This window comes from Roseibaca calidilacus, assembly GCF_001517585.1.
GTDB classification, from domain to species: domain Bacteria; phylum Pseudomonadota; class Alphaproteobacteria; order Rhodobacterales; family Rhodobacteraceae; genus Roseinatronobacter; species Roseinatronobacter calidilacus.
In genome coordinates this window covers 57,672-113,092 of record NZ_FBYC01000004.1, presented here as the reverse complement: position 1 = coordinate 113,092, position 55,421 = coordinate 57,672, and the positions used below count along the sequence as shown (strand labels likewise).

Here is a 55,421-nt window from a genome sequence, read left to right as displayed (position 1 = left end):
CGGGGGTTCATACGCAGAGGGCGAACCCCTGAAATCATTGGATTTTTTGGATTTGCTGCGGACCCTACCGCCGGAGCCATTGTGCCTTCAAGGCATTGGAAAAACAGAAATCCCGCTTCATTTACAGGCGAAACTGGGTGCCGCATCCGGAAAGGCTGGCGGACGTCAGGCCCCCCCTTCGTGCGGCGCGCGCCACGTCATGTCCTTGTAGGCCGATATTAGCAGAGACCCGCGCTTCCGCAGCGATGCGTTGTCGCTGGGCCAATGCGTTGCACGAAAGCGGCAGGGAGATGGTTTGCGGATAGCTTGCGCCTAACCGCACAGATTCGCAAAGTGCATCCTCCGTCGTCAGGCTTGTGCAACACCGCCCCGGAGATAGCGGAAGTGCGTTGACAACCCGATTTGTGCAACAAAGTCTATCAAAACAGATTTCCGGAATATATTGGTAGTGATCGCGCGGGTTTGGCGCGGCAGAATCGCAGTTGAAAACGAAACGATGTTAAAACACGAGATACCACCTTCCAGCGGCTACCGTGCACTGATGACCACGGCAGAAGTCGCAGAGTTTCTGCGGACCAAAGAGCGCACAATCTATGACATGGTTGCGAAGCAAGCGATCCCGTTCACGCGAGCGACCGGCAAATTGTTGTTCCCGCGCCGGCTTATCGAAGCTTGGCTGGAAGCGCAGACAGAATCGCCCGAGGCCAGCGCCCTGCCGATGCCGCAAATCTACTCAGGTTCGAACGACCCGCTGCTAGATTGGGCCTTGCGGTACTCTAAGGCAGGGTTGGCTGTGCGGGCTGGCGACTCTTCGCGCGGGCTGGACGATCTGGCCGCGGGGGAAGCCATGCTGGCGGGGCTGCACTTGTTCGACCCTGTGTCTGACACATGGAATGTGCAGGCGGTGCGCAATGTGCTGTCGTCGCAGTCTTTCGTGCTTGTGCATTGGGCACGTCGGACCCAAGGGTTGCTGGTCGCGCCCGGAAACCCGCATGACGCTGCCAGCCTGCGCGATTGCGTCGAACTGGGCCTGCGTTTTGCATTGCGGAGCGAAGGGTCGGGAACCCAGCGATTGCTGGATATTCAACTCTCACGCAGCGGGCTGAGCATGGCTGACCTGAACATCGTTCCGGGGACGGCGCATACCCATGCTGATTTGGCGACTATGATCGAAACCGACGCGGCCGATTGTGGCTTTGGCATTCAGGCAGCCAGTGGGGCGCTGGGTTTCGTTCCTCTGGTGCAAGATGATCAATTCGATCTGGCAATGTCTCGGCGCGCCTTTTTCGAACAGCCGATACAACGGCTTTTCAGCTTCGCCAGAAGCCCCGAATTTGTAGCGCAAGCCGAACGCCTTGGTGGATATGACCTAAGCGATCTTGGCACAGTTGTCTGGAACGGTTAATCACCGCCGCCATTTTGCGCGTCCATATGCGCGGTCGCACGGGCGATGAACGCAACCAGCGCTTGGCGGTCATCTGGATTGGCGACACGCTGTTCGGGCATTCGCGAACCCGGCGTATAGGCCTCTGGCCCGAATTCGAACAACTCGGCAACGGTTTCAGGCGTCCAGACAATGTTCAGCGCTTGCAGGGCGGGCGAATAGTCAAACCCGTCCGCCGTCGCAATCGAGCGCCCAAAGACCCCATGCAAACTTGGCCCCGCACGAGAATGATCGTCCGGCGCAAGCGAATGGCAAACTGCACAGGCGCGCCAAACCTCTGCGCCCCGGCTGCCATCGGTATACTCTTCGGGCTGGGCGGGGCTTTCGCCGCCTAAAGTTTCGCCCGTCAGCGCATCCCAGCGGCGCACAGCGCCATCGGCGCTGCCGGTGAAGACCTGAGCAGCATCCGCAGCCACGGCCCAGATCGGCCCATCAGCGGCGCGGAACATCGCAGTAACGTCCAGATCCTTGGGTTCAAGCGTCCATACCGTGCCATCTATCGCTCCGGTTACGATATGGGCGTCACTTGTCCCGACCGATACAAGCGGGCGATCGGTCAGAAATCGCTCTGGCAGTTGCGCGCCATCCGAGGAAAACAACCGAAGCGACCCGTCGGCGAAGATGATCGCCGCACGGTCATCCGACAGGGCTAACCCGTTTGGAAGGCCCGGAAGCCCGGCGCTTGCCTGCACCTGTCCATCAGGAGACCAACGCAGGAACCGCAAATCGCCCCCAACGGACAGAATCTGCCCATCGGGCAAAAAGCCCACGCCGGTCACACGGTCGCTATGGGCGGGCACCGAGAGGACATTGTCATCGTCGGGCGAGAGGATCTGCACCGTTCCGTCGAACAACCCGGCAGCAATGCGATTGCCATCCGCCGCGACATCGAGTGATGCGATGGGCGACGTTCCGCGCGGCGTGGCAAAACGCGGCTCTGCCTGCTCTTGGTCCCAGATGGCAATGCGCCCATCCTGCCCCGCGGTCACGAAACCGCCATCCAGATGCGCAACAGCGGTGACCGTGCCATCGTGGAACCGTCCGACATGCAGCGCGCGCGCTTCGTCAAGAGACCACAGGATCGCACGGGTATCAAACCCGCCCGATAACAGACCGTTCTCACCGACCGCAAGCGCACCGACCGGGCCGCTATGGCCCAGAAAATCCTGTCCAGTGACAGGGTTCGACAAAAACCCTGCGACAAGCAGTGCCGAAAGCGCGGCCCTTTGCCTCATATCATCTTATTCGCTGACGAGGTTGCTTCCGGGATCACCCACGCGCGCGCCTTCGGTGCTGAAGGCGGAATAGCTGGGCTCTTGGAAAGACCCGTTCAGCACCTGTGACGCACCGAATGCGATCACTACGGCGAAGATAGCAGCAGCGACAAAGGCTTTCATTGGGATGTCTCCTGTTCAGTGTCGCACGGTCACTTGAGGACCGGCTTCGTGTTCCAGCGCGCCCATGACGGTACGCGCCATTGATTGATACAACAGGCCCAGCGGGCCATCCGGGTCGCGCGCCAAGATAGGGCGGCCAGCATCTGAAGCGCTGCGCAATGCCATAGACAAGGGCAGCGCGCCAAGGAATGGCACGCCAAGGCGCATCGCCTCTGCCTGCGCGCCGCCTTGCCCGAAAATAGCATGGCTGCTGCCGCAATCCGGGCAGATGAATTGCGACATGTTTTCGATAATGCCCAAGGTCGTCACATTGACCTTGTTGAACATCGCAATGCCGCGTCGCGCATCCACCAACGCCAAGTCCTGCGGGGTCGAGACGATGATCGCACCGGATAGATCGGTGCCTTGCGCCAAGGCCAGTTGCGCGTCACCCGTGCCGGGGGGCATATCGACCAGCAGCAGGTCCAACTCACCCCAGGCCACGTCAGAAATCAACTGCGTGATCGCAGACATAATCATCGGACCGCGCCAGACCATCGCGGTTTCCGGATCGACCAGCACGCCCATGGACATCGCTTTCAGCCCATAAGCCTGCATAGGCAAAAGGCTGCGCCCCTGCCCCTTCGTGGGTTTGCCTGTCAGGCCCAGAAGTGTGGGTATGGACGGACCGTAAATGTCGGCATCTAGCACCCCAACACGCCAACCCAGCGCCCGAAAGGCCAAGGCAAGGTTGACCGTGGTGGTGGATTTGCCCACCCCGCCTTTGCCAGAGGCCACCGCCACGACATGACGCACGCTCGCCAAAGGCTTGGTCTTTGCGGGTGCAGCGGTCAGTTTGGGGGGCATTGAGGTGGATTTCTGCGCCGGGGCCGGGCTATCCGCCGTCAGCACCACGAAAACAGAGGTCACGCCCTCAAGCTGGCGCAGCTTTGCTTCGATCGCGTCGCGCACGGGCATGAACGCCTCATGCTCGCCCGGTGCGATTTGTAAAGAGACGCTGATGCGCCCGCCGTTCACCGACAGTCCAGTGATGCAGGGCGACTGGCCCAAGATCGCGCCATCGGGCGATGCGATCGACGCGATGGCCCGGCGCGCCTGATCAAGGATGTCGGGATCGGAAACGCTCATGGCAGGTCAAGCCTTCAAGGAACAGCCCCGCGCGGAAAGCGCGCGAGGCCAGATATTCATAATGGCGCAGTGCTACTCGGCAGGCGTGGCCGCGCCCTTGCCTGCACTTGTGCCCTTCACCTCTTCCACCCAAAGAGAATGGTGCTCTTTGGCCCAGTTTTCATCCACCTCGCCAGAGCCCATGGCATCGAACGCGCCTTCCATACCGACAGAGCCGATGTAGATATGAGCGATCACGATAGCCGACAGCCCAGCAGCGACAAGCGCGTGAATCAATTGGTAGAACTGCCAATCGGTGAACGACCCGGCAATTGACGGGAACAGCAGCATGAACCCCGTATAAGACAGCGCCGCACCACCGACAATCACCGACCAGAAAATCACTTTCTGACCTGCATTGAACTTCTTCGCGGGCGGATGCACGCCTTTCTTAAGCAGGCCACCGCCTTGCTTCAACCATTCCACATCAAGCTTGTTGGGAATGTTATGGACCACCCAAAGTACAAGGATCAGCGCAAGCGAGACCATGAAAGGCCATGCCAGATAGTTATGCGCGATCTTTCCCCATGCGGACAGCGTGCCAAATGCCCCTTCCCCCAGCAGCGGCAGGATCACCGACTTGCCAATAATTAGGTTGAGACCCGACAAAGCAAGGACGATGAAGGTAAAGGCAAGTGTCCAATGGGCAAAGCGCTCAATGACATTGAATCGCCGAATGGTGCGGCCCGACAGCCCGGCATCAACCCGGATCTTGCCGCGCAGAACGTAGAACGCCAGAAGCGCCAACACGGTTCCGAACACGGCGATCACTGACAACGTGACAATCGTGTTGCTATGCAACGAGGCCCACGCCTTGTTTTCAGGTTTGATCAGGTTGCCCGCCGACCGGTCAGGAATCGACACGCGGCCACTGACCACGCCATCGGTTCCAAGGGCTTCGAATAGAGCGTCCTCGCTGACGGATTCGGCGGTCGGGTTGACCTGCGCTTGCGTTTGCGGGGCAATAACGGCCACCGCAAAAGCCAGCGACAAGATAGCGGCGAATTTGCTGAGATGTGACATTTTCTCCCCCTTACACCGTAACCGCTTCGCCATAAGCATCACGCCAGCCCCATGCACCAGAGCCATAACCACGGGTCACGACACGCTCGCGGTAGATTTCTGCAATGATGTCGCCGTCCCCGGCTAGAAGTGCCTTGGTCGAGCACATTTCAGCACAAAGCGGCAGCTTGCCCTCGGCCAAACGGTTCGCGCCGTATTTGACGTATTCGGCCTGAGACATATCCGGCTCTGGGCCACCAGAGCAGTAGGTACATTTGTCCATTTTGCCGCGGGTGCCGAAATTGGCGGTTTGCGGATATTGGGGTGCACCAAATGGGCAGGCATAGCTGCAATAGCCGCAGCCGATGCAGGTGTCCTTGTTGTGCAGAACCACGGCATCGTCAGTGGTATAGAAGCAATCCACCGGGCACACACTGGCGCAAGGCGCGTCGGTGCAGTGCATGCAAGCCATCGACACGGAACGCTCACCGGGCAGACCATCATTGATGGTCACAACCCGACGCCGGTTAATGCCCCACGGCACCTCGTGCTCGTTCTTGCAGGCGGTGACGCAGGCATTGCACTCGATGCAACGGTCAGAGTCGCACAGGAATTTCATTCGTGCCATTGTTGTTTCCTCCCTTATGCGGCAGCGATCTGGCAAAGCGTAACCTTGCCTTCATGCATACCTGTCACCGGGTCGTAGCCATATGTGGTGATGACGTTCACGGATTCCCCCAAGACGATCGGATCAGTGCCTTCGGGGTAGTTGCCCCGCTGGTCTTCGCCTTGGAACCAACCCGCGAAATGGAACGGCATGAAAGCCACCCCTGGCGCCACGCGTTCGGTCACAAGCGCTTTCATCCGCGCCTTGGATCCGCCTTCGGGACCAGTAACCCAGACCCAGCCGCCTTCGACCACACCGCGTGCTTCCGCATCGGCGGGGTTGATCTCTACGAACATGTCTTGCTTCAGTTCGGCAAGCCACGGGTTCGAGCGGGTCTCCTCACCGCCGCCCTCATATTCCACAAGGCGACCAGAGGTCAGGATCAGCGGGAAGTCGCCAAATACATTGCGCTCGACAACATCGTTCTGAACCACCTTGCCGATATTGGGCATGCGGTGCTGACGACGGTCGTCATTGGTCGGATATTGCGCAACCAGATCGGGGCGCGCCGAATAGATCGGTTCGCGGTGCACCGGGATCGGGTCGGGCAGGTTCCACGCGACAGCACGGGCCTTGCCGTTGCCGAAGGGCACACAGCCATGCATCAGTGCCACGCGCTGAATACCGCCCGATGTATCAAGCGACCAAGACACATTGCCCATGGCTTCCGGGTCGTTCCCGCCGATAGCCGCGATATTCGCAAGTTCTTCGGGGGTCAGATCGCCATCCCAGCCAAGCTGTTGCAGCAGAGCGTAGGTGAATTGCGGATATCCATCCTCAATTTCGGACCCGACCGGCCAGCTTCCCTCTGCCAACAGCGTTTCGCCGTCACGCTCCAGACCAAAGCGTGGGCGGAAGGCGCTGCCGCCCTCCATCGGGGGCAGGCCGGGGTTATACAGAATGTGCGTGCCCGGATGGCGCAGTTCTGGCGTGCCCCAGCAAGGCCATGGCAGACCGTAGAAATCGCCCTTGATCTCTTCCGGGGCATCCGCCTTGGCGCGCAGTGTCACCAGATCGAAATGCCGCTGGTTTGCCATATGCGCTTTCAAACGCTCCGGGCTTTGGCCGGTATAGCCGGTCGACCAGCCACCGCGGTTGATCTCACGCAGAATCGATTCCGGCGTGGGTTCCATGCCGAACTTGCCCTGAACCATCTCGAAGTTCTTGAACATCTCGTCAGCGAAGCCCAAACGCTCGGAGAGCGCATAGATCACCGCATAGTCGTTATCGGATTCGAAGATGGGGTCCACCACCTTCTCGCCCCACTGAACCGAACGGTTCGATGCTGTGCGCGAGCCGGAGCATTCAAACTGCGTGCAGATCGGCAACAAATATGTGTTGTCGGTGCGCGAATGCAGCGCGGCAAAGGTCGTGGGGTGCGGGTCGGCCACGACCAGCAGGTCAAGGTCATTCATCCCGCGCTGCGCGTCTTGCATCCGCGGCACGGTGTTGCCGCCGTGACCAAACACCATCATCGCCTTGATGTTGTCACGCTGGTCAACCTCTTCGCTGTCAATGGTGACAGCGTCGAACCAACGGGTCGAGGTGATGCCCGGCACATTCATGTTCTGCTCTGGCGTGCGTGCATCGCGCCCACCCTTGGCCGGAACGGCGTCAAAGCGGTTGACGAAATACTCATATGGCACGTCCCAGACGCGCGCCCAGTGTTTCCATGCCCCGGCACCCAAGCCGTAGTAGCAAGGAAGGTTGGCCACATCCAAACCGAAATCGGTTGCGCCCTGCACGTTGCAATGACCGCGGAAGATGTTGGCGCCATTGCCTTCGCCGCCCACATTGCCGGTGGCAAGCAGCAGCAGGTTATAGGCGCGCACATTCGCGGTGCCGACCGTGTGCTGCGTGCCCCCCATGCACCAGATGAAGGTCGAAGGGCGATCCTTGGCAAATTTTTCGGCCACGCGCTTCAAGGTGTCGCCATCGACGCCAGAGATTTCTTCCACGACATCTGGCGTGTAGTTCTTGACCACCTCACGGACCTGATCCATCCCCCAGACACGCTGGGCAATGAATTCCTTGTCTTCCCAGCCATTCTCGAAAATGTGCCACAGCATCCCGTGCACCACGGCAATATCGGTGCCGGGGCGGATGCGGACGTATTCGGTCGCATGCGCCGCCGTGCGGGTGAAACGCGGATCCAGAACAACCACGTTCGCGCGCTGGGTTTCCTTGCCTTCAAGGATGTGCTGAAGCGACACCGGGTGCGCTTCGGCCGCGTTCGACCCCATGAAAACAATCGTTTTCGCATTGCGGATGTCATTGTAGCTATTGGTCATCGCACCATAGCCCCAGGTATTCGCAACCCCGGCCACAGTGGTCGAGTGGCAGATCCGTGCCTGGTGATCGACGTTGTTGGTGCCCCAGAACGCCGCCAGCTTGCGGAACAGATACGACCCTTCGTTCGAGAATTTGGCAGAGCCAAGGAAATAAACCGAATCCGCACCCGATGTGTCGCGGATAGCGGTCATCTTCTCGGCAATCTCGTTCAGCGCCTCATCCCACGACAGGCGCTGCCATTCGCCGCCGACTTTCTTCATCGGGTATTTCAGACGGCGGTCGCCATGCACCAACTCGCGCACCGACGCGCCTTTGGCGCAATGGGTGCCGCGGTTGATCGGGCTGTCAAAGGCGGGTTCTTGACCCACCCAAACGCCATTTTGCACCTCTGCCACGACCGAACAACCGACCGAGCAATGGGTGCAGACATTCTTGCGCAGCTCGATGGGCTGCGACATGTCGGTAAAGCCTGCGGCTTCGACCCGGCGGGTCATGCCTGCGCCAAGGGTAGCGGCGGCCGCAAGACCCCCGACGGTCAGACCAGATGCCCGCAGAAAGCTGCGGCGATCCAAAGGTTTGGCGGCAACACTTGCGGCAAACTGGCTTAGGCGACCGGTCGACGTGGCCTCCCGGGTTCTGCGCTTGACAAGCATTCTTATTCCTCCCGGACGTAGTAACGGTTGGTGCGGTAGAAGGCCTCGACATGCTCGGTCTTCTGGTAGCGGGCGCGGGTGCGCTCATCGCCGGTTTCCTGTGCGAAGCTGGGGCGCGCGCCGCCAGCGGTCAGGGCCGCCGTAGAGGCCGCGCCTGTTGCCGCAACACCGAAAAAGGCGCGCCGGCTGATCGGGTTATGCTTGTCTTCAGACATCATGTCCTCCCACTTATCGGGCGCTTTTTCGCGTTCATGCGACGCCCTTCGATCACATTCAGGTCAAGCCGCGAGCGCAAAGGCCCGCGTTTCTATTTCGGTCAAGATGCGTCCAATCTCTGCAACGGGCCGGTAAAACGAGACACTTGGCGCAACCGCCAGATCGTCGAAAAACTGCACGGCCCAAGGCTGAAGATGGCGCGCGAAAAAACGCGCTTGCGTCTTGTCATCTGCGGCAATCTCGCCCGCGGCGAAACCAGCCATCACCTCTAGCAATAAGGCGATATGGTCTTCGGGTTCGTGCCGCCCTTCAGCGCGCGCCACGCCCAATGCAGCCAGATCGCCGCGCAGATCGGCCAGCGGGCGTTCGTTCAAAAAGCCGGTCTGATAGAAGCTGGCATAAGGCAACAACTCGCCCCGCCCGACGCCCACGAACAATTCGAAAAATTCGCGCTCGACCCGTTTTGCATCTGCGCCTTGCGCCGCCTGCGCGAGATTCGCGAAAGCCCGCCCCAGAGCCGAATCATCGCCCTGCAATTGCGCAATGTGATTCAACGCCTCTGCACTGGGCGGCGCGGCAAGCAAACGCGCAAGAAAGCGATACTGCTCGCTGCGCGCCTTGTCGAAATCTTCGATTGCTGGCCCGGAATCCGGCTGGCTATCTGTCATCTGAGTCTCTGTGATGATCCTGCAAAGATATGCAGTTGTATGCAGAAGCTACAAACAGGCGGCTTGCATGTCTAGCAAAATAAACCTGATAAAATCACTTTTTCCAGCGAGATAGCCGCGAATTGCGTTCCAACTCACTCTGGCAGGGCGCCGCCGTGACGGCGCGGCGCGGGCCGCTCCTCTTCGGTCGGGCTTGGAGCGTCTTTTTCGGCTTTCGGCGCGATCACAACAGCCGCGTCGGGCTTGCGCACCGCGTCGGGGCCGGCCTGTGCCATAATTTGTGGTTCGGTGCGCTCTGGCGCCGGATCTTCCGCAACGGGCAGGTCTTCGGCGTTGCTTTCCGGGGCCTCTGGTGCCGTGTCATTACGCGGTTTGAACAGATCGCGCAGCATTTGCGCGGCCCTTTCCGGGCTTGGGGCAATGCCATCGCCGGGCACGCCGCCGGGCGTGTTCCAGTCCCAAGCGTAGTCCACCGCCGGGTCAACATGATCGCGGATTGCAGGCGTGATCAGCCACATTTTGCGCAGCGCGGCGTTGCGCAGCGATTTGGGCACGCCTGCGCGCATGAATACCCGGATATCGCTTTGGGGTGTCAGATCGTCGATGGCAGGCAACGCGGCCAGCTCATCTTCGGTCAGTTCCGGCGCTGCGGACGGCACATCCTCCGGCCGCGGCACATCGGATTCGGGCGCTTTTTCGGCCGACGGCTGGGGCATCTCTTCGCGTGTGGCCTGCTGCTTGCGCTGCGACCAACGGTTAAAGAACCCGCTCTCGTCGTCTTTCGGTCCCTGTGCCATTCGCGTTTACACCTTGCGGGGCGGCTTGCCCCATTTGTCGTCCTCGCTCAGTACGCGCGGCGCGCGCGCGCTCATCGCATTTGGGTCGACCGGCGTGCGTTTGCGCTTCTTGAACGGGATCTCGACATGGTGGGTCTCGACAAAATCTTTGACCAGCTTGCGCATTGAAACAGGCATCGGCACCGCCTCTACGGTCAGGTCCAGATCAGAGGCATAGCCTTCCCCTTCGTAGGGGTCGGCGGTCACATCCACCACTTCGGCGCTGGACGGATCGTTCCCACGGATCACCACCCAGACAGAGGGTCTGCCCGACAACAGATTGTCCTTGTGGTGGCTTGTATCGCCCGAATAAAGCACCATGTCGCGCCCGCCCAGATACCAAGTTTCCAAGCCCCCGTCAGAGGTCAGAAGCGTGTTCGGCGCAACCGCAGGTTCCTGTGGTAGCACGGCGCTGGCGCGCAATTCGGCATTGCCCCAACGCGTGACCGGCGGGCGGCGCTGCGCCAACACGGAAACACGCAGAATTTGTTTTGGCATCCTACATGTCCCTTCAGCTTAACACAGGTTCGACCAATGGCAGCCCCATCAGCAAGTTCTGCGGCTTAATGCGGATTGTGTGATCCGCCCCCAAACCCAGCAGCAGCCAAACCGGTTGCCCCTGCATATCGGACCGCACGCGCTTATCTGCCGGAAGCTCCATGCGGAACAGCCCGACCAGAGTATCTTTCGGCACAGCCCCATTCCAAAGCGCGTTGCCGATTGCCGTGCCGACAGGGTCAAGCCCGACAAACCAGCGCAGGTCCACCTGATCGGCCACCGATTGCGGGGTGACCGTGACCTCTAGCACCAACATGTGGCGCAAGAAAGCCTCTATTGTGGCCGCCATGCCCGCGCGCGCCTTCGGGTCGCCGCCAAAATTCAGCACGGTCGTGTGGGCATCGGACCGGGACCAATAGGTCCATTCATTGCCGCCACCCAAAACATCCAGACTGTCCACCCCGCCAGAGAACATGGCGGTCAGCGGCGACGCGTGCATTTCCTGTTCGAACAGCGTGACCAGTTCTTCATCGGCCAGAAGCAGCTTGTTATCCTTCACATGCGCGCGTTGCGGACGGAAGAAGCATTCAGCCGCGCGCAGCACTTGTGGGTCATCGCAGCCGTCCAGCGCATTGCGCAGGATCAGTTGCAATAGCTGCGCGGTAAAGACGAAAGGCAGCTCCATCTGTTTGTGCAAGATCGCTTGATAGCCCTCTTCGATCGTGCCGGCCTCCAGCAACGTATCGCGCAGGCGCAACAGGAACTGCCAGTTCTCGCGCGCATCGGCATCCTTGATCGCGGCCAGTTCTATGCCGGACACTTTCGCGCGCGGCTTGTCCATCAGTCGGCTGTGCAAAGCGCGCTCGGCGGCGCACGCATCGGCGGGCGGCAGCACTTCGGGGCGCGCCAGCCACGCCAAGATCAACTCATCCGTGACCAGCAACCGCCCCGCCGCGTTGCGTCGCGCGAAATGATGGCCAGAGGCAACCCAGAATTCAGGCATGGTTCAGTCCCCTCGCAGCGCGAACAGGTCGACATGGTCTTGGCTGTCGTCGCTTTCTTCTTCGAAAAACTGGAACGCGCGGTCATGTCCTTGCAGATGCGCGCCAGCAAAGGCGGTTTGATCGCGGGGCTTGAGCGTGCGGAATTGCTCATGGATCGCACCGCCCTCTAGCTTGCGGTGCATCGCGATCAGCGTGTTGGCCGGGTGCTCGGCGCACAGGCTTTCAGACAGCGCGACTTCTTCCTCTGCGGCGGGGCGGGCGACGGCGACGCTGGGAGCGCCCAGATGCGTCACCAGTTGCGCGGCCAAGCATTCCACCAGCGCTGCGCGCTCGTCGGCGCGTGCCTCTTGCACCACAACCAGCGTGGAATGGCCGAAACTCTCGACCCCAAGAAAACCCGAGCGCAGCGCGATGATGTCCTTGCGGGTCATCGCCTGCGGGTCACGCCCCCAGAACAAAAAACTGCCCACCACTGCCCATTCACCGGGCTGCGCGGCATGGGCAAAGATCACCTTGTCCGATGGGTCAAGCTGGATGGTGCGCGGCAAAAGGATCATAGCACAATGCCAGTCGCATTGCGCCAGCCGGTTTTGCCCGCCGCTTCCAAAAGCGGGGCAGAGCGTTTGCCGCCACCCGATGGCGTGATCTCGATCAACCGATTGCCTTCCACGCGGCGCACCCCGCGCAAAAGCGGCGGGTCAATCCGCATAAGGAAACGGTTACTGACGGCGTCAAAGCCTTCGTGCTTCCAGCGGTCCAGATAGAGCATGACATAACTTGCAAAGGTCGCGATCATGTCTTCGGTCGGGTCGAACTCTTCTTCCTTGAGCGAGGTCGAATTCGGCGCCTCCCCCGGTGCGGCCAGTTGGTCGCGATCCGCAATCAACTCGGCGCAGAAAACCAGCCAGTCGGGCACGTCACCCTCTGCGGTGCCTGCGGGCACACCGAAGCGTGCGCCACCAAGGCGGGCTTTGTCGTAAATAATCTCGTCCGGCCAGTTAACCCGCACGGCCCGTTCGGGCGCGCAATGCGCGGCCAAAGCGTCGGCCAGCGCGGTCATGCACAACAAAAACGCCAGTTGAGACGTTGCAAGCGGCTCTTCCGGTTCAAGCACCAAGGCAAAACTGCACAGGCCCGGCCCTTCGTGCAGATACAGTGTGCCCGCCCCATCTTCGGCGGCCTGCGCCATCGCGTGGCCGAACAGGTCACTGTCATTGCTATGCTTGAGCGTGAAGGGCGGGGGAAGGTGAATCTTTGGTGCTGGCTTGGCTGCTTGCATTATCCGGTCTCTGTCTGGTGCGGGCACATGGCCCATCGCGCCTTTCCTTTGCGGAAGGCGCGACTTATATTCGCACAGATAGTGAGCCAAAGGCACGAGAAAAGCCCCATGCCAACGAAGTCTGAAACGCGCCTTTTGTGCACCTGCGAAGGGACGATGGCATTTTCGCCTGAAACCCTTGGCAATCCGGCCCGTCCCGCCAGCCAACTCTGCCGCGCGCAACTCGATAATTTTCGCGCCGCCTTGGGCGAATTTGCCAATGTGACGGTCGCCTGCACACAAGAAGCGGCGGTGTTTTCAGAGGTCGCGGAGTCGACAGGCTTCGCGGGCAAACTGCGTTTTGCGAATATCCGCGAAACTGCCGGGTGGTCCGAAGATGGCGCAAATGCCGGCCCCAAAATGGCCGCGATACTTGCCATGGCCGAGCAAGATGTGACCCCGTTCGAGGTGGTCAGCATGGAAAGCAACGGCATCGCGCTGATCTTGGGCCGCGATCAGGTTGCGCTGAACGCGGCGGCGGCCCTCGCCGATACGCTTGATATCACCGTGCTTTTGCTGCCGGGGTCCGATGTGACCCCGCCGCGCCAAACCACATGGCCTGTGCTGCAAGGCCGCGTGGGGCGTGCCAAAGGGCATCTGGGTGCGTATGAGTTGACAATTGACGACTACGCCATCCCAGACCCATCATCGCGGCGCAAACTGGAGTTCGGGCCTGCGCGGTCGGGCGCGACCTCTCGCGCTGATCTGGTCATTGACCTGACGGGGCAAAAGCCCCTGTTCCATGAAAGCCGCCCCGGCTATCTGCGCGCCGATCCCGCAGACCCTGTCGCCGTGGCCAAGCTTGTGGCAACAGCCGCAGAGATGGTGGGCACTTTCGACAAGCCCAAATTCATCAATTTTACGCCCGACCTGTGCGCCCATTCGCGCAACACCAAAACCGGCTGCACCCGCTGTCTGGACCTATGCCCCACCGGCGCGATTCTGTCCGCGGGCGACACTGTTATGATTGACCCCAATATCTGCGCGGGCTGCGGTCAATGTGCCGCTGCCTGCCCGACGGGTGCGGCATCCTATGCGCTGCCAGTCGTTGACAACATCGTGCAGCGCCTTCGCGCGGGGTTGGCGGCCTATCACGCGGCCGGGGCAAGTGTCGCGCCGGTTATCCTGCTGCACGACGAAAGCCACGGCGCGGAACTGATCGACGCAAGCGCGCGCTTCGGACGCGGTTTGCCTGCGCATGTCATCCCGCTTGGCGTGAATGAACCAACGCAGATCGGGCCGGAAACCGTCGCCGCCGCCCTTGCCTATGGCGCATCCGAAGTGTGCGTTCTGACCCGCGCGCGCCCCGCCCACCCCATCGACGGGCTAGAAGCCACGCGTGGGCTGATTCAGGGCATTGCCGCCGAGACCGAACGCGCCAGCGCCATGCGCCTGTTGCAGATCGACGACCCAGACCTGCTGGACGACGCCCTGTGGCACAGGCCCGCCCCCGTGCAGCCAATCCGCGCGAGCTTTCTGCCGCCAGAGGACAAGCGCGGCTTGCTGGTCATGGCGGTGGAAGAGATGCTTCGCACCGCCCCCGCTCCGCAAGACGAAATCGCCCTGCCCAAAGGTGCGCCATTCGGCGCGGTGGTGCTGAATACCGACGCCTGCACGCTGTGCCTTGCTTGCGTGGGCGCATGCCCGGTGGGCGCTTTGTCGGACAATCCCGACCAGCCCATGCTGCGCTTTACCGAAAGCGCCTGTGTGCAATGCGGTATCTGCACGGCGACCTGCCCGGAAAATGCGATCACGCTCGCGCCGCGCATTGACCTTGCAGCATGGAATGCCCCCCGCAGGGTGCTGAAAGAAGAAGAACCCTTCGCCTGCACATCCTGCGGCAAGCCCTTTGGCACCAAATCCAGCATTGACCGCGTCATGGCAAAGCTGGAATCGCACTGGATGTTCTCGGGTGAGAAAGGGCGCGACCGGATGCGCCTTCTGTGTATGTGCGACGATTGCCGCACGCGCGAGGTGGTGATCGCGGGTTTTGACCCGCATGAAACAACGCAATAAACGCCAAAAAGGCGCAACAGGGACGACGACCAATGTTTGCATTCTTCACGGCGCCCGGGCGCGGCGCGGGCGATGCGCTTTTGGCCGAAGTGGCCGATATGCTGACCGCGCGCGGCGTGCGGGTGCGCGGCGTGGTCCAGTGCAATTTCGAATACGACCCGGCGCGGCGTTGCCACATGGACCTGCGTATCTTGGGCAGCGATCATCTGGTGCGCATCTCTCAGGAACGCGGCATCCATGCCAAGGGCTGCCGATTGGATACGCAAGGACTGGCCGAAGCCGTGTTCCATGTCGACTCTGGGCTGGCGGCGGGCGAGACCGATCTGGTGATCGTCAACAAATTCGGCAAGCAGGAATGCGATGGCGAGGGCTTTCGCGACGTAATCGCGCGCGCGCTGCTAGAGGATATTCCGGTGCTGACAAGCTGCGGGCCGGGCCATCGCGCGGGCTTGTTGGAATTCTCGGGCGGACTGGCCACCGAATTACCCGCCGATGCGGCGCAGATTGTCGATTGGTGCGTGGAACAGGCTGCGTTGGCCCGGCAGCCTTAATGGATTTGACGATGGACCTGCACCTACCCTTGCTGCCCAACCCGAACGCGCCCCGCCTGACCCGCAATGTCACGGGCCGCGACCACACGGGCGCAGATGTGGCCATTTCAGTGGTCGAAGAACGGCCGTTGACGATCTTTCTGAATTCGCAAGAAATTGTCACCGCCATGACCATTGGCGACTATCCCGAATATTTGGCGCTTGGCTTCCTGCGCAACCAGCGCATGTTGCGCGCAGAGGACACCATTATCGGGGTCGATTATGACGACGATATAGACACGGTTGTCGTGCGCACCGCGACCCAGACCAACTATGAAGAAAAACTGCGCAAGAAAACCCGCACCTCTGGCTGTGCCGTCGGCACCGTCTTTGGCGATATGATGGATGGGCTGGAAGGTGTCGTGCTACCCGACACCAAGCTGCGCACAAGTGACCTTTATGCGCTGGCCAAGCAGATCAACACTTTGCCCTCGCTCTATCTTGCGGCGGGCGCAATCCACGGCACGGTGCTGTGCGAAGATGACCGCGTTCTAGTCTATATGGAAGATGTGGGCCGCCATAACGCGGTCGATAAAATCAGCGGCGTCATGCTACACCATGGGATCAGCGCAGAGGGTAAAATCCTGTATACGACCGGGCGGCTGACATCCGAGATGGTCATCAAAACCGCGATGATGGGCATTTCGGTTCTGGCCTCGCGCTCTGGCTTTACCGCATGGGGCGTAGAAATTGCCCGAGACTTGGGGCTGACGCTGATCGGACGGATGCGCGGCCAGCGCTTTGTCTGCCTGTCGGGTGAGGAACGGCTGATCCGCGATGCGGATGTATCCGCCATCCCGGAAGAAGACCGCCGCCACCGCCGCAAAAGCGCGGAGAGCGACGCATGAGCATGCCACTTGGGGTAATCTTGGCAGGCGGGCGCGCAACCCGTATGGGCGGCGGCGACAAGGGGCTGCGGACCTTGGGCGAGAAGCGCATCATCGACCATGTAATCGACCGCCTGCGCCCGCAATGCGCAGCCCTTGCGATCAACGCCAATGGCGATCCGGCGCGCTTGGCCGAATTCGGCTTGCCGGTGCTGCCCGACAGCCTTCCCGACCATCCCGGGCCATTGGCAGGGGTTCTGGCCGGGCTGAATTGGGCCGCCGCGCGCGGGGCCACGGCCATCGTGACCGCCGCCGCGGACACGCCGTTTTTTCCGACCAATTTGGTAGCGCGGCTCCAGCAAGATGCCGGCCCCAAGGGCCTCTGTCTTGCCGCCAGCCATGACGAGGACGGCATTTTGCGCCGTCATCCGACCTTTGGGCTGTGGCCGGTCGCCCTGCGCGACGACCTGCGCGCAGCGCTTGAAACCGGCATGCGCAAGATCGTGCTCTGGACCGACCAACATGACGCGGGCACCGCGCTATTTGCGTCAGAGGCGGGCGATCCGTTCTTCAACATCAACACACCCGAAGACATAGACACCGGGCTGCAATTGATGGGCACGCGATGAAGCTCTATGGCGTAACCGGTTGGAAAAACACCGGAAAGACCACATTAACCGAGCGTCTGGTCGCGCATATGGTGACGCAAGGACTAAGGGTTTCGACCGTAAAGCACGCCCATCACGACACCGAGATTGACCATCCGGGCCGCGACAGTTTTCGCCACAGACAAGCGGGCGCGGGACAGGTTTTGGTCGTCTCGCCCGCACGCTGGGCGCTGATGACGGAATTGCGCGACGCGCCCGAACCCCCGCTGGACGCGATGCTTGCACGGCTGGACCCGTGTGATCTGGTGCTGATAGAGGGCTATAAATCCGCGCCACACCCCAAGGTTGAAACCTATCGCGCAGAGGCCGGGCGCGACCTGCTTGCCACGCGCAACCCGACCATCCGGGCCATTGCCGCCGATTGTGCGGTTGATACCGCCCTGCCTCGGTTCGATCTAGACGACGTGCCCGCCATTGCCGCCCTTATCCGCGCAGAGCTCGGGCTATGAGCTTGGAACCGCCCAAACTGCGCAACGATTGTTTCGCCATGCCGCAGGGCGTGGATTGGGTGCCGGTGGATGAGGCGCTCAGCCGCCTGCGTGCTTCGCTGCACCCGGTTGTAGCCACTGAAACCATGCCTGTGGCGCTGGCAACTGGGCGTATACTAGCCAAGGATGCCGTGGCCCTGCGCTCTAACCCGCCCGCTGCGAATGCTGCGGTCGATGGCTATGGTTTTGCCCATGCGACGCTTGCAGAGGGCGTAAATACGTTACCGCTTGTTGCAGGGCGTGCGGCGGCGGGTCAGCCCTTTGGCGGCGCCGTGCCCCATGGCCATGCCGTGCGCATCCTGACCGGCGCGATCCTGCCAGATGGGGTGGACACCGTGGTGCTGGAAGAGGACTGCGCCAGCGACGGCCAAAAGGTTGCCTTTCGCGGCCCCGTAAAGCCCGGAAGCAACACCCGCCGGGTGGGCGAAGATGTTATGAAAGGGCAAGTCGCTATTGAAAAACATAGCCGTTTGCGCCCACCGGATGTTGCGTTATTGACAGCTTTGGGCCTGCAACAGGTGCAAGTGTTCCAACGCCTTCGGGTCGGTGTTCTATCGACAGGCGATGAGCTGGCCCAAGGCACGGCAACTGGCCCGCACCAAATTTACGACGCAAACCGCCCCATGCTGCTCTCACTTGTCGCTGGCTGGGGATATGAGCCTGTTGACCTTGGCCAAGCCCCGGATTCAGAAGCCGAGATCGCCGCATTTCTAGATCAAGGTGCAGATCGGGCCGACTTGATTCTGACCTCTGGAGGTGCCTCTGCCGGGGATGAGGACCATGTCTCGCGCCTGCTGCGCGAGCGAGGCCGACTGACCAGTTGGCGCATTGCCGTGAAACCGGGCCGCCCGCTGGCCATGGCGATGTGGAATGGTGTGCCGGTGCTGGGCCTGCCGGGCAATCCGGTCGCGGCCTTCACCTGCACGCTGGTTTTTGCGCGCCCTGCCCTATCGCTGCTGGCGGGTGCTGGCTGGCATATGCCCCAAGGCCATATCGTGCCCGCCGCCTTCACCAAACGCAAGAAAGCTGGGCGGCGCGAATTCCTACGCGCGCGGCTAAACGCCGAAGGTGCCGCAGAGGTTTTCGCATCCGAAGGGTCGGGGCGCATTTCCGGGCTGGTCTGGGCCGATGGCTTTGTCGAACTGCCCGATACGGCGCAGGACATCACCCACGGCACGCCCGTGCGCTACATCCCCTACAGCGCCTACGGGCTTATGCCCGCCGGATAAGAAAAGCGTGCGTTCCGTCGGGCATGTCCTGCGTTTCAAGCAGCGCATGCCCGCTTTCATGGCAGAAATGCGGGATATCGACCAAAGCCGCAGGATCGCTTGTCAGCACGCGCAGCACCGCGCCAGATCCCAGCCCTTTTAACCGCTTGCGCGCCTTCAGGACCGGCAGCGGGCAGAGCAATCCAATCGTGTCGAGCGTGTCATCGGCGGTCATAGCGGTCGTGCCTTGTTTTGTGTTGGCCCTAAACTGCGCTATTCGCTGCAAAATTCAAGCCTAGCCGACGGGCGTAAACTGGCATCGGTCGGGTTTGATGTCGATTAGCGGCGTGCCGGACACGCATTCCAGACCCCGCACGATCAACCGAGTCCCGTCGCGCCGGACAAGCTGCACGTTCGATAGCCCGATCGGATTGGGCCGGATCGGCGAGCGCAGACTGAACGTGCCGCGCGGGGCTTCGGCATGTTTGGGGTTTTGCAAGACCAGATCGCGGCGCGACTGGTGCAGCCAGTACAAAATGTCCAACCGTTCGAACTGCTCTATTCCGTCTAGCGCCTGATCCCATGGCATGTTCAGGACAATCGTGCAGTCTGGCCCCGCAACCGGGTCGCCTTGGCGCGGGCAATCGGCGCGGTGGTGCCATGGGGTTTCGATATGGCCGATAAAGGCCAGCGTCGCATCCACGGGCAATGGCGTGTCGGAAACGACCTCTCCGGGGCGCAGGGTTTGGGTGGTGGTCATTGGCTAGCCTTTGTAAGTTCGCGTTAAACCTGAAAAATACAGCAATAGACTGCATAATTTACATGTTTGCAGTTTTTTTGCATTTCTGGTCTTTATTTACATCATTGGATAGGATTCTGCATGGACAGCCCATTTGCAACTGCGATTTCCCTGATCGCCACAGCCGATGAAGCGCTGTTGCAGATCATCGGGCTGTCGCTGCGCGTGACACTTTTCGCCGTGGGCATCGCATGCGCGATTGGCCTGCCCTTGGGGGCGGCGTTGGCGCTGGCGCGGTTTCGCGGGCGGGGCGCGGTGATCGTGCTGTTCAATGCGTTAATGGGCTTTCCGCCCGTGGTTGCGGGGCTTCTGGTCTACCTGTTGTTATCGCGCTCCGGGCCGCTGGGGGCGTTGACGCTTCTGTTCACACCGACGGCCATGGTTGTCGCCCAGACCGTGCTTATCCTGCCCATCGTTGTGTCGCTGACGCGTTCTGTCGTCGAAGACCTGTGGGCCGAGTACCGCGAACAACTGACTTCGCTGGGCGCAAGCCGCTTGCGCGCGGTGCCGACACTGTTGTGGGACGGGCGCGTGTCGCTTTTGACAGGCGTTCTGGCGGGCTTTGGGCGTGCCAGCGCAGAGGTGGGCGCAGTGCTGATCGTGGGCGGCAACATCGCAGGCCATACCCGCACCATGACCACGGCAATCACGCTGGAAACCAGCAGAGGCAATCTGGGGCTGGCGGTCGCGCTCGGCATCATCCTGATGACACTGACGCTAACGCTGAACGCTGTGGCATGGGGCGCAGGTCAATGGGCCAAGGAGCGGTTGGGATGAGCGCGGGCAGTATCCTACCGCTGTCTTTGCGCAGCATGGGCTATACGGTCGGCGGCATGCCACTTCTGTGCGATGTGACGCTCGACATCCCCGCCGGGCGGCGGCTGGTTGTGATGGGGCCGAACGGTGCAGGCAAAAGCCTATTCCTGCGCCTGTGTCACGGGTTGATCAACCCCACATCGGGCGCGCGGATTTGGGCTGACGGAGCCGAACGCGCCAAGGCACAAGCGATGGTGTTTCAGCGCCCGGTTTTGCTGCGCCGGTCGGTGGCTGCGAATATCAACTATCCGTTGAGGCTGGCAGGGCTGTCGCAACAGCACCGTGCCACGAAGGTCGCCGAAACGATGGACCGCTTCGGGCTGGGCGCAATGGCAGATCAACCCGCGCGCCTTTTGTCGGGCGGCCAGCAACAACGGCTGGCCTTGGCCCGCGCTTGGGCGATGAGCCCCGAAATCCTGTTTCTGGACGAACCCACATCCGCGCTCGACCCTTCGGCCACCCGCATCATCGAAGATATGGTCGAACAGTTCTCGGGCGAGGGCATCACCATCGTGATGACCACGCATAACCTTGGCCAAGCGCGCCGCTTGGCGCAAGACGTGGCCTTTCTGCATCGCGGGCGGTTGATGGAACATCATCCTGCCCAACAGTTTTTCGCGGGGCCCCAGACCCCCGAAGCCCGCGCCTTTCTGGCCGGGGATCTGATCTGGTAGCCACACCAAGGAGTGAAGCATGACCCATACCCGCCGTTTCATCTTGTCCGCCGTATCCGGGCTTGCGCTGATCGCAGCCTTGCCCGCCAGCGCGCAAGAATTCATCACCGTGGCCTCGACCACCTCGACCGAAAATTCGGGGCTGTTCGGGCATATCCTGCCCATGTTTCAGGAAGAAACCGGTATAGAAGTCCGAGTCATCTCGCAAGGCACGGGCCAAGCGCTGGAAACCGGCCGCCGCGGCGATGCTGATGTGGTCTTCGTCCATGCCCGCGCGCAAGAAGAGGCGTTCGTGGCAGAGGGCTATGGCGTGCAGCGTTTTGACGTGATGTACAATGATTTCGTCATTGTCGGCCCCTCTGAAGACCCGGCCGGGCTGGCAGATGCCGCAGATGCGACCGCCGCCATGGCCGCGATTGCAGGGGCAGAAGCGCCCTTCGCCTCGCGCGGCGATGATAGCGGCACGCATGTGGCCGAGAAGAACCTCTGGGCGGCGGCCGATGTGGAACCTGCGGGCGAGTGGTACCTCTCCACCGGATCGGGCATGGGCGCAACGCTGAACACTGCGGCCCAAGTACCCGCCTATGCGCTGACAGATCGCGGCACATGGCTGTCCTTCCAGAACCGTGGGCCGTTGACGATCAGCTTCGAGGGCGACCCGGTGCTGTTCAACCCTTATGGCATCATCCTTGTGAACCCCGAGCGTCATCCGCATGTGAAGGCAGAAGCTGGCCAAGCCTTCATCGACTGGATCATTTCGGAAGCAGGCCAAAGCGCCATTGCCAGCTTTCAGGTCGGTGGGGAACAGTTGTTCTTCCCCAACGCGCAATAAGTAGCCATGACCATGGCCGCGCATTTACGCGCGCGCGGCCATGGTCAAGTGCCTCGGCGCGACTAAATCAACGGCATGAATAGTCTGATACCCTTTGCAAGCTGCCTATCTGATGCGCTGGATGGGCTAGGTCCGGTGTCGCCGGTTCTGGTGGCGCCAGAGGCTGCCATGGGGTGTTTTCTGGCCGAAGACATGGTCTTGCCGCAGGATATACCAGCCCGGTCAGAAGCGTTGCGCGCAGGCTTCGCGGTTAGCGCGCTGGACCTTGTTGGCGCAAGCCCCGGCGCGCCCGTGCCGCTGACCTGCACGACGCAATTTGTGCCGGGGCAGGTGCTGCCCCAAGGCGCGGATGCGATCTTGCCAGAGGAAGGGTTGGAACGCTGGGGGGCGATGGTAGACGCCATTCGCCCCATCAATCCCGGGGAAGGCGCGCGCCTTGCAGGGCATGACGGGCGCGCAGGCGATAGGCTGGCGCAAGCAGGCACGCGCGTGTCGCCACGCCATATCATGGCGGCACATCTGGCGGGCATGGATTGCCTACCAATAAGACGCCCGCGCGTTGCACTGAAGATGGATGCCGCGCCACAGCGCGCATTCCTGCGCGCATGGTTAACAGGCTTGGGCGCGGAGCTATGCGATACGCGCCCCGATATGACCCTGCGCATGACCAAGGACCACACCCATCGGCTGGCTTTGTCACCAGCAGAAACGGCGTGGCTTTCGCGCAAGGATGCAGGGCTGGTGGTGGACCTGCCCGCGCGCTTTGACGGGCTGGTCGCGGCGTGTTTGGCGCTGGTCCTGCCAATCTTGGCGCGTTTATCGGGGGCCCGACTACGCGCCGAAACCCGGCCCTTGGCGCGCAAAATCAGTTCCACCGTCGGGTTGTCCGAACTGGTTCTGCTTGGCGAGGAGAATGGCGCGTGGCACCCTTACCCGGCAGGGCTGCTGACACTGACGGGCCTTGCAAGGGCTTATGCCTTCACCGTCCTGCCCCCCGAAAGCGAAGGTTGCGCGGCAAACACAGCACTTTCCGCAACCCCGCTTGAGCAACCCATCGGATACCCATGACAGAGTTGATCGCGCCCGCGCCGCAAAGCCAGTTCTTGACAGTCTTGTCACGCGATGCCGCCGAAGCCGCGTTTTGGAAGGCGCTCGCTCCCGCGCCCTTGGGTGTAGAGGATGTCGCGCTTGACGCGCTGGTTGGCAGGGTATTGGCCAGCGATATTGCCGCCACGGTCGATGCGCCACCCTTCGACCGTGCCACGGTTGATGGCTTTGCGGTGCGCGCCGCAGACCTGTTCGATTCTTCTGCCGCAAACCCTGTGCATCTGCGGCTGAATCCAGAGGTCATTGCCTGCGGCAGTGCTCCTTCGCTGCAAGTGGCCCCCGGCACGGCCACAGCCATCGCGACTGGCGGTCCCATCCCGCGCGGTGCCGATGCTGTGGTGATGATCGAGCATACTGATCCGGAAGGTAACGGCATTGCGGTCGCCCGCGCGGTCGCACCCGGCGCGCATATCGGCTTTGCCGGGTCCGATATCGCCTGCGGGCAGACGCTTTTGCGCAAGGGCATGGTCATTTCGGCGCGTGAAATCGCGATGCTGGCCGCAGTGGGGCTAGACCGTGCGCCGGTCTGGCGAAAACCGCGCGTCGCGGTCCTGTCCACAGGCGACGAATTGGTGCAGCCGGGCCAACCCTTGCGACCTGCGGGCATTTACGATTCGAACGGGCCGGTGATTGCCGCCGCCGTCGCGGAAGCGGGCTGCGAAGCGCTGCGGCTGGGCGCAATCGCCGATGACGCAGAGGCGCTGCGCTGCGCAATACGCGCGGCACATAGCGCCCATGACGCCGTGATCCTGTCGGGTGGCACGTCGAAAGGGGCGGGCGATCTGACGACAACGCTGATTGCGGAACTGGGTGCGCCGGGAATCGTGGCACATGGCGTGGCGCTGAAACCCGGAAAGCCGCTTTGTCTGGCGGTCTGCGAGGGCAAACCCGTTGTGGTTCTGCCGGGCTTTCCAACTTCTGCGATGTTCACCTTTCACGAACTGGTCGCACCGGCGCTCCGCGTGCTGGCGGGCCTGCCGCCGAAAGGGGCCGCGCGGGTGGCGGCCACGGTGCCGCAACGCCTGACCTCGGAACTGGGGCGCACGGAATTCGCAATGGTGGCCCTGACAAAGGGGCCAGTGGGATTGGTCGCGCACCCGGTCGCCAAAGGCTCTGGCGCAGTTACGGCCTTTGCGCAGGCCGATGGCTTTGTGACCGTGCCTGCCTTGGCCGAAAGCCTGGCACCGGGGAACCCGGCAGAGGTCACGCTGTTCGGCGCGACAATCACACCGCCGCGTCTGGCCATTATTGGTAGCCATTGCATTGGGCTGGATGCGGTAATGGGGTGTCTTGCAGATCAAGGGATCAGCGCACGCATTCTTGCCACAGGGTCTCAAGGGGGGCTGTCGGCACTGCGGCGGCGCGATTGCGATATCGCGCCAATCCACCTGATGCAGGCAGATAGTGGGGTCTATAACCGCCCGTTCCTGCTGGATGGCATGCGCCTGATCCAAGGCTGGCGGCGCATGCAGGGGTTGGTCTACCGACCCGGCGACGCGCGCTTTGAGGGCCGCGATCCGGCAGGCGCTCTGGCCGCCCTTCTGGCCGACCCCGACGCGCTGATGGTCGGGCGCAACCAAGGCTCGGGCACGCGGGTGCTGCTAGACAGGCTGCTGAATGGCGCGCGGCCTGCGGGCTATTGGAACCAGCCCGCCTCGCATAACGCGGTGGCCGCAGCCGTCGCGCAAGGGCGCGCTGATTGGGGCATGGCGATCCAACCCGTGGCCGAAACGCAGGGGCTTGGATTTTTACCCGTAGCCGAAGAGCATTACGATTTCGCGGTCTGGCAAGACCCGCGCGATCCAGATGCCGTGGCGGCCTTCGAGGCCGCGCTGATACAAAGCGCGGCGGCGCTTCGTGCTTGTGGGTTTTCCGTGGGTTAAACGCTGCGGTGTCTGGCCTCGTGGCACTTCGCCCCCCCCCCAACCCGAGGATAGCTGCACAAGCATGAAACGCAGATCTGGCGCTGGCCTAGCTTAAGCGCGCTGTCGCTTTACCTGCAAATCTAAGATGTGGCTGTCTTTTGGCTGTCGGTGATCGGCACCGGCAATGTGCAGAAGCCGCCTTCACCAAAACCCGCCATCTGTCCGCAGCATCATTCAAACGGCGCGAGAGTTGCCTGAAGCTTCTTTGGCAATGTCGCACGAACCAACCTGTAAGAGGATGTCAGGCGGTGCCTGAGGTCATCCTCTGGTGCGTCGAATGGCAGATTTATCCATGACCGGTGAAAATAGGGGGCTTTCACGCCCATACCCATCTCTATAAGCATCTCGGCGGTTTCTATGCTGTCGGTTTTGACCGACACGCCCGGCATGACAGCGCCCATGCAGGCAAACATCTTGCCGCCGACCTTCCACGCGTCATGGCCGCCGCCCCACGGATCGGACCATTCCGCGCCGGGAAATGTCTTGCAGATGGCATTGATGCGGTCGCGGCCCGTCATGGGCCCACGATCATCTCGAAGCCGCCATAGATCAGCCTGCTGCCATCGAAGGGCATGGGGTTTGCGGCTGGCTGCATCCGTGGATCAGTCATCAACTGTTGCCAGCCTGCGTCACGCGTGGCCTTGTCCGGCCATGTGACCCAAGAAAACACGACCGTCTCGTCCTCTTTGCGCAACACGGCGGTATGAAGCGAATTTACCTTGCCTTCGGGCACATCATCGCCCCAACATTCAACAACGCTCAGCGCCCCATATTCCTTGAACAGCGCGGCGGCGTTCTGCGCATGGGTTATGTAGGCTGCTTTATTGGCAGTTGGCACGGCGGCCACCAAACCATCGACATAGGTCATGTTGTCATCCTTCAGCTTGCGTTAAAAGCAGCGTCAAGCGCCGCTATTTCGAACTTACCCATCTGCATCATCGCGGCCTGTTCCCGTCCGGCGGTGGCGCGGTTCTGCACACGGGCGGGCGCCGTTTCTTCTGGCAGTGGCCCTGCGCGCAACTTGGTCCGTGTGTCCTTCGAAGTTACCCGCGGTGCGCAAGCCATATCTGCCATCATCGCGCGTCCGTTCCTTCAGGAAAATGTCGCCCGCTGCGCATCGGCAGCGGCGAAATGCGCCAATTGATCGGCATGTGCCTTGCGAAAGGCCGGGCGTGATGTGACCCGTTCAATGTAGGATTCTGTCGCTGGTCGAGTGCCGAAAGCCCGAATCTTCTCAACCCGCAGAACATCGGCCATCAGCAGATCCGCAACCGTGAATCGGCCAGCGGCAAGCCAGTCGCGATTTTCCAGAACGGTTTCCAGATGGGTCAGGCGGCCCTGCAACCAGCCGGTCAAACCATTTTCCTTTGCCCCGGTGATTTCCAAAAACCACCATGGCACCGATACCATTTCGATCGAATTGAGCGCGGCAAAAACCCATTGCAGCGTTTCAGCCGCGCCCGCCGGGTCATTCGGCATCAAAGTCTCGCTTTTACGAGAGATATGCAGCAGCCCGGCACCGCTTTCGAAGATCGACACATCGCCATCGGTCAGCCAAGGCACCTGCCCAAAAGGCTGGTAGGCATAGTGGGACGGATCACGCCGATCAAACGGCACGGTTGCGACGCGATAGGGCAATCCTGCCTCTTCCAAGGCCCAGCACAGGCGCAGGTCGCGCACAAAGCCACGCGGACCGTCTGGAACCCAGTCCCATGTTGTCACAACCAGATCGTGCATGTCACGTCTCCTGCTTGGCTTTGCTGGCTATGTCACCGCATCCGGCAATCTGGCCCCGGTGAAGTTCAGCATCCAAGGCGTGCCGAACCTGTCAGTGAACATGGCGAAGCGTTCGGCCCAGAAGGTTTCACCGGGCGGCATGGGAATCTCGCGCGCGTTTTCGGACAGCGCGGCATAAACCCGGTCGAATTCGGCGGCCGATGGTGTCTCTAGCTGGATGCGGAAGCCCTGTGGGCGCTCATACATCTCATCCGAATTGTCCGAGGCCATCATCAGCGTGTCGCCAAGGCGCAATGCAAGGTTCATCACCAGATCGTCGCCCCCCGGCATCCGTTCTTCGGGCGATGCCGCGTCCTTGTTCAGGAAAACCCCCTCTATGGTGCCGCCGAGGGTTTGGGCATAATGCGTCATGGCTTGCAGGCAGTCGCCCTTGAAAAACAGGTAGAATTGCGGAGTTAACATAGCCGTCTTTCCATTCTTTGCCGTCCGAAAGGGCACGGGACTAACCGCCGAACCTGCCTTGCGATATCTCGCCGCATTGCGCGATCTGAATATAGTTGATATCAACATATCATGCCAGAGTCCACCCCAAAGACACTAGACCGCGACATTGTCATGCATGTGGCCACCACCTGCCTGTGCCTGCACACGCAGCGCGCGGCCCGCGCGCTGGCGCGGCTGTTTGACACGGCCTTGCGCCCGCACGGCCTGAATAACGGGCAATTCTCTTTGTTGATGGCGCTGAACCGGCCAGACCCACCGTCAATCGGCACCTTGGCGCAATTCCTTGCCATGGACCGGACATCGCTGACGGCGGCGCTAAAGCCGCTGGAGCGTCGCGGCCTTGTGCGTGTTATGGCGGATCAGGCCGACCGCCGTAGTCGTCTGGTCCAGATCACGGCCGATGGCGTGGCCCGGCTGGACGAGGCGCTGTCGACATGGCGCGCGACACATGCCGCGTTGGACAGCGCGCTTGGCGGGGATCTGCCCACCCGGCTGCGCGCCGATCTGCGGCAGGTTCCAACGTCCATCGCGGCTGTCACGCACAAAGGTTCCTGAACCGCGCAGGCATCTTTCAGCGAAAGCTGCCCACAAGCACCGGCCTCGCACGGCCCGATGCTGGCCCAGTCCGCCCAGTCGGTCGCTTGGTCTTTCGCGGTCAGGCCGCATTGCCCAGACGCTTACACCATTCCCGCAGACCGGCCCGCCCAAGCATCAGTGATTGTGCGACGATCTTGGCTTTCGCTTTTTCCCGACGGGTGACGCAACGAATGCGCCGCCCAGGATCAGCGGGGCGGCCATCACGAATGACCAGCCCGGCAATTCTGCGAAGATCATCACCCCAAGAACCACGGCCCAGAGGACCGAGAGATACTCGAAAGGCGCGAGTGCTGCGGCCTCGGCATGGCGGAAAGACAGGGTCATAAGGATATGAGCAACCCCGCCCGCAAGCCCTGCCCCCAAAAGCAGGGCAAGTTGCAAGCCATCCGGCTGCACCCAGCCCAACGGCAGTGTGGCAGCCCCGGCCAGCGCCGAAACGACGGCGAACCAAAAGGCAATGGCGCCTGCCCCTTCCCCCAGTATCGTCAGCCGCCTGACCTGAATCAGCGCCCCGGCTGTCAGGACCGCAGTCAGCACGCCCAGCGCGACGCCCAACAAAGACCCGTGCGGCAAGTTGCCCGACAAGGCCGGCAGGCCAAAGACCACACCACCCGCCAACCCCATGGCCACGCCGCCCAAGCGCCGCAGTCCCAAACGTTCGCCCAGCAGCGCCCATCCCATAAGCGCCATCAGCGCGGGCGCGAGATAGGACAGCATCGTCGCCTCTGCCAGCGGCAACAGGCGGATCGTGGCGAAAGAGGTGAACATCGCCGCCGCGCCCATCAGGCAGCGGAAAATATGCCCAAGCGGACGCGTGGTGGTCAGACCAGAAGGAAAGATGCCCGACCACCACAAGAAAGCGATCAGCGGGATCAGTGCAAAGGCGGATCGGAAGAACACGACCTGCCCCAAGGGCACGGCGGGCCCCAGCGCCTTGATGCAGACCCCCATGACGGCAAAAGCAAGGGTTGCAGCAATGCGCAAAAGAATGCCGAGCGTCTCGTCACCGGGTAGCATTGCAAGACGCGGATCGGCCGAGCGCATGGTTTACACGCCACTGAACCGGATATGCGGCTGTCCCGGCTCTGGCCCGAAGCTCACTTCGGCCTCCACCCGGAAGACCTTTCGCAACAATGTCTGTGTCAGCACCTCGGCAGGCGTTCCACAGGCGGCCACCGTCCCGGCTTGCAGCACCACGATCCGGTCGCAGAACATGGCAGCCAAGTTCAGATCGTGCAGGGCGATGATGCTGGTCAGGTCCAGCCTGCGCACCATGCGCAAAATCTCGATCTGGTGGTGGATGTCGAGATGGTTTGTCGGCTCGTCCAGAAACATCACGCGCGGGCTTTGGGCAAGGGCGCGGGCGATATGAACGCGCTGGCGTTCGCCGCCCGACAAGGTCTGCCATGCCTGCGCGCGGAGGTCCGCCATGTCCACAAGGTCCCAGCGCGGTTGACACCGCGGCCTCGTCCGCGGCAGTCCAGCCCGCCAGCGCAGAGCGATGTGGCGTCCGCCCCAGTCGCACCACATCGCGGACGGAAACAATGGTATCGGTGGTGGCGTTTTGCTGAACAAAGGCCACCTGCCGCGCCATGACCTTGCGCGACATGCCGGCGATGTCCTGTCCAAGGATTTCGACGCGCCCGGATTGCGGGGCCTTCAACCCGGACAACAGCCTGAGCAGCGAGGACTTGCCCGATCCGTTGGGGCCGATCAGGCCAAGGGTCTCGCCTTCGGCAACGTCGAGTGACACGTCATTGACGATCGTCTTGCGCCGCACACCCCAAACCAGATTCTGCGCGATCACGGTCATGTCTGCGGCCTTGCGCGGTAAAGGATGATGGCGAAGAAGGGCACGCCGACAAGCGCAGTCACCACGCCGATGGGAATAGTCTGCTGTTCGGCCACCACGCGTGACGCGATATCAGCCAGCACCAGAAACACCGCCCCCACCGCCGCGCAGGCAGGCAAAAGGTGCAAATGCAAAGGGCCAACCACATAGCGCGCTGCGTGCGGCACAACGAGACCGACGAAACCGATGGTGCCCACCATGCTCACGATGGTGGCGGTCATCAGCGCTGTCACCGCAAACAGGATCAGCCGGATACGCACTACCGGCACGCCAAGCGAAGCCGCGTCTTCGTCACCAAAGGTGAACGCATCCAGCGACCGCGCCATGAAAAGGCAAATGACAAGGCCAATGGTCACCACCACGACCAGAAGCTGAAAATCCGGCCAGCGCACGCCGCCAAAGCTGCCCAGAAGCCAGAACATCACATCCCGCGCCTGCTGGGCATTGCCCGATGTGGTGACGATGTAAGAGGTCAGCGCATTGAACAGTTGCGAGGCGGCGACCCCCGCAAGAATTGTATGGTTCGGCCCGCTGGTTGCCCCGTTCGACAACAGCGCCACCAGCGCAAAGGCCGCAAAGGCCCCGGCAAAGGCCCCCATCGACAGCGACAGGCTGCCTGCCCCGATTCCCAGCACGATCACCGCCACCGCCCCGGTCGAGGCCCCGGCGGAGACCCCCAGCACAAAGGGCTCTGCCAGCGCATTGCGCAACAGCGCCTGCAAGATCGCGCCGCAGATCGCCAGCCCCGCGCCCGCAAGGGCCGCCACCAAGGACCGGCTCAGCCGCAGGTCCCAGACCACGCTTTGCTCGATCGGCGGGATGTCGGCGGTGGTCAGGCCCAAGCCATTGGTCACAGCCAGAAACACCGTGCCGACGCCAATGCTGTAATCGCCAATCGCGGCAGCAAAGGCAACCGCGATGGCAAGCAGGATCAGGACCAGCCCAAGGAACAGGGCAAGCCTGCTTGCCCCGCCTTGGTTTATGTCAGATTCGGTCACGGCAGATCAAATATCCGCAGCTGCTCGGCCAACTGCTCTGCACCAAAAAGCGTGTGGACCGACGGGTTCATGGACGCCCCGCTCATCACCGCGATGCGGCCGGCCTTGACAGCTTCCATTTGGTTGACCGCCGGATCAGTCGTCAGGAATTCGATCTTGGTCTGCGACGCGTCCAGACCCCAGCGCTTGCGGTCCACCTGAGCGGCCACAATCACCGTGGGGTTCGAGGCCATGATGCCTTCCCACCCCAATGCGGGCCATTCGGCCTCTGTCTTGAGCGCGTTCGACCCGCCCAACAGATCAGCGATGTAGCCCGACGGGCCGTTGCCGCCCGCCAGATAGGCATCATCCGACGGCGAAGGCGACGAGAACCAGAACAGGAAGGTCAGATCGTCGCGCTGGGCGAACTCCTCGCGGAGTTTGGCCTCGCGCGCCTTCAGATCAGCGATCAGCGCCTGACCCCGGTCCTGCACGTCATAGATGCGCGCCAGATCGTCGATTTCCTGATACATAAGCTCCATGTTCCACAGGTTTTCACGCAGGCCGTAAATGCTGGTGGACTTGCTGCCGGTCGTATTGTCGGTATCGGTCACCGTGGTGCAGGCGCTGGGCGACAGATAGGTCGGAATGCCCAGCTTCTCGAAATCTTCGCGCTTGGCCACCTTGCTATCCGGGCCAAGCAGCGTCACCAGCATCGCCGGGACGAAATCGGGCTGTTTGGCAAGGATCGCTTCCAGCGTGGGGAACTCGACCGTCAGCACCTCAACCTTGGCATTGGCGGCCTCAAGCTCTGGCAGAACCTTGTTCGGCCAGAAGGCGGTTCCAACCATCTTGTCCTCAAGCCCGAGGAGGAACAGAATCTCGGCGCTGTTATGGCCAAGTGCCACGGCACGTTCGGGCGCTTTGGCGAAAGTCACCTGCTGACCGCAGTTTTCGATCGTCAGAGGATAGGTTGTCGCCTCTGCCAGCGCGGCGGTGGACAGAAAGGCCGCGGCAACGCCGCTCAGAGCCGCAAGACAGGTGGGGGTGGTGCGCATTGTCATTCCATTTCCGACAAAAATACTCGGCCGCCGCGTAGGAGGCTGAAAGGGAAGTTACAATAGTAATTTGTCAAGAATTCTCTGGAGGGCGCGCTCACCGGCCAAACAGCGGTTGGCAGATTGCGTTGCGCTCCGCGACGACATGCGGAAATGTGAGCATACGCAGAACAGATGGCTTGCACCGGAAAGCATGGTCACAGCTTGCACATGATCTGTGGTGTATTCTGCTGGTTGCTAGTATTTCGAAACCATCATCATGTGGACGATATGCAACAAAATCTGACCATCGCGCAGATACGGGTGATCGCAACACTGGCTGCGACCCGGCGTGTGAATATGACCGCCCGAGAGCTTGCAATCACCCAGCCTTCGGTCAGCAAGCATTTGGCCACGCTTGAAAGCCGGTATGGGCACCGTTTGTTCGACCGGCAAGGTCAGTTTTTCGTTCCGACAGAGCTGTGCGAGCGCCTGCTGCCGCGTCTGCGCACCCTGCTGGCCTTGGCCGACGAATTGGGGGCGGAACTGGACGGGTTGCGCGGGTTGCGCGAAGGGCGGCTGCGCGTTGGGTATTCGACCCATCAATTCGTCATGCATGTGCTTGGCGCATTCATGGATTCGTTTCGCGGCATTAAGATAGAAGCGCGCTGCATGGCGTCTTTCGACCTGCTGGACAAATTGCGCGCGGGGAATCTGGATGCCGCTTTCGTGACGATGCCGGGGGCAGAGGCCGATCTGCACATGCTGGAACTGCGCCGCGAAGAGCTTGTTCTGATGACCGGGCCGGACCATCCGCTGGCGGGGAAAGACAGCATATCGCTGCGCGATCTGTCGGCTTGGCCCTTGATCCAGCGCGAGGTCACGTCTGGCACCCGCCGCACCTTGGAAGCCAATGCTGTGCGGGAAGGGGCTGCGCTCAATACCGTGCTGGACCTTGGGTCTTGGGAATCGATGCGCGATGCAGTGGCTGCGGGCATTGGGGTTGGCGTGGTGATGGCCGGCGAAATTTGCGAGGATCGCAAGATGCGGTCGATCCGTATCCAGACGGGGCGCGGCAAGGTGCTGACGGTTGGTCACTACCTTGTTTGTGTGTCAGAAGCACGCGATCTGGCGACCATCAAAGCACTGTTTGATTTGACCGAACGGGTGGCCGTTTCCACGACGCTTCCGTGACGCGGGGCAAACTATAGCCAAAGGCTATGATAAGGCAATCTGTTACATAACTGTCAAGTCGCACTGTCAGGCTCCGCGCTGTCACATGACACAGGAGTCTGCCATGACACGTTCCCTCAAAATTACCCTTCTGGGCAGCGCCAGCGCGCTGTTGCTGGGCGCGGCCGCTGCCGCCGATTGCCCCCCCGTCACCGCCGCCAATATGGGCGGTCTAACCTCTGCCTACCCGCAGCAATTCGAGCTGGCCGAGTTCCAGCAAGCCGCGAATTGCACGCTGGAACTGGCGGAAAACCCCGAAATTGCAGCGCTGAATGCGCGGATCATGGGAAATGGCGATCTGCCGCCGCTGGCCGAGCGCCTGCCGTCCGAACCGCTGGTCGTTGCCCCCTACACCGCCATCGGCAATTACGGCGGCACGCTGATGGGCACGTCGCGCGCCACCGAATCGGGCACCTCGGACCTGTTGTCGGTGCGCCATGTGAACCTTGTGCGCTATTCTGACGACCTGCAAACGCTGGTTCCCAACGTTGCGCGCGAATGGGCTTGGAATGACAGCTTCACCGAACTGACCTTCCACCTGCGCGCCGATCACAAATGGTCCGATGGCACGCCCTTCACCGCTGAAGACATTGTTTTCTGGTATGAAGACCTGATCCTGAACACCAATGTCTACACCGAAACCCCCGGTCGCTGGCTGTTCGCCGGTGAACCCGCACAGGTCGAAGCCGTGGACGCAACCACCGTCAAGTTCACCTTCCCCGTGCCAGTTCCGGGCCTGCTGAACCGCTTTGCTGTGGATTACGGCCAGCCGTTCCAGCCCAAGCATTTCCTTGGCCAGTTCATGGACAAGCACAACCCCGATGCCGCCGCCCGCCGGGCCGAGCTTGGGTTCGAATCCGAAGGCGACGCCGTCAATTTCTTCTACGGCCCGTCCGACTGGAAAGACATCCCGACCCCGCTGCTGCGCGATGCCACCAAGCTCGATGCCATCGGCCGCGCCGTGGTGCCGACGCTCGAATCGCATATCGTGGTCGAGGACAATTCGGAAGGCCGCCGTCTGGTCGCCAACCCCTATTTCCACATGGTCGACACGGCGGGCAACCAACTGCCCTATATCAACGAGATTTCCGAGACCTATGTGCCAGAGCGCGAAGTCAACATGCTGCGCATGCTGGACGGTCAGGTGCATTGGAAACAGCAGGCCGTGTTCCTGGATGACTTTCCGGTCCTGAAGGAAAACGAGGCAAACGCGAATATCACCGTCGGTCTGGCACCCGCGCCAGGGTCGATGACCTATTATTCGTTCAACCGCGGCCACAAAGACCCGGTCCTGCGCGACGTGTTCGGCGATCCGCGTTTCTCGGTCGCCATGTCGCACGCCATGAACCGCGACGAGATCAACGAGATTGTGTTCCTTGGCCAAGGCCGTCCGGCCAATGCGCTGCCAGTGGAACCCGTGACCGTGGGTTTCGTGACCGAAGAACAAGTCACCCGCAACACCGCCTATGACGTCGAGCGCGCCAATGCGCTGCTGGACGAAATGGGTCTGGAAATGGGCGCCGATGGCGTGCGCCTGCTGCCCGATGGTCGCCCTTTCGTGCTGCGCCTGACCTATGCCAGCCAAGGCGGCCCGGTGCAGATGCACGAATTGGTGCGCGACTACTGGGGTGCCGTGGGTGTGCGCGTGGACCTGCGCGAAGTATCGTCTGATGAATATCGCGCCACGGCCAACGCCAATGACGCCGATATCCTAAGCTGGAAGAATGACGGCGTGTCCGCCCCGGCCTTCAGCCAGGACCCGCGCTCTGCCTTCCCGCCCTTTGGCGATTTCTTCAACCCCGGCCCCGGCATTGCCTGGGACGAGTGGAAGAAAACCGACGGCGCGTCCGGAGTCGAGCCGCCCGAAGACGTGCTGCGCCTGTGGGACCTGGCCGAACGCCTGACGCAAATCCCGCTGGGCACGCCGGAATCGGATGCCATCGGGTCAGAGATTGTCGAAATCCATCTGGACCAGATGATCCGCATCGGCACCGTGGGGGACATTCCCGAACCCTACATGCATTCGAACCTGTTGCAAAACGTGCCGGTCCTGAAAGCCAAGACCTACGACTATTACTGGACCTATCCGTATCGTCCGCAGCAGTGGTTCCTGGCCAACTAAGGCCCCGCACCTTGGGGGCGCGCGCCATGCCGCGCGCCCCTGTTTTCCTGTCTGACCGGGGCTGTTTCCATGGCCGTTTTCCTGATCCGTCGCCTTCTGGGCATGGCGCTGACACTGTTGATGGTGTCCTTCATGGTGTTTCTCATCATGGAATTGCCACCGGGCGACTATGCCGACCGCTACGCCTTTCGCAAATTTTCCGGCACAGGCGTGGCCGTCACCCCGGCTGATATTCAGGCCATCCGGGTGGAACTGGGCTTGGACGCGCCGATGCTGGTGCGCTATGCCGACTGGATCGGCGGCATCGTGCTGCGCGGCGATTTCGGACAGGCCTATTCCTTTCTGACCTCGGTCAATATCGTGATTGGCGACAAGGTCTGGCTGACCATGGGCCTGTTGATGGTCACGCTGCTTCTGACCTATCTGATCGCCATTCCCATCGGGCTATATGCCGCCGTCCGGCGTGGGTCAGGGGCCGATTACGGGCTGACGATCTTTTCCTACCTTGGCCTTGCGCTGCCGAATTTCTTGCTGGCGCTGGTGCTATTGTATTTCGCAAACCGCTGGTTTGGGGCGTCTATCGGCGGGCTGTTTTCGGACGAATACAAGGATGCGCCTTGGTCCTTTGCCAAGCTATGGGACTTGGTCAAACATTTATGGATTCCGGCGCTGGTACTGGGCTGGTCGGCCATTGCCTACCAGTTGCAGACCGTGCGCGCCACGATGTCGGACGAATTGGGCAAGCTGTCGGTCATGGCGGCGCGCGCGCGCGGGCTGCCCGAAACCCGGCTGATGGTGAAATACCCCGCGCGGCTGGCGATCAACCCGGTGGTCTCGACCATAGGCTTCGACGTGAACCGCATCTTTTCCGAATTGCCCATTGTCGCCGCCGTTCTGGGGCTGACCGAACTGGGCGATCTGCTGCTGAAATCCTTCCTTGATCTGGACATGAACGTGGCCGGTGCAATCCTGCTGATGCTGACCGTGGTCATCGTGGTGATGAATTTCGTCTCGGACCTGCTGCTGGCATGGCTGGACCCGCGCATCCGGCTGGAGGGCTAGACCATGACCGACATGCCGCAAGAAACCCGGACCGAGCGCCGCGAGCGCGAACGCCGCGAGAAATACTATTCCGCCAGCCAGTGGACACTGATCTGGTGGCGCTTTCGCCGCCATCGCGCGGCCATGGTCGCCAGCGCCATTCTGGGGCTGATGATCTTGCTGGGTCTGTTCGCGGAATTCTTCGCGCCCTATGGCCCGACCGAACGCAACGGCAGTTACATGTATGGCGCGCCGCAAGTGCCGCAATTCTGCGACAAGAATGGGTGCAGCCTGCGCCCATTCGTGCCCGGATCGCGGACAGAGCGTGACCCGGTCACGCTGCGGTCGATCACGGTGCCCGACCCCGAGGTGCGCCGTTATGTTCATTTCTTTGTCGAAGGCCAGCCGACGCAGCTTCTGGGGGTTATCCCCATTCAGACCCGGCTGTTCGGGCTGGAAGGGGGCGAGCGCCTGCACCTTTGGGGCACCGACGATCTGGGGCGCGACGTGTTTTCGCGCACGCTCTATGCCACGCGCACCTCGCTTTCCATCGGGGTGCTGGGGGTGCTGATCTCTTTCAGCTTGGCGCTGCTGATTGGGGGAATTGCCGGATATGCCGGCGGCTTCACCGACAGCGCCATCCAGCGCGTGACCGAGGTGGTGCGCGTGATCCCGGTTATTCCGCTTTACATGGGGCTTGCAGCGGCCATGCCGCGCGAATGGTCCGGCGCGCAGGTCTATTTCGCCATGACCATCATTCTTGGCGCGGTCGGCTGGCCGACCTTGGCGCGGCGTATCCGCAGCCAGCTTTTGTCCATCCGGGGCGAGGATTACGTCACCGCAGCCCGGCTGGCGGGTGCGCGGCCCCGGCGCATCATTGGCACGCATATGCTGCCCAGCTTTACCAGTTTCATCATCGTCGATCTGGTCATCAGCTTTCCCTATATGATCCTGTCGGAAACCGCGCTCAGCTTTGTCGGGCTTGGCCTGCGCCCGCCTGCCGTTAGCTGGGGCGTGATGCTGCAACAGGCGCAATCGGTGCGGGTGATCGAACAGGCGCCGTGGCTGTTCATTCCGGCAGCGTTTGTCGTGGTGGCGGTGCTGGCCTTTACCGTCATTGGCGATGGGCTGCGCGATGCCGCCGACCCCTATTCGGAGGCGCGCTGATGCTGCTGGACGTGCAAAACCTGTCGGTCAGCTTTCGCACCGATGAAGGGCCGATCACCCCGGTGCAAGACGTGTCACTGTCACTGGCCGAAGGCCGCACGCTGGGGCTGGTGGGCGAATCCGGCTCTGGCAAATCCGTGACCACCAAGGCGCTGATGCGGCTTTTGCCCGGGTCGGCCACGCTGTCGCCCGACACGCGCATTCGCTTTCAGGACCGCACTGGTGCCGTGGTCGAGGTGGAAAACCTTGCCCCCAATGCGCGCGCTTTGCGTGCCCTGCGCGGGGGCGAAATCGGGATGATCTTTCAAGAACCGATGGCCAGCTTCAGCCCGGTCTACACCATCGGCAACCAGATGTGCGAGGCGATCCGCCTGCACAAAGGGCTGAAGGGCCGCGCCGCGCGCGAGTTGGCCATTGAAATGCTGGCAAAGGTCGGCCTGTCCGACCCTGCCACCCGCGTGGACCAATACGCGTTCGAGCTGTCGGGCGGGATGCGCCAACGCGCGGTCATCGCCATGGCGCTGTCGGCCAGCCCGCGCTTGCTGATCGCAGATGAGCCGACGACCGCGCTGGATGTGACCATTCAGGCGCAGGTTCTGGACCTGATGCGCGGCCTGCAACGCGAGTTGGGCATGAGCATGATCTTCATCACGCATGATCTGGGCGTGATTGCCCAAATCGCGCAGGATGTGGCGGTCATGTATCTGGGCACCATTGTCGAGCGCGGGCCGGTGCGCGATGTGCTGAAAGACCCGCAGCACCCCTATACGCGCGGGCTGTTGCAGGCGATCCCGTCGCTCGACCGGCTGTCGCGGCGTTTGCACCCCGTGCCGGGTGACATACCCAGCCCCTCGGCTCGGCCCAAGGGCTGCCCTTTTCACACCCGCTGCGCCGAGATGAAACCGGGCCTGTGCGACGTGACCGCGCCCCCCGAAACCCTGTTCGGCGCCAGCCGCTCGGTGCGTTGCCATCTGGCCGCGCCCGCTCTGGCGCAAACGGCATGAAAGGGCGCGCGATGGACACGCTGATCGAAGTGCGCAACCTTGAAGTGGGGTTTCCGGTCACCAAGCGGAAATTCCTGACCTCGACCACGCAGACCCTGCGCGCGGTGGATGGTGTCAGCTTCGACATTCGCCGGGGCGAAACCGTGGGGCTTGTGGGCGAATCCGGGTCGGGCAAAACCACCGTGGGCCGCGCCATATTGCGCGCCATCGACCCGACCGGGGGCGAGGTGATCTATCACACCGATACGGGCGATGTAGATTTGGCCCATGCCGATGATGCAACCCTGCAAAAGCTGCGCCCCAATCTGCAAATGGTCTTTCCCGAAGGCCGCGTCAGCCTGCACAACCTGTCGGGCGAGGCGCTGCGCAGTTTCCGCCCCCGGATGAGCCTTGTCTTCCAAGACCCCTATTCCAGCCTGAACCCGCGCATGACCGTCCGCGATATTATCGCAGAGCCGCTGATTGCGGGTGGGCTGATGCGGGAGCGCGCACAAATCGACGCCCGCGTGCGCGAGATCGCGGCGCGCTGCAAGCTGAATTTGGAACATCTGCGCCGCTTTCCGCACGCCTTTTCGGGCGGGCAGCGCCAGCGTATCTGCATTGCCCGCGCGCTGGTGTCGCGCCCCGATTTCGTGGTCTGCGACGAAAGCGTCTCGGCGCTTGATGTGTCCATTCAGGCCGAAATCGTGAACCTGCTGAAAGACTTGCAGGATGAAATGGGCGTCGCGTTCCTGTTCATCGCGCATGACCTGTCGGTCGTGGCGCAGATCAGCGACCGGGTCGCGGTGATGTATGTCGGGCAATTCGTGGAATATGCGCCCACGCGGTCGCTGTTCTTCACCCCGCGCCATCCTTACACGCATGCGCTGCTATCCGCTGTGCCCTTGGCAGACCCCGATCTGCCCTTCAACCCGGTGCGGCTGGACGGCGAAATCCCCAACCCGATGAATGCGCCATCGGGGTGCCGGTTCCATACGCGCTGCCCCTTTGCCAAGCCACGCTGTTCGGCAGAGGCCCCGGCATGGCGCGAAATCGCGCCCACGCATTTCGTGGCCTGCCATTTCGCCGAAGAATTCGATTTCACCCGGTCCGAAGCTGTAACGTAAGAAGACAACCATGCCCTCACTTGAACCGCCCCGCATGGGCGAGCCCTACCTGCTGACCCCCGGTCCGCTGACGACATCTTATGCTGTGAAAGCGGCCATGCTGCGCGATCACGGGTCATGGGACAGTGACTTTCGCGCCATGACCGCCGATATCCGCGCACGTCTGGTGGCCCTGCTGGGCGACCCAGCCTTCGATTGCGTGCCGCTGCAAGGGTCGGGGTCGTTTGCGGTGGAAGCAATGCTCGGCAGTTTCATTCCGCGCGGCGGGGTGGCCTTGGTGTTGGCCAATGGTGCCTACGGGCAACGCGCGGCGACGGCTTTGCGGGTCATGGGGCGTGCCGTGCGGGTGCTGGACAAGGGCGATTTCGCCCCCCCGCGCGGGGCAGAGGTCGCGGCCATTCTGGCCGATGACCCCGCAATCACGCATGTCGTGGCCATTCACTGCGAAACCTCCAGCGGTATTCTGAACCCGTTGCCCGAAATCGCCCAAGCTGTTGACGGGGCCGGACGCCGTCTGCTGGTCGATTCCATGTCGGCCTTTGGCGGTGTACCGTTTGATACCACCGAAATCCCCTGCGATGCGCTCGTGTCATCGGCCAACAAATGCATCGAAGGGGTGCCGGGTTTCGGCTTTGTGCTGGCGCGGCGCGAGGTGCTGGAAGCCGCCAAGGGCAACGCGCATTCGCTGGCGCTGGATATTCATGCCCAATGGGCGGAACTGGAACGGTCGGGCCAATGGCGCTACACGCCGCCGACCCACACCATCGCAGCCTTTGCCGAGGCGCTGCGCTTGCACGAGGCTGAAGGCGGCATCCCCGCCCGTCATGCACGCTACTGCGCCAACCGCGATACGCTGGTGGCTGGGATGCGGGGGCTTGGCTTTGCGACGTTGCTGGCCGATGAATGGCTCTCGCCCATCATCACCACCTTTCACGCACCCGCCGACCCTGCCTTCGAGTTTGACGCGTTTTATGACGCGATGAAGGCGCGCGGCTTCATCATCTATCCCGGCAAGCTGACAGCGGTCGACAGCTTTCGGCTGGGCCATATCGGGCAGATGGACAGCGCCGTCATGGCGCGCGTGGTCGCCGCCGTGGCCGATAGCATGGCCGCCCTTGGCGTGGGCGATTGCCGCCCTGCCCCCGCAGCCCTTGCCGCCGGAGAAGTCGCATGACCAAGTTCAAAGCCGTTGTGTTCGACTGGGCCGGCACGATGATCGATTTCGGATCTTTCGCGCCAATGGGTGTGTTTGTCGAAGCGTTCAAACGCTTCGGGCTGGATGCCACGATTGCCGAGGCCCGCGCGCCCATGGGGGCACCCAAGCGCGACCACATCAAGGCCATGCTGATGGCCCCGCGCATGGCCGCGCAATGGGAAAAGCTGCATGGGACCGCACCGACCGAAGCCGATATCGACCGCATTTATGCCGTTTTCGTGCCGATGAACGAAAAGGTCGTCGCCGATTATGCCACGCTGGTGCCGGGGGCTGCCGTAATAGCCGCTGACTTGCGCGCGCGCGGCCTGAAAATAGGGTCCACCACCGGCTATACGCGGTCAATCATGGAACGGGTCTTTCCACTGGCGGCAGCGCAAGGCTACGCGCCCGACAATTGCGTCTGCGCCGATGACCTGCCCGAAGGTCGCCCCGGCCCGTTGCAGATGTATCAGACATTTATTGATCTGGCCGTCTACCCGCCCCAGGCCGTCATCAAGGTGGACGATACCGAACCGGGCATTGCCGAGGGCGTCGCGGCGGGCTGCGTGACAGTTGGGGTGGCGCTGTCGGGCAACCATGTCGGGCTGACACCCGAGGATTTGGCCGCCCTGCCAGATGCGGAAATCGCCATTCTGCGCGCCCGCGCGACGGCAGCCCTGCGCGCAGCAGGGGCCGATTACGTTATCGACACGGTCGCCGACCTGCCTGCGCTGATCGACCAGTTGGAAAAGGACACTGCACATGCGTAACATCTTCACCCTGCCCGGCCGCTTCTGGCGCGGCAATCTGCACACGCATTCCACGCGCTCGGACGGGGTTTTGGACCCGGCAGAGGTCTGCCGCCGTTACAAGGCCGAAGGCTATGATTTCATCGCCCTGACCGATCATTTCGTGGGCTGCTACGGCTATCCGATTGTCGACACAACCAGCTATCATGACGCGGGTTTCACCACCATCCTTGGTGCAGAGCTGCATTCGGGCGCGATGGAAAATGGCGAGTTGTGGCACATCCTTGCCGTGGGTCTGCCCGCCGATTTTGCACCCGCCCATGCGCCCGATTTCAAACCGGTGGACGGGCAGGAAACCGGGCCAGAGATTGCCGCCCGCGCGCGCGATGCCGGGGCCTTCGTGGCCATTGCCCACCCGCAATGGTCGGGTATGACACTGGCCGATGCGCGCAGCATTCAGGCCGCCCATGCGGTCGAGGTCTATAACCATGGTTGCGCCATGGGGGCAGCGCGCCCCGATGGATTTGCAATTGCCGATCTACTTTTGGCCGAAGGGCGCGCCCTGTCGCTTTGCGCGACCGATGATGCGCATTTCACCGAACCGGACCATTTCGGCGGTTGGGTCATGGTGCGTGCGCCGGAAAACACGCCAGAGGCGCTTTTGGCCGCGTTAAAGGCGGGGGATTACTATTCCAGCCAAGGGCCGGAATTGCACGATATCGTGCTAGAGGGCGACACGGTCACGGTCGAAAGCTCTGCCGTGGTGTCGGTAATCCTGCAAGGCAAAGGATCAGCGGCGCTGGCCATGCACGGTCATTCCATGACCCGTAGCTGCATAAACCTTGGCCGGTTGGCCGGTCACGATTGGTTTCGGGTAACGGTGATCGATGCTGCGGGTCGACAAGCGTGGTCGAACCCTATTTTACGCTAAACCCGGCAAAACGGTCCGCGAAATCGATCGTTATGATGCCGGTATTCACACAACATGCACCCGGCGCAACAGGTCGCAGGCGGGCACGAAGAATAACGCTTTCTCCGCCATGATGATAATAAAACGCATATGTTCAGCCATCGCCTCAAGAATTTGTGAAAATGAAATATCTAGGATTTCTCATAGCCTTATAAAACGCCAGAAAACTATGGAACGGTGCCTCTGTTGAACGATTGCATTCCCTTCCTAGTTGTCAGGCATGGCACATATGCCGCACAGCCAACGGATCTATCTGGCACCTACCACAACCTCTGGTTTTTCAAAAAACCATGAGGCTGGAAAAAAGCGGCCAAATTTCGCATTCATCGCAGTGCTTTTAACCGGGCCCACTGCGCTGATTGTGCTGCCCGTTTTCTTACTGTCTGGGTATACGCTTGTTCAATCGGTGCCTATAACAATTCTGGTTCAATTCGCAGTTTTTTTGGGTGTGCTGGGGATTGGGTTATGCAGGTCACCCGGCGTTGCAAAAACGCACGAGACGGCGACGCTGACACAAGACGTCAATTTGCCGGATTGCAAAATATGGCCCGCATGCACCGATAACGAGGATGGACATCCACCTCCCTGCGTTGCCCTGATTGCAAGCGCGGGCAATCAGTCTCGGCAAATCGCGGTGGATCTGGCGCAACAGGGCTATTCCGCCTACCAGACACAAGATGCAGATGCGATGTTGAAAGCGGTTCTCGCCTGCGCGCCAGAGTGGGATTTTCTGATATTCGATCTCGACCTAACGGATGATCTTGATCAGTGCGTTGACGAACTTGTCGCGTTTCGCAAAGCCTGTCCCAAAATCCCCATCCTTCTGCTCTCGGGATCGGTCCAGCAGGACGAGTTTTCAGATCATCGCCGTGCGATTGGGGACGCAACGCTTAGAAAGCCGATTGCCCGAAACCGACTGTTTACGGGCATCGAAGCGATGAGGGAAAACAGTGCGGCAAGGGGCGGTATCTAGGATATAGGTTTTCAGACAACCGAAATCGGCCACCCTAGCCTAGGCCACAGGGGAAAGACCGGGTGCAGGTCGCGCCTTTTGTCAGCCCGCAGCTTCGCCAGACGCAGCGCGCCCACGCAGCGCATGTTCGAGCCCGCGGATTTCCGCCATGCCGCGCAACCTGCCAATTGCCGGATATCCGGGGCGGTAGCCCTGTTTCAGATCGCTTAGCATAGCATGCCCATGATCCGGGCGGAAAGGCAGCGTGCGACCGCTGTTCCGCTCCATGTGCACGATGAGCGATACCAACTGCGCCATATCGGCGTCACCTTCCAGATGCGCGGCTTCTTCAAAGCTTTCACCGGCGATCTCGTCCCTTTGAAGCGCGCCTTCCGATGACACTCGGTCGCGCCGCGTGTTGCGCAGATGCAGAAAATGCACGCGCGCCCCGAATTCCTGCAACATGGCGGGCAGGTCGTTATCCTCTCTGACCCCAAGCGACCCGACGCAGAATGTCAGACCATTGGCCAGGTTGTCATGCATGGCGCAGATCGTGCGAAGATCCTGCGCTGACGAGACCACGCGCGGCAGGCCGAAAATCGGGCGCGGCGGATCATCCGGGTGCAGGGCCAGTTTCACACCATGTGGCGCAACCTGAGGGATTACCCGCGACAGGAATTGCGACAGGTTGCGCCGCAAGCCATCGGCCCCAACCCCGTCATAGCGGGCAATCTGATCGCGGAAACTGTCGAGCGAGTAGCTTTCTTCCGATCCGGGCAGGCCCGCAAGAATCGTATTGATCAATTCGCTCCGTGCGGCCTCATCAAGGGTTCGGGCGCGCGTTTCCGCAAGGTCCAGAAGCGTCGCGCCATAGGCGAAGCGCGCATTCCTGCGTTGCAGGATATGAACATCGAACGCCGCCAGATCGACCAGATCGAAGCGCAGGCATTCTGCGCCATCAGCCAGCCGGTGACGCAGCCTTGTGCGGGTCCAGTCAAGGACCGGCATGAAGTTGTAGCAGATGGTCGTAATCTCCTGCTGCGCAAGGTTGATCGCGGACTGCGCCCAAGCATCTGCAAGGCCTTGCCAGCCGCCGCTGCCCAGTTTGATGGCTTCGGGAACGGCAATGCTTTCAACAACGGACCATTGCAATCCCGCCGCTTCGATCAGAGATTTCCGTTCGGCAATCGCGTCAGGTGCCCAGACCGTGCCGTTCGGCACATGATGCAGCGCAGAGACAATCCCCTTCGCGCCAGCTTGTCGCGCATCCGCCAGTGAAACCGGGTCTTCGGGGCCGAACCAGCGCCAAGTGTAGTGCATTTTTTGGGTTTCCGTCTTGTTCAGGGGTGTGACAGGCCCTTGGGGGCTGTCTGAATACGCAGGCCTGGCTGCTATCCTCGTCCAATTGCCCCGCGCAATCAACTGGCGGAACGAACCAGTGGTTTCGTGATGGAATTCTGCGCAACAGCGCTACAATGGCACGAGTTTGCCCGCTGGCCAAATGTACACCGTCGCCGTGTTTGCCGTTCTACACGGCCCGGATCAAGGTTGTGGTGTGGGTGGCTTCGTGCCAGAAATCAGCTTGTTCCTGCCACGCCTGCTACCGGGATACGACACCATGAAAACGCTAGAAACTTGGGACATCGCGTCCCGTGATGCACAGGGCGTCACATTGCAGGTCGAAGAGCGGCATATGCTGCGCATTGAAGTGCTGGAAAATGCGCAATTTCGTGTCAGGCTGTTGAAGGACGGGGCATGGCGGCAAAACCGCAGTTGGTGCGTTGCACCGCAAGGGGCCCTGCCGCCAGAGGGGCGCAGTCGTGACGGTCTGGCGGGGTTCTCCTGCCCCGCATGGGAACTTACCGAAACCGCCGATACGATGGTTCTGACGACCGCAACGCTGCGCGCCAGCATTCACAAACCGTTGCAGATCCGCTGGCAAGCGCTAATCGCCGGGCAATGGCGCGATATTGCCCAAGATCGTCCGACCGGCGCTTATATGCTGGGGCGGCGCGACCATGCCAATGCCCATTTCCTGCGCCGCAATCCCCTAGAGGCGGTCTATGGCTTGGGCGAGAAAGCGGGCGCGCTGGACCGCTCTGGGCGGCGCTTCGAGATGCGCAATCTTGACGCAATGGGCTATGATGCGCAAACCACAGACCCTTTGTACAAACATATCCCCTTCACCATCACCCGCACGCCTGACGCTGGCAGTTTCAGCCTGTTCTACGATACGCTGGCGGGCTGCTGGTTCGATCTAGGCAATGAACTGGACAATTACCACGCGCCATACCGCAGCTTTCGCGCCGAAGATGGCGATCTGGACTACTATTTCACATGGGCGCCCGACATTCTGACGCTGGTCAAGGCACAGCAAAAGCTGACCGGCGGCATGGCCTTTCCCCCGCGCTGGAGCCTTGGCTATTCCGGCTCTACCATGGCCTATACCGACGCGCCGGATGCACAGGCGCAGATGCTGGGGTTTCTGGGCGCGCTCGAACATCACCAGATTCCCTGCGACAGTTTTCACCTGTCTTCGGGCTACACCTCGATCGAGGGCAAGCGATATGTCTTCAACTGGAACACAGAGAAATTTCCAGACATCGAGGGTTTTACCGCTGCCTATGCACAAGCCGGCGTCCAGTTGATTGCGAATATCAAGCCCTGCCTTCTGCAAGACCACCCCCGCTACCAAGAAGCCGCGCAAAACGGGCTATTCATCCGCGACAGCGACACCGGCGCGCCAGAGCTTTCGGTGTTCTGGGACGCCAAGGGATCGCATCTGGATTTCACCAAGCCCGCAACGCTGCGCTGGTGGCAGCAGAATGTCATCACGGCGCTGCTGGAGCGAGGCTTGGGCAGTACATGGAATGACAATAACGAATTCGAAGTCTGGGACCATCACGCCCAATGCGACGGTTTCGGCACGCCGATAGATATGGGCCTGATCCGACCGCTGCATGCGCTGTTGATGGTTCAAGCGTCAGAGGCCGCGCAAAAAGCCCATGCGCCGGACAAGCGCCCTTTTCTTGTGACCCGCGCGGGCTGTGCGGGGGTGCAGCGCCATGCCCAAACATGGACGGGCGACAACCGCACCAGTTGGGATAGCCTGCGCTGGAATATCCGCATGGGGCTGGGGCTGGCGCTGTCGGGTATCTCGAATATCGGGCATGATGTGGGCGGCTTTGCAGGCCCGCAACCCGATGGCGAATTGCTGCTGCGCTGGGTGCAGAACGGCATTTTCCACCCGCGTTTCGTAATCCATAGCTGGAATGACGATGGCTCTGTAACAGAGCCTTGGACGCACCCGCATGTTCTGCCGCAGATCCGCGATGCCATGGCCCTGCGCTACCGGCTATTGCCCTATCTTTATACCTGCTTGTGGCGCGCCGTGTCCGAAGGCGAACCCATGTTGCGCCCGACATTTCTGGACCATGAAGATGATCCTGTCTGCCACAAGGACACGGATGATTTCATGCTGGGCAGGGATCTTCTGGTGGCCAATGTGGTCGAACAAGGCGCCAGCCAACGCCGCGTCTACCTGCCGCGCAACGCAACCGGGTGGTGGGATTTTCAGCTTGGTCACTGGTATGCGGGTGGGCAATGGCTGGATCTTCCCGTCACGCTGGACAGCATTCCGCTATTCGTGCGCGCCGGTGCTGTGCTGCCTTTGGCCAGCAGCGCCATGCGCGCCACCCCAAAGGCCGAAACCGCGCGCGTTCTGGCACTGTTCCCCGCACGCGTGGAGGGCACGCAACATTCTTTCATATATGACGATGATGGCGACAATGCCGATGCGCTCAGCGGCAATCACTGTCTGACCCGCGTGTCACTTGCAAAGGGGCAACACGGGCTTGCCCTGTCGATCACGCATCAGGGCAATCAGCCCTTCCCGTTTGCACATGTCACAGTCGCATTGCCGCCCGAACTGGCGGAACAGGTGTTGTGGCAAGGGCACGCCCTGAACCATGGCGACAAGATCACGTTGGGTGCAGGCGCATGAGCTACGATCGCGCTTCGCTGCGCCGCCGCTGGCTGCATATCGGCTTCGGGGCCTTCGCCCGCGCGCATCCGCTCTTTGTGCTTCACCAAGGGTTGCAGGCCGATGCTTCGGGCCAATGGGGGGCGGTGGTTGCCCGGCTGAATTCCGGTCAGGCGGAACTTGACCAGTTGCAGGCCGCAGGCGGGCGTTACCATGTGCTGGCCGCCGATGCGCAGGGACTGCATGCCACGCGCGTGGACTGTGTCATCGACACCTGCCACCCCGCGCGTGATGGGGATGGAGCACTGGCGCGGATCATTGCCAGCGCAGATTTGGCCGTCATCTCGCTGACGATTACGGAAAAAGGGTATTGTTCCGGGCCCGATGGTCTGGATTTCACCAACCCGGCCATCCGCGCAGAGCTTGAGGGCAACCAGCCCCCGCGCAGCGCCATCGGTGTGATCGTGGACGGGCTGTCGCAGCGGCGCGCCGCGGGGCTGGGCGGCATCACCCTTTTGGCCTGTGACAACCTATCGGGCAACGGTCGCAAGCTGGCCCGCGCGGTGCGCGATTATGCCACCACCCGCGACCCTGATCTGGCCGGCTGGATTTCGGCCACCTGCCGCTTTCCCTGTTCAATGGTTGACCGGATCGTGCCCGCAATGACGGATGACGGCCGCGCCAAGGTTGCCGCGCATCTGGGGCAAGAGGATAGCGCGGCCGTAATCTGCGAACCCTTCCTGCAATGGGTGATCGAGGATGATTTCGCCACGGACCGCCCACCGCTGGCAGAGGGCGGCGCGCTTCTGGTTCAAGATGTCGAACCCTTTGAGGAGATGAAACTGCGCATGCTTAACGGCGCGCATAGCCTGTTGGCGCTTCTGGGCGGACAGGCCGGGCTTGAAACGGTCGATGCCTGCATGGCCGACCCGGTTTTTGCCGCGACGCTTGAACGTTTTCATCTGCAAGAGGCTATTCCAACCCTGCCAGCCTTGCCCGGCATTGACCTTGGCGACTACGCAGCACAGTTGCGCGACCGTTTTGCAAACCCGGCCTTGCAGCACCGCACGGCCCAAATTGCCAGCGATACCAGCCAGAAACTGCCGCAGCGCATTTTGGCCCCCTTGCGCTGGCATTTGGCGCAGCGCGGCACTGTCCCGCCGCTTTGCGCGCTGGTGCTTGCAAGCTGGCTGTTGTGGTTGCAAGGCAAGGGGCATGGCGGCGCGGACCGCCCCATAACCGACCCAAGGGCCGAAGATTTGCGCAATATACTGACCAGCCTGCCCCCCGAAGCAGACCCGGTACTGGCCTATCTGGTGCATTATCAGGGGTTTGGCCACGATCTGGCACAAGATACCCGCGTGGCAGATGCGCTGCGTTCCGCCCTGCATCGCCTGACTTCGGCAGGCGTGCGCGACACCTTGCAATCCCTTCTGTCAGAGCCCTATCCATGACCCGCTTTCTTGGCCCCGATTTTCTGCTGGACACCCCCACCGCGCGGCGATTGTTCCATGATGTGGCAAAGCCGCTGCCGATTGTCGATTTTCACAACCACCTGTCACCGCAAGATATCGCGCAGGATCGCAAGTGGGACAATCTGGGCGAATTGTGGCTGGCGCATGACCACTACAAATGGCGGTTGATGCGCTGGGCCGGCGTGCCTGAAAGCCATGTGACCGGCTCGGCGGATTTCCGTGCAAAATACGACGCGTTTGCCGGTGTCATGCCCCGTCTGGTCGGTAATCCGGTGCATCATTGGTCGCATCTGGAACTCTGGCGTCATTTTGGGTTGGACGGCATCGTCTTGGACCAGGGCACTGCCGCGCAGGTCTGGGACACGACTGCAGAACAGTTGCAGTCACCTGCTTGCAGTGCCAGAGGATTGTTGCGGCAGATGAATGTTGCCTATGTCGCAACCACCGATGACCCTTGCGATACGCTGGAACATCATATCGCCTTCGCCGCCGAAAGGGTAAGCGGGCTGCGCATGGTTCCGACATTCCGCCCAGACCCGGCGCTTTACCCAGAGTCTGACGCGTTCGGGCCGTGGCTGGAGCGGCTGGAAGATGCCAGCGGCATGTCCATACACGGGTGGGATGATCTGCTTGCGGCCCTTATCGCCCGGCTGGATCATTTCTGCGCCTGTGGCGCGGTTGCCGCCGACCATGGGTTGAACGGGCTTGACCTAGCGGCCCCCGCCCCGTCGGCGCGCTTGGATGAGATACTGATCAAGGCACGTCTGGGGGGCACTGCCACCCTAGCGGAGGCCAGCGCATTTCGCAATGCCCTGCTGGTTGAACTGGGCCGCGCCTATGCCGCGCGCGACATGGTGATGCAACTTCACATCGGCCCGCTGCGCAACACGCGCAGTCGTCTGTTGCACAGCGCAGGGCGCGACGCCGGGGCCGACAGCCTGCGCGACGCGCCCTTGGCCGAAGCGCTCAACGCGTTTCTGGACCTGCTGGACCGGGACAATGCCTTGCCGCGCACGATCCTCTATGCGCTTGACCCGTCCAAGACCCCGGTCATCGTAACAACAGCCGGAAACTTTCAGGATGGCAGCCTTGCGGGAAAGGTTCAGCCCGGAACCGCGTGGTGGTTCAACGATCAGCTTGACGGGATGGAAGCACAAATGCGCACGCTTGCGCAGATGGGTTTGATCTCGACCTTTTTGGGGATGCTGACGGACAGCCGGTCGTTCCTGTCCTTCCCCCGACATGAATATTTCCGCCGCCTTCTGTGCAAGATGATCGGCAATTGGGCCGAAACAGGGCATCTGCCGGACGACCCGGAGCTATTGGAAAACTTGGTGCGCGACATCTGCCTGCGCAATGCAGCCAAATGGTTTGGCGTGACAGAGGGGCTATGATGCGAATTCTGTGTCTTGGCGAATGCATGGTCGAAATGGCACCGACCGGGGATAACAGGTTCACCCTTGGCTTTGCGGGCGACACGTTCAACACGGCTTGGGCGCTGCGCAAAACCTGCCCCGAAAGCTGGCAAATCGGCTATGCAACCGCCTTGGGCGATGATCCGATGTCTGGCGACATGCTGCGCTTCATGCTGGATGCCGGCATCTGCACGCGTGACATACAGATCCTGCCAGGCGAAACCTGCGGGCTTTATCTGATACGGCTGACCGGGGGCGAGCGCAGCTTTTCCTATTGGCGCGGGCAATCCGCGGCGCGGAAAATGGTCGATAACGCAGGCTGGCTGCCGCAGGTTCTGTCGGGCGCGCAGGCTGTCTTCCTGTCGGGAATTAGCCTTGCCATCCTGTCACAAGACCGCCGCGATGCGCTGGTCACAGCACTTGAAGCCTATGAGGGCCTTCTGGTCTTCGATCCGAATTACCGCGCAGGCCTTTGGCCCAGCGCCGCGCTGGCGCGGGACTGGCTGCTGCGGGTTGCAGCGCGTGCAGACATCCTTTTGCCCAGCCTAGAGGATTGTGTCCTGTTGCTTGGCCCCGTCACCGCCGAAGACGCCGGGCAGACCTTGCGTGCAGCAGGTGCGCGGGAAGTCATTGTCACCGACGGGCCGGGACCAGTCACCCTGTGCACCGAGGACGGGCAATCCGTGATCGCGTTCCAACAGGGCGCCGCGCCGGTTGATACAACAGGCGCGGGCGATGCGTTCAATGCCGGATACCTTTCGGCACGGCTGAACGGCCAGACACCGCAACAGGCGGTTGCAGAAGGTCAACGCTTGTCCCAACTGGCAATCGCCACGCGCGGCGCCCTGCTTCCATAACACCGCAAAGGCGCGGTCAGGGCAAAAGCTCTGACGCCCGCTGCCGTAGAACAAATTTCTGGATTTTGCCGGTAGAGGTCCGAGGAATAGTCTCGAACATGAACTTGCCCGGCACCTTATAGGCGGCCAAATGCGCACGGCACCAATCGCGCAAGGCGGTCGCATCGACCGCCGCATTGGCGGCCAGTTCGACAAACGCGCATGGTGTCTCGCCCCATTTCTCATGTGGCATCGCGACCACTGCGGCCACGGCCACCGCGGGGTGCCGATACAGTGCCTCTTCCACCTCGATCGACGAGATATTCTCGCCGCCCGAAATGATGATATCTTTCGAACGGTCCTTCAGCTGAATGTAGCCATCAGGATAGACCACCCCCAGATCGCCGGAACGGAACCATCCCCCGGCAAACGCTTTCCGGGTGGCCTGTGGATTGCGAAAATACCCTTTCATCACAACATTGCCGCGAAACATGACTTCGCCAATGGTTTGGCCATCCTGCGGAACATGCTGCATCGTGTCGGGGTCGCGCACGCTCAGACCTTCCAAGGGCAGGTAACGCACGCCCTGCCGTGCCTTCAGACGCGCCTGTTCGGCGCTTGGCAGGGACGACCAGTCCCCATGCCATTCATTGACGACCGCCGGGCCATAGGTTTCGGTCAGGCCATACAGATGCGTCACATCGAACCCTGCGGCTGTCATGCTGGCCAGCAGCTTTTCCGGCGGGGGCGCGGCGGCGGTGAAGAACTGCACACGCCGGTCAAGATTGCGCTTCTCGGCCTCTGGGGCGTTCTCGATCAGCGACATCACGATGGGCGCGCCGCACAGATGCGTGACCCCTTCCTCTGCCAAGGCCCGCCAGATCGGTTCTGACCGCACTTGGCGCAAGCAGACATGCGTGCCGATGATTGCCGACAAGGTCCACGGAAAACACCAGCCATTGCAGTGAAACATCGGAAGCGTCCACAGGTAAACGCTGTGCTTGGCCATGGATGTGGTCAGCGCATTGCCCTGCGCCAACAAGTAAGCGCCGCGATGATGCGACACCACGCCTTTCGGGTCGCCCGTGGTGCCAGAGGTGTAGTTGATGGAAATCGCGTCCCACTCATCCTCTGGCATCAGCCATGCGAAATCCGGATCACCAGCGTCAAGGAAGCGCTCGTAATCCGCGCTTCCGTCCAGCGCGCCGGGGCCGGTATATTCGGGGTCGTCATACAAAAGCACCGGCGGTGCGACCTTGGCCAGCGCAAGCGCCTCGGCCATCAGGGGGGCGAATTCACGGTCCACGATGACCAGTTTCGCCATTGCATGGTCAAGTTGAAAGGCGATGATCGCGGCATCCAACCGGGTATTGATTGAATGCAGCACCGCGCCGCACATCGGCACACCGTAATGACATTCCAGCATGGCGGGTGTGTTGGCCAGCAGAACTGAGACCGTATCACCGCGCCCCACGCCCTGCCCCGCCAAAGAGGACGCCAATTGCCGCCCGCGGCGGTAAAACGTGGCATAGCTGCGCCGCAAGGCCCCATGCACGATGGCGGTGTGATCGGGGAAAACACTGGCTGCGCGTTCCAGAAACCCCAGCGGGGTCAGGGGCTGGTAATTGGCAGGGTTTCGGTCCAGCCCAATATTGTAGCGGTTGTCGGGCATGGTCACTTGTCCTGCCACTGCGCTGCGCGTTTTGCGATGAAAGCGTCGATGCCTTCTTCGGCGTCATGCGCAAGCATGTTTTCAACCATTACATGGCTGGCATAATCATAGGCATCTGCCAGCGGCATCTGGCGCTGCGCGTAATATGCGCGTTTCCCGGTGGCCAGCGTCATGCTGGATTTCGACGCGATCTTGCGGGCCATCTCCATGACCGTGCAGGTCAGGTCGGCCTCGGGGACCGCGGAATTCACAAGGCCCATGTCCGCCGCGCGGGGGGCCGGGATCATGTCGCCGGTCAATAGCATTTCCATGGCGTGTTTGTTGGTGACATTGCGCGACAAGGCCACCATCGGGGTCGAACAGAACAGCCCGATATGCACGCCGGGTGTGCTGAACCGTGCGCTCTCTGCCGCTATCGCCAGATCGCAGCTTGCCACCAATTGGCAGCCCGCGGCGGTCGCGACACCCGTCACTTCGGCAATCACGGGTTTGGGGCAATTGACAATGCCCTGCATCACGCCCGAACACTGCGCCATAACTTGGGCGAAATAGGCGCGACCACGGTCTGGCGCCTTGCGCCCGGCGGTCAGTTCCTTCAGGTCATGTCCGGCGCAAAATGCCGGGCCATTCGCCGCAAGGACGATCACGCGCACCGCGCGCGCCGCGCCAGCCTCGGCAAAAGCCGCGCCCAGTTGTGCCAGCATCGCCTCGGACAAGGCATTGCGGCGTGCGACATCATTCAAGGTCAGGCGCAGAATGCCATCTGCGGATAACGCGCGCAGCAGGATGTTGGGGTCAGACATTACTCGCGCCTCCGGCTGTGGTCAGTTGACATGGATTTCCACACTCTCTGCCAGCGTATTGGCGATAAAGCAGTAGCGATGCGCCCGTTCCTGCATCTCGGCCAGTTGCGCATCGGTTACGCAAAAGCCCGTATCGAAGCGCACGACCGGGTTCAGGTCGATCCGCGTGACCGACATTTGCCCCTTGGCGTTCTTGCCCAGATGGGCTTCGGCGTGGTCGTGATAGCTGGCGACCGGCCATCCCGCCTTGGCGCAAAGCGCAAGAAAGGTCATCATGTGACAACTGGACAGGGCCGCTGCAAGCGCCTGTTCAGGGTTGGTGTGGTCGGGATCGCCGCCCCAATCCGGGGCGGCGTCCACTTGCAGCTCGTGGCTGCGGTTATACTGCACATGATGCGCGTTCGAGAATTTGCCCGTTTCCAAGGCAGGTTCGGCGCGTTGCCAGTGCAACTCTATCGCAAGGGCTGACATGCTGGCCCCGCTTACGCCGAAACCTGCGCCGGCTCGACCGCGCCAGCCGCCGCTAGGCTTTTGCGCGGGTCGAAGAACGGTCGTTCGACAACAGTCGCGGTCGTCTCGCCCATCTGCGTGAAGACCTGCACCTGCGTGCCAAGGTCTGCCGCTTCAACGGCAACCATGGCCAGCGCGATGTTCTTGTTCAGGCGCGGCGAATAGACAGCCGATGTCACCTTGCCGACTGGCGCGCCTTCAAGATGAATTTGCCAGAAGGTCGTGTTCGGCCCCGGCAAGGGATCCCCCTCTAGGACCAGCCCCACCTGCTTGCGCGTGATGCCGTTGTCGCGGATGCGCTGCAACGCGAATTTGCCGATGAAATCAGCGTCCATATCCAAGTTCACAAGGCGGTCCAGCCCCAGTTCGAACGGGTTGGTGTGGATATCGGAATCGGCATGGTAGGAGAGCATCCCGCCCTCTATACGACGAATGCTTGATGTGTGGCCGGGCTTCAACCCATAGGCCATGCCAACGGCCATGATGCGCTCCCACAAAGCATCGCCATAAGCTGAATCGCGCAGGTAAATCTCATAGCCCAACTCGCTGGACCAGCCGGTGCGCGACACGATCAGCGGGATGCCGTCCAATTCCATCTCGCGGAACCAATAGTAGCGCAGGTCCAGAATCGCGTCACCGAACAGCGCCTGCATGATCTCGCCCGATTTCGGGCCTTGCAACTGCAAGGGCGAAACATCCGGCTCGGAAATGGACACGTCCAGACCCGAATGCACGGCCACTCCCTGCGCCCAGAGCAGGATATCGCTATCGGCCAGCGACAGCCAGAACTGGTCCTCTGCCAGTTTCAGCAGGATCGGGTCGTTCAGGATGCCACCGTCGGCATTGGTTATCAGAACGTATTTGCATTGCCCCACCGCCATTTTCGACAGATCGCGCGGGGTCAGCATTTGCACGAAACGCGCCGCATCCGGGCCCTTGATTTCGACCTGACGCTCGACACCCACATCGCACAGGATGGCCGTGTTGACGAGGTTCCAGAAATTCTGTTCGGGATCGCCGAAGTCGCGCGGGATATACATATGATTATAGACCGAAAAGCCCTGTGCCCCCCAACGCACCGTCGCATCGAAATAGGGGGATTTGCGGATCTGTGTTCCGAAGCCGAAATCGTCCATCGTTGTCATGTGCTCCACCCTTTGTTGCGGCTTTGGCCATGCCAGAAGGCCGCGGTTCCTCCTGACACTGGACATAACGCCAATGCTGCAGAGGACTGGACCGAATTTGGCCCATTTCACGGACTGGTTGGGCTTGGTTTTTTGTGAAAACAGCCCGTTTGGGCTGACAAGCCTATCGCTTGCGATAGGCCGCCAATTTCGCAAGGTTGGGCTGCTCTGCCTTTATCAGGCGCGTGG

General features: G+C 61.6%; 55 protein-coding genes and 2 pseudogenes (1 of these 57 only partly in view). 27 read left to right on the top strand and 30 right to left on the bottom strand.

The genetic code is table 11. The features are described 5' to 3' along the window. Positions 1 to 168: 168 nt before the first annotated feature. Positions 169 to 303, bottom strand: a pseudogene (locus AWT76_RS17095) (IS5/IS1182 family transposase); the annotation flags it as partial. A gap of 238 nt (positions 304 to 541) precedes the next feature. Here AWT76_RS17095 and AWT76_RS04030 point away from each other — a divergent pair. After that, on the top strand, positions 542 to 1,405 hold the full coding sequence (locus AWT76_RS04030) for a helix-turn-helix transcriptional regulator (protein ID WP_176699332.1): 864 nt from the start codon (positions 542 to 544) through the stop codon (positions 1,403 to 1,405). On the opposite strand, the gene AWT76_RS04025 is transcribed toward AWT76_RS04030, so the two are convergent. The 13 genes from AWT76_RS04025 to AWT76_RS03970 all read right to left on the bottom strand — a co-directional run bounded on the left by AWT76_RS04025 (position 1,402) and on the right by AWT76_RS03970 (position 13,123). Continuing rightward, positions 1,402 to 2,679, bottom strand: coding sequence for a c-type cytochrome (locus AWT76_RS04025; RefSeq protein WP_072245132.1), 1,278 nt, complete (start codon positions 2,677 to 2,679; stop codon positions 1,402 to 1,404). The genes AWT76_RS04030 and AWT76_RS04025 overlap by 4 nt on opposite strands. A gap of 6 nt (positions 2,680 to 2,685) precedes the next feature. Further along, positions 2,686 to 2,841 carry a hypothetical protein gene (locus tag AWT76_RS16870; protein WP_176699331.1) on the bottom strand — a complete coding sequence of 52 codons (156 nt, stop codon included), beginning with the start codon at positions 2,839 to 2,841 and terminating at the stop codon, positions 2,686 to 2,688. Between the two features lie 15 nt (positions 2,842 to 2,856). Next, entirely contained in the window at positions 2,857 to 3,969 is a 1,113-nt protein-coding gene (locus tag AWT76_RS04020; RefSeq protein ID WP_072245130.1) for an Mrp/NBP35 family ATP-binding protein, read from the bottom strand. Between the two features lie 72 nt (positions 3,970 to 4,041). Further along, positions 4,042 to 5,031, bottom strand: coding sequence for a formate dehydrogenase subunit gamma (locus AWT76_RS04015; RefSeq protein WP_072245128.1), 990 nt, complete (start codon positions 5,029 to 5,031; stop codon positions 4,042 to 4,044). A 10-nt stretch (positions 5,032 to 5,041) separates the two neighbouring features. Next, positions 5,042 to 5,638, bottom strand: a complete 597-nt coding sequence (fdh3B, locus tag AWT76_RS04010; protein ID WP_072245126.1) for a formate dehydrogenase FDH3 subunit beta — start codon at positions 5,636 to 5,638, stop codon at positions 5,042 to 5,044. A 14-nt stretch (positions 5,639 to 5,652) separates the two neighbouring features. Beyond that, positions 5,653 to 8,622: a formate dehydrogenase subunit alpha gene (locus tag AWT76_RS04005; protein ID WP_072245124.1), complete on the bottom strand. Its 2,970-nt coding sequence runs from the start codon at positions 8,620 to 8,622 to the stop codon at positions 5,653 to 5,655. A 2-nt stretch (positions 8,623 to 8,624) separates the two neighbouring features. After that, entirely contained in the window at positions 8,625 to 8,837 is a 213-nt protein-coding gene (locus tag AWT76_RS04000; protein ID WP_072247422.1) for a hypothetical protein, read from the bottom strand. Between the two features lie 63 nt (positions 8,838 to 8,900). Then, entirely contained in the window at positions 8,901 to 9,506 is a 606-nt protein-coding gene (locus AWT76_RS03995) for a TorD/DmsD family molecular chaperone (protein WP_072245123.1), read from the bottom strand. Between the two features lie 134 nt (positions 9,507 to 9,640). Then, positions 9,641 to 10,303, bottom strand: a complete 663-nt coding sequence (locus AWT76_RS03990; protein ID WP_072245122.1) for a DUF3306 domain-containing protein — start codon at positions 10,301 to 10,303, stop codon at positions 9,641 to 9,643. A 6-nt stretch (positions 10,304 to 10,309) separates the two neighbouring features. Beyond that, complete coding sequence (locus AWT76_RS03985) at positions 10,310 to 10,840, bottom strand: DUF3305 domain-containing protein (protein WP_072245121.1); 531 nt, start codon at positions 10,838 to 10,840, stop codon at positions 10,310 to 10,312. Between the two features lie 13 nt (positions 10,841 to 10,853). After that, entirely contained in the window at positions 10,854 to 11,843 is a 990-nt protein-coding gene (locus AWT76_RS03980) for a DUF6352 family protein (protein ID WP_072245119.1), read from the bottom strand. A 3-nt stretch (positions 11,844 to 11,846) separates the two neighbouring features. Further along, entirely contained in the window at positions 11,847 to 12,401 is a 555-nt protein-coding gene (locus AWT76_RS03975) for a DUF6505 family protein (protein ID WP_072245117.1), read from the bottom strand. Then, positions 12,398 to 13,123 (bottom strand): biotin/lipoate--protein ligase family protein, encoded by a 726-nt coding sequence (locus AWT76_RS03970; protein WP_072245115.1) that lies wholly within the window; start codon positions 13,121 to 13,123, stop codon positions 12,398 to 12,400. Before AWT76_RS03970 ends, AWT76_RS03975 begins: the two co-directional genes overlap by 4 nt. 156 nt (positions 13,124 to 13,279) lie before the next feature. Between AWT76_RS03970 and AWT76_RS03965 the strand changes: the two genes are divergently transcribed. The 6 genes from AWT76_RS03965 to AWT76_RS03940 are packed head-to-tail and all read left to right on the top strand — an operon-like array spanning position 13,280 to position 18,980. After that, positions 13,280 to 15,178 carry a 4Fe-4S binding protein gene (locus tag AWT76_RS03965; protein ID WP_072247420.1) on the top strand — a complete coding sequence of 633 codons (1,899 nt, stop codon included), beginning with the start codon at positions 13,280 to 13,282 and terminating at the stop codon, positions 15,176 to 15,178. 32 nt (positions 15,179 to 15,210) lie between these two features. After that, complete coding sequence (locus AWT76_RS03960) at positions 15,211 to 15,729, top strand: DUF2478 domain-containing protein (protein ID WP_072245113.1); 519 nt, start codon at positions 15,211 to 15,213, stop codon at positions 15,727 to 15,729. A gap of 11 nt (positions 15,730 to 15,740) precedes the next feature. After that, a complete protein-coding gene (locus tag AWT76_RS03955; protein ID WP_245638768.1) occupies positions 15,741 to 16,616 on the top strand; it encodes a formate dehydrogenase accessory sulfurtransferase FdhD in 876 nt (291 codons plus the stop codon). Further along, on the top strand, positions 16,613 to 17,224 hold the full coding sequence (mobA, locus tag AWT76_RS03950) for a molybdenum cofactor guanylyltransferase MobA (RefSeq protein WP_072245109.1): 612 nt from the start codon (positions 16,613 to 16,615) through the stop codon (positions 17,222 to 17,224). The genes AWT76_RS03955 and mobA overlap by 4 nt, the downstream gene beginning before the upstream one ends. Then, entirely contained in the window at positions 17,221 to 17,712 is a 492-nt protein-coding gene (mobB, locus tag AWT76_RS16640; protein ID WP_072245107.1) for a molybdopterin-guanine dinucleotide biosynthesis protein B, read from the top strand. Before mobA ends, mobB begins: the two co-directional genes overlap by 4 nt. Then, entirely contained in the window at positions 17,709 to 18,980 is a 1,272-nt protein-coding gene (locus AWT76_RS03940) for a molybdopterin-binding protein (protein ID WP_072245105.1), read from the top strand. Before mobB ends, AWT76_RS03940 begins: the two co-directional genes overlap by 4 nt. Here AWT76_RS03940 and AWT76_RS03935 read toward each other — a convergent pair. After that, positions 18,964 to 19,194: a sulfurtransferase TusA family protein gene (locus AWT76_RS03935; RefSeq protein ID WP_072245103.1), complete on the bottom strand. Its 231-nt coding sequence runs from the start codon at positions 19,192 to 19,194 to the stop codon at positions 18,964 to 18,966. The two genes, AWT76_RS03940 and AWT76_RS03935, sit on opposite strands and share 17 nt — an antisense overlap. A gap of 60 nt (positions 19,195 to 19,254) precedes the next feature. Beyond that, on the bottom strand, positions 19,255 to 19,719 hold the full coding sequence (gene tsaA / locus AWT76_RS03930; RefSeq protein ID WP_072245101.1) for a tRNA (N6-threonylcarbamoyladenosine(37)-N6)-methyltransferase TrmO: 465 nt from the start codon (positions 19,717 to 19,719) through the stop codon (positions 19,255 to 19,257). A gap of 120 nt (positions 19,720 to 19,839) precedes the next feature. On the opposite strand from tsaA, the gene AWT76_RS03925 reads away from it, so the two are divergent. From AWT76_RS03925 to AWT76_RS03905, 5 genes are all read left to right on the top strand, one after another. Continuing rightward, positions 19,840 to 20,535, top strand: a complete 696-nt coding sequence (locus AWT76_RS03925) for an ABC transporter permease (RefSeq protein WP_072245099.1) — start codon at positions 19,840 to 19,842, stop codon at positions 20,533 to 20,535. Further along, positions 20,532 to 21,248, top strand: coding sequence for an ABC transporter ATP-binding protein (locus AWT76_RS03920; RefSeq protein ID WP_072245097.1), 717 nt, complete (start codon positions 20,532 to 20,534; stop codon positions 21,246 to 21,248). Before AWT76_RS03925 ends, AWT76_RS03920 begins: the two co-directional genes overlap by 4 nt. A 19-nt stretch (positions 21,249 to 21,267) precedes the next feature. Beyond that, positions 21,268 to 22,080 carry an ABC transporter substrate-binding protein gene (locus tag AWT76_RS03915; RefSeq protein ID WP_072245096.1) on the top strand — a complete coding sequence of 271 codons (813 nt, stop codon included), beginning with the start codon at positions 21,268 to 21,270 and terminating at the stop codon, positions 22,078 to 22,080. Positions 22,081 to 22,155: 75 nt separating this feature from the next. After that, complete coding sequence (locus AWT76_RS03910) at positions 22,156 to 23,148, top strand: MoeA family protein (RefSeq protein ID WP_072245094.1); 993 nt, start codon at positions 22,156 to 22,158, stop codon at positions 23,146 to 23,148. Next, positions 23,145 to 25,070, top strand: coding sequence for a molybdopterin biosynthesis protein (locus tag AWT76_RS03905; protein WP_072245092.1), 1,926 nt, complete (start codon positions 23,145 to 23,147; stop codon positions 25,068 to 25,070). The genes AWT76_RS03910 and AWT76_RS03905 overlap by 4 nt, the downstream gene beginning before the upstream one ends. Before the next feature lie 212 nt (positions 25,071 to 25,282). On the opposite strand, the gene AWT76_RS03900 is transcribed toward AWT76_RS03905, so the two are convergent. The 4 genes from AWT76_RS03900 to AWT76_RS03880 all read right to left on the bottom strand — a co-directional run bounded on the left by AWT76_RS03900 (position 25,283) and on the right by AWT76_RS03880 (position 27,311). Beyond that, positions 25,283 to 25,630, bottom strand: a complete 348-nt coding sequence (locus AWT76_RS03900) for an MmcQ/YjbR family DNA-binding protein (protein ID WP_072245089.1) — start codon at positions 25,628 to 25,630, stop codon at positions 25,283 to 25,285. Beyond that, on the bottom strand, positions 25,627 to 25,980 hold the full coding sequence (locus AWT76_RS03895; protein ID WP_072245086.1) for a DUF1428 domain-containing protein: 354 nt from the start codon (positions 25,978 to 25,980) through the stop codon (positions 25,627 to 25,629). Before AWT76_RS03895 ends, AWT76_RS03900 begins: the two co-directional genes overlap by 4 nt. Positions 25,981 to 26,204: 224 nt before the next feature. Beyond that, positions 26,205 to 26,849 (bottom strand): glutathione S-transferase family protein, encoded by a 645-nt coding sequence (locus AWT76_RS03885; protein WP_072245081.1) that lies wholly within the window; start codon positions 26,847 to 26,849, stop codon positions 26,205 to 26,207. Between the two features lie 27 nt (positions 26,850 to 26,876). Beyond that, positions 26,877 to 27,311: a VOC family protein gene (locus AWT76_RS03880; protein ID WP_072245079.1), complete on the bottom strand. Its 435-nt coding sequence runs from the start codon at positions 27,309 to 27,311 to the stop codon at positions 26,877 to 26,879. A 111-nt stretch (positions 27,312 to 27,422) separates the two neighbouring features. Here AWT76_RS03880 and AWT76_RS03875 point away from each other — a divergent pair, with 111 nt between their 5' ends. Further along, positions 27,423 to 27,908, top strand: a complete 486-nt coding sequence (locus AWT76_RS03875; RefSeq protein WP_082700092.1) for a MarR family winged helix-turn-helix transcriptional regulator — start codon at positions 27,423 to 27,425, stop codon at positions 27,906 to 27,908. Between the two features lie 156 nt (positions 27,909 to 28,064). Here the strand turns inward: AWT76_RS03875 and AWT76_RS03870 are convergent, their stop codons facing one another. From AWT76_RS03870 to AWT76_RS03855, 4 genes and pseudogenes are all read right to left on the bottom strand, one after another. Continuing rightward, on the bottom strand, positions 28,065 to 28,994 hold the full coding sequence (locus AWT76_RS03870; RefSeq protein WP_072245076.1) for a DMT family transporter: 930 nt from the start codon (positions 28,992 to 28,994) through the stop codon (positions 28,065 to 28,067). Positions 28,995 to 28,997: 3 nt separating this feature from the next. Next, positions 28,998 to 29,763 (bottom strand): annotated as a pseudogene (locus AWT76_RS03865) (ABC transporter ATP-binding protein). Continuing rightward, positions 29,760 to 30,800, bottom strand: a complete 1,041-nt coding sequence (locus AWT76_RS03860) for a FecCD family ABC transporter permease (RefSeq protein ID WP_082700091.1) — start codon at positions 30,798 to 30,800, stop codon at positions 29,760 to 29,762. The pseudogene AWT76_RS03865 and the gene AWT76_RS03860 overlap by 4 nt, the downstream one beginning before the upstream one ends. Further along, positions 30,797 to 31,837 (bottom strand): ABC transporter substrate-binding protein, encoded by a 1,041-nt coding sequence (locus AWT76_RS03855; protein ID WP_072245074.1) that lies wholly within the window; start codon positions 31,835 to 31,837, stop codon positions 30,797 to 30,799. Before AWT76_RS03855 ends, AWT76_RS03860 begins: the two co-directional genes overlap by 4 nt. A 270-nt stretch (positions 31,838 to 32,107) precedes the next feature. Here AWT76_RS03855 and AWT76_RS03850 point away from each other — a divergent pair, with 270 nt between their 5' ends. From AWT76_RS03850 to AWT76_RS03805, 10 genes are all read left to right on the top strand, one after another. Continuing rightward, positions 32,108 to 33,010 (top strand): LysR substrate-binding domain-containing protein, encoded by a 903-nt coding sequence (locus tag AWT76_RS03850; RefSeq protein ID WP_176699330.1) that lies wholly within the window; start codon positions 32,108 to 32,110, stop codon positions 33,008 to 33,010. 103 nt (positions 33,011 to 33,113) lie between these two features. Then, positions 33,114 to 35,171 (top strand): ABC transporter substrate-binding protein, encoded by a 2,058-nt coding sequence (locus AWT76_RS03845; protein ID WP_072245071.1) that lies wholly within the window; start codon positions 33,114 to 33,116, stop codon positions 35,169 to 35,171. A gap of 69 nt (positions 35,172 to 35,240) precedes the next feature. Beyond that, the gene (locus AWT76_RS03840) at positions 35,241 to 36,233 is read left to right on the top strand and encodes an ABC transporter permease (RefSeq protein WP_245638767.1); all 993 of its coding nucleotides are present in this window, start codon (positions 35,241 to 35,243) and stop codon (positions 36,231 to 36,233) included. Between the two features lie 3 nt (positions 36,234 to 36,236). After that, positions 36,237 to 37,379 carry an ABC transporter permease gene (locus tag AWT76_RS03835; protein ID WP_072245069.1) on the top strand — a complete coding sequence of 381 codons (1,143 nt, stop codon included), beginning with the start codon at positions 36,237 to 36,239 and terminating at the stop codon, positions 37,377 to 37,379. Next, a complete protein-coding gene (locus AWT76_RS03830) occupies positions 37,379 to 38,383 on the top strand; it encodes an ABC transporter ATP-binding protein (protein WP_245638766.1) in 1,005 nt (334 codons plus the stop codon). The genes AWT76_RS03835 and AWT76_RS03830 overlap by 1 nt, the downstream gene beginning before the upstream one ends. Next, on the top strand, positions 38,380 to 39,489 hold the full coding sequence (locus AWT76_RS03825) for an ABC transporter ATP-binding protein (RefSeq protein ID WP_245638765.1): 1,110 nt from the start codon (positions 38,380 to 38,382) through the stop codon (positions 39,487 to 39,489). Before AWT76_RS03830 ends, AWT76_RS03825 begins: the two co-directional genes overlap by 4 nt. A 10-nt stretch (positions 39,490 to 39,499) precedes the next feature. After that, positions 39,500 to 40,663, top strand: coding sequence for a 2-aminoethylphosphonate--pyruvate transaminase (locus AWT76_RS03820; RefSeq protein ID WP_072245066.1), 1,164 nt, complete (start codon positions 39,500 to 39,502; stop codon positions 40,661 to 40,663). Beyond that, positions 40,660 to 41,454 (top strand): phosphonoacetaldehyde hydrolase, encoded by a 795-nt coding sequence (phnX, locus tag AWT76_RS03815; RefSeq protein WP_072245064.1) that lies wholly within the window; start codon positions 40,660 to 40,662, stop codon positions 41,452 to 41,454. Before AWT76_RS03820 ends, phnX begins: the two co-directional genes overlap by 4 nt. Beyond that, the gene (locus tag AWT76_RS03810) at positions 41,447 to 42,364 is read left to right on the top strand and encodes a PHP domain-containing protein (RefSeq protein ID WP_072245061.1); all 918 of its coding nucleotides are present in this window, start codon (positions 41,447 to 41,449) and stop codon (positions 42,362 to 42,364) included. The genes phnX and AWT76_RS03810 overlap by 8 nt, the downstream gene beginning before the upstream one ends. A gap of 259 nt (positions 42,365 to 42,623) precedes the next feature. Then, positions 42,624 to 43,376 carry a hypothetical protein gene (locus AWT76_RS03805; RefSeq protein WP_141655870.1) on the top strand — a complete coding sequence of 251 codons (753 nt, stop codon included), beginning with the start codon at positions 42,624 to 42,626 and terminating at the stop codon, positions 43,374 to 43,376. A gap of 81 nt (positions 43,377 to 43,457) precedes the next feature. Here AWT76_RS03805 and uxuA read toward each other — a convergent pair whose 3' ends face one another. Further along, entirely contained in the window at positions 43,458 to 44,675 is a 1,218-nt protein-coding gene (gene uxuA / locus AWT76_RS03800; RefSeq protein ID WP_072245058.1) for a mannonate dehydratase, read from the bottom strand. A gap of 298 nt (positions 44,676 to 44,973) precedes the next feature. Here uxuA and AWT76_RS03795 point away from each other — a divergent pair, with 298 nt between their 5' ends. The 4 genes from AWT76_RS03795 to AWT76_RS03780 are packed head-to-tail and all read left to right on the top strand — an operon-like array spanning position 44,974 to position 51,084. Continuing rightward, a complete protein-coding gene (locus tag AWT76_RS03795) occupies positions 44,974 to 47,358 on the top strand; it encodes a glycoside hydrolase family 31 protein (RefSeq protein WP_072247411.1) in 2,385 nt (794 codons plus the stop codon). Then, a complete protein-coding gene (locus AWT76_RS03790; RefSeq protein ID WP_072245056.1) occupies positions 47,355 to 48,791 on the top strand; it encodes a mannitol dehydrogenase family protein in 1,437 nt (478 codons plus the stop codon). The genes AWT76_RS03795 and AWT76_RS03790 overlap by 4 nt, the downstream gene beginning before the upstream one ends. Then, positions 48,788 to 50,206 (top strand): glucuronate isomerase, encoded by a 1,419-nt coding sequence (gene uxaC / locus AWT76_RS03785; RefSeq protein ID WP_072245053.1) that lies wholly within the window; start codon positions 48,788 to 48,790, stop codon positions 50,204 to 50,206. The genes AWT76_RS03790 and uxaC overlap by 4 nt, the downstream gene beginning before the upstream one ends. Further along, on the top strand, positions 50,203 to 51,084 hold the full coding sequence (locus AWT76_RS03780; RefSeq protein ID WP_072245051.1) for a sugar kinase: 882 nt from the start codon (positions 50,203 to 50,205) through the stop codon (positions 51,082 to 51,084). The genes uxaC and AWT76_RS03780 overlap by 4 nt, the downstream gene beginning before the upstream one ends. A gap of 16 nt (positions 51,085 to 51,100) precedes the next feature. Here the strand turns inward: AWT76_RS03780 and AWT76_RS03775 are convergent, their stop codons facing one another. From AWT76_RS03775 to AWT76_RS03755, 5 genes are all read right to left on the bottom strand, one after another. After that, positions 51,101 to 52,735: an acyl-CoA synthetase gene (locus AWT76_RS03775; RefSeq protein ID WP_072245049.1), complete on the bottom strand. Its 1,635-nt coding sequence runs from the start codon at positions 52,733 to 52,735 to the stop codon at positions 51,101 to 51,103. A 2-nt stretch (positions 52,736 to 52,737) separates the two neighbouring features. Next, the gene (locus AWT76_RS03770) at positions 52,738 to 53,538 is read right to left on the bottom strand and encodes an enoyl-CoA hydratase (protein ID WP_072245047.1); all 801 of its coding nucleotides are present in this window, start codon (positions 53,536 to 53,538) and stop codon (positions 52,738 to 52,740) included. Between the two features lie 21 nt (positions 53,539 to 53,559). Continuing rightward, positions 53,560 to 54,009, bottom strand: a complete 450-nt coding sequence (locus tag AWT76_RS03765; RefSeq protein WP_072245045.1) for an OsmC family protein — start codon at positions 54,007 to 54,009, stop codon at positions 53,560 to 53,562. Positions 54,010 to 54,020: 11 nt separating this feature from the next. Further along, a complete protein-coding gene (locus AWT76_RS03760; RefSeq protein WP_072245043.1) occupies positions 54,021 to 55,193 on the bottom strand; it encodes a glycine cleavage T C-terminal barrel domain-containing protein in 1,173 nt (390 codons plus the stop codon). A gap of 163 nt (positions 55,194 to 55,356) precedes the next feature. Further along, positions 55,357 to 55,421, bottom strand: partial view of an Lrp/AsnC family transcriptional regulator gene (locus AWT76_RS03755; RefSeq protein WP_072245041.1) — the 3' end only. Its footprint extends 430 nt past the window's final position; the window shows 65 of its 495 coding nt (coding positions 431-495); its start codon lies beyond the right edge, outside the window; the stop codon is at positions 55,357 to 55,359.

Bases quoted from the DNA above. Each gene is read 5' to 3' on its own strand.
- AWT76_RS03915 (WP_072245096.1), top strand. From the start codon at position 21,268: ATGACCCATACCCGCCGTTTCATCTTGTCCGCCGTATCCGGGCTTGCG.
- AWT76_RS03765 (WP_072245045.1), bottom strand. From the start codon at position 54,009: ATGTCAGCCCTTGCGATAGAGTTGCACTGGCAACGCGCCGAACCTGCC.
- AWT76_RS03835 (WP_072245069.1), top strand. From the start codon at position 36,237: ATGACCGACATGCCGCAAGAAACCCGGACCGAGCGCCGCGAGCGCGAA.
- AWT76_RS03790 (WP_072245056.1), top strand. From the start codon at position 47,355: ATGAGCTACGATCGCGCTTCGCTGCGCCGCCGCTGGCTGCATATCGGC.
- AWT76_RS03980 (WP_072245119.1), bottom strand. From the start codon at position 11,843: ATGCCTGAATTCTGGGTTGCCTCTGGCCATCATTTCGCGCGACGCAAC.
- AWT76_RS03855 (WP_072245074.1), bottom strand. From the start codon at position 31,837: ATGCGCACCACCCCCACCTGTCTTGCGGCTCTGAGCGGCGTTGCCGCG.
- AWT76_RS03885 (WP_072245081.1), bottom strand. From the start codon at position 26,849: ATGCACGATCTGGTTGTGACAACATGGGACTGGGTTCCAGACGGTCCG.
- AWT76_RS03975 (WP_072245117.1), bottom strand. From the start codon at position 12,401: ATGATCCTTTTGCCGCGCACCATCCAGCTTGACCCATCGGACAAGGTG.
- AWT76_RS03805 (WP_141655870.1), top strand. From the start codon at position 42,624: ATGGCACATATGCCGCACAGCCAACGGATCTATCTGGCACCTACCACA.
- AWT76_RS04000 (WP_072247422.1), bottom strand. From the start codon at position 8,837: ATGTCTGAAGACAAGCATAACCCGATCAGCCGGCGCGCCTTTTTCGGT.
- AWT76_RS04025 (WP_072245132.1), bottom strand. From the start codon at position 2,679: ATGAGGCAAAGGGCCGCGCTTTCGGCACTGCTTGTCGCAGGGTTTTTG.
- AWT76_RS04005 (WP_072245124.1), bottom strand. From the start codon at position 8,622: ATGCTTGTCAAGCGCAGAACCCGGGAGGCCACGTCGACCGGTCGCCTA.
- AWT76_RS03845 (WP_072245071.1), top strand. From the start codon at position 33,114: ATGACACGTTCCCTCAAAATTACCCTTCTGGGCAGCGCCAGCGCGCTG.
- AWT76_RS03795 (WP_072247411.1), top strand. From the start codon at position 44,974: ATGAAAACGCTAGAAACTTGGGACATCGCGTCCCGTGATGCACAGGGC.
- AWT76_RS03830 (WP_245638766.1), top strand. From the start codon at position 37,379: ATGCTGCTGGACGTGCAAAACCTGTCGGTCAGCTTTCGCACCGATGAA.
- AWT76_RS03910 (WP_072245094.1), top strand. From the start codon at position 22,156: ATGAATAGTCTGATACCCTTTGCAAGCTGCCTATCTGATGCGCTGGAT.
- AWT76_RS03825 (WP_245638765.1), top strand. From the start codon at position 38,380: ATGAAAGGGCGCGCGATGGACACGCTGATCGAAGTGCGCAACCTTGAA.
- AWT76_RS16870 (WP_176699331.1), bottom strand. From the start codon at position 2,841: ATGAAAGCCTTTGTCGCTGCTGCTATCTTCGCCGTAGTGATCGCATTC.
- AWT76_RS03895 (WP_072245086.1), bottom strand. From the start codon at position 25,980: ATGACCTATGTCGATGGTTTGGTGGCCGCCGTGCCAACTGCCAATAAA.
- AWT76_RS03955 (WP_245638768.1), top strand. From the start codon at position 15,741: ATGGACCTGCACCTACCCTTGCTGCCCAACCCGAACGCGCCCCGCCTG.
- AWT76_RS03970 (WP_072245115.1), bottom strand. From the start codon at position 13,123: ATGCAAGCAGCCAAGCCAGCACCAAAGATTCACCTTCCCCCGCCCTTC.
- AWT76_RS03995 (WP_072245123.1), bottom strand. From the start codon at position 9,506: ATGACAGATAGCCAGCCGGATTCCGGGCCAGCAATCGAAGATTTCGAC.
- AWT76_RS04015 (WP_072245128.1), bottom strand. From the start codon at position 5,031: ATGTCACATCTCAGCAAATTCGCCGCTATCTTGTCGCTGGCTTTTGCG.
- tsaA (WP_072245101.1), bottom strand. From the start codon at position 19,719: ATGACCACCACCCAAACCCTGCGCCCCGGAGAGGTCGTTTCCGACACG.
- AWT76_RS03940 (WP_072245105.1), top strand. From the start codon at position 17,709: ATGAGCTTGGAACCGCCCAAACTGCGCAACGATTGTTTCGCCATGCCG.
- AWT76_RS03925 (WP_072245099.1), top strand. From the start codon at position 19,840: ATGGACAGCCCATTTGCAACTGCGATTTCCCTGATCGCCACAGCCGAT.
- AWT76_RS04020 (WP_072245130.1), bottom strand. From the start codon at position 3,969: ATGAGCGTTTCCGATCCCGACATCCTTGATCAGGCGCGCCGGGCCATC.
- AWT76_RS03960 (WP_072245113.1), top strand. From the start codon at position 15,211: ATGTTTGCATTCTTCACGGCGCCCGGGCGCGGCGCGGGCGATGCGCTT.
- AWT76_RS03870 (WP_072245076.1), bottom strand. From the start codon at position 28,994: ATGCGCTCGGCCGATCCGCGTCTTGCAATGCTACCCGGTGACGAGACG.
- AWT76_RS03965 (WP_072247420.1), top strand. From the start codon at position 13,280: ATGGCATTTTCGCCTGAAACCCTTGGCAATCCGGCCCGTCCCGCCAGC.
- AWT76_RS03840 (WP_245638767.1), top strand. From the start codon at position 35,241: ATGGCCGTTTTCCTGATCCGTCGCCTTCTGGGCATGGCGCTGACACTG.
- AWT76_RS03875 (WP_082700092.1), top strand. From the start codon at position 27,423: ATGCCAGAGTCCACCCCAAAGACACTAGACCGCGACATTGTCATGCAT.
- phnX (WP_072245064.1), top strand. From the start codon at position 40,660: ATGACCAAGTTCAAAGCCGTTGTGTTCGACTGGGCCGGCACGATGATC.
- AWT76_RS03850 (WP_176699330.1), top strand. From the start codon at position 32,108: ATGCAACAAAATCTGACCATCGCGCAGATACGGGTGATCGCAACACTG.
- AWT76_RS03880 (WP_072245079.1), bottom strand. From the start codon at position 27,311: ATGTTAACTCCGCAATTCTACCTGTTTTTCAAGGGCGACTGCCTGCAA.
- AWT76_RS03760 (WP_072245043.1), bottom strand. From the start codon at position 55,193: ATGACAACGATGGACGATTTCGGCTTCGGAACACAGATCCGCAAATCC.
- uxuA (WP_072245058.1), bottom strand. From the start codon at position 44,675: ATGCACTACACTTGGCGCTGGTTCGGCCCCGAAGACCCGGTTTCACTG.
- AWT76_RS03920 (WP_072245097.1), top strand. From the start codon at position 20,532: ATGAGCGCGGGCAGTATCCTACCGCTGTCTTTGCGCAGCATGGGCTAT.
- AWT76_RS03775 (WP_072245049.1), bottom strand. From the start codon at position 52,735: ATGCCCGACAACCGCTACAATATTGGGCTGGACCGAAACCCTGCCAAT.
- fdh3B (WP_072245126.1), bottom strand. From the start codon at position 5,638: ATGGCACGAATGAAATTCCTGTGCGACTCTGACCGTTGCATCGAGTGC.
- AWT76_RS03780 (WP_072245051.1), top strand. From the start codon at position 50,203: ATGATGCGAATTCTGTGTCTTGGCGAATGCATGGTCGAAATGGCACCG.
- AWT76_RS03935 (WP_072245103.1), bottom strand. From the start codon at position 19,194: ATGACCGCCGATGACACGCTCGACACGATTGGATTGCTCTGCCCGCTG.
- AWT76_RS04030 (WP_176699332.1), top strand. From the start codon at position 542: ATGACCACGGCAGAAGTCGCAGAGTTTCTGCGGACCAAAGAGCGCACA.
- AWT76_RS03810 (WP_072245061.1), top strand. From the start codon at position 41,447: ATGCGTAACATCTTCACCCTGCCCGGCCGCTTCTGGCGCGGCAATCTG.
- uxaC (WP_072245053.1), top strand. From the start codon at position 48,788: ATGACCCGCTTTCTTGGCCCCGATTTTCTGCTGGACACCCCCACCGCG.
- AWT76_RS03820 (WP_072245066.1), top strand. From the start codon at position 39,500: ATGCCCTCACTTGAACCGCCCCGCATGGGCGAGCCCTACCTGCTGACC.
- AWT76_RS03985 (WP_072245121.1), bottom strand. From the start codon at position 10,840: ATGCCAAAACAAATTCTGCGTGTTTCCGTGTTGGCGCAGCGCCGCCCG.
- AWT76_RS03770 (WP_072245047.1), bottom strand. From the start codon at position 53,538: ATGTCTGACCCCAACATCCTGCTGCGCGCGTTATCCGCAGATGGCATT.
- AWT76_RS03900 (WP_072245089.1), bottom strand. From the start codon at position 25,630: ATGACGGGCCGCGACCGCATCAATGCCATCTGCAAGACATTTCCCGGC.
- mobB (WP_072245107.1), top strand. From the start codon at position 17,221: ATGAAGCTCTATGGCGTAACCGGTTGGAAAAACACCGGAAAGACCACA.
- mobA (WP_072245109.1), top strand. From the start codon at position 16,613: ATGAGCATGCCACTTGGGGTAATCTTGGCAGGCGGGCGCGCAACCCGT.
- AWT76_RS03990 (WP_072245122.1), bottom strand. From the start codon at position 10,303: ATGGCACAGGGACCGAAAGACGACGAGAGCGGGTTCTTTAACCGTTGG.
- AWT76_RS03905 (WP_072245092.1), top strand. From the start codon at position 23,145: ATGACAGAGTTGATCGCGCCCGCGCCGCAAAGCCAGTTCTTGACAGTC.